A 56,721-nucleotide genomic window follows, 5' to 3' on the forward strand; every position below is an offset into this window, starting at 1 on the left:
CCGCGCAACGAGCGCAGCGTGCCGAAGCGGAACACGTCATAGGCGAGCTGATCGACCGGGGTCAGCTTGTCGCGCTTGATCGCCTCCAGCCGGCGCAGATCGCTCTGGCTGGCGGCGCGGTCGGCGGCGATCGCCTGATCGGAGAAGAAGTCGCCGAGCCGGTCGGCATAGCGCAGATCGCCGCGGAACAGCGCGCTGATCGGGTTGCGCTGCAGGCTCGCTTCGTCGCTGTCGTGGAACAGTTGCTTGAGCTTGGCGTCCTCCGGCCCGTCGCCCGGCACCGCGACTGGCTTGGCCAGCTGTTGCGCCGTGGCCGGCAGGGACAGGAGCATGGTGGAGGCGAGCAGGACGGCAAGGCGAAGCGGTGTTTTAATCATGGAATACACCTAGATCGCCACTCACCGCGCCGCAAGGCCGGTCCGTGGCAAACCTGTGATTGTCGCTGGCCAACAATTCGGGGCATACCGCCCGCGGGCATGATCGCCCAATTGGGGCCTCATGACGACACCGACCATTCTCACGCACCTCGATCGCCTCGAAGCCGAAAGCATCCAGATCCTGCGCGAAGTGGTGGCCGAGGCGGAGCGCCCGGTGATGCTCTATTCGGTCGGGAAGGATAGCGCGGTGATGCTGCACCTCGCGCGCAAGGCCTTCTATCCGTCGCCGCCGCCCTTCCCGCTGCTGCATGTCGATACGACGTGGAAATTCCGCGATATGTATCGCTTACGCGATCGCATGGCGCAGGAGAGCGGCATGGAGCTGCTCGTCTATCGCAATCCCGATGCCGAGGCGCGCGGCATCAACCCGTTCGATCATGGCGGGCTGCACACCGATCTATGGAAGACCGAAGGGCTCAAGCAAGCGCTGGATAAATATGGCTTCGACGCGGCGTTCGGCGGCGCCCGGCGCGACGAGGAGAAATCGCGCGCCAAGGAGCGCGTGTTCAGCTTCCGCTCGGCCAATCACCGCTGGGACCCGAAGAACCAGCGCCCCGAACTGTGGCACCTCTACAATGCGCGCAAGGCCAAGGGCGAGAGCATCCGCGTGTTTCCGATCTCCAATTGGACCGAGCTCGACATCTGGCAATATATCCAGGCCGAGGACATCCCGATCGTCCCGCTCTATTTCGCCGCCCCCCGCCCGACGGTGGAGCGCGACGGCATGCTGCTGATGGTCGACGACGATCGCTTCCGCTTGGCACCGGGCGAAGTGCCGGTCGAACGCTCGATCCGTTTCCGCACGCTTGGTTGCTATCCGCTGACGGGCGCAGTGGAGAGCGAGGCGACCACGCTCAGCCAGGTGATCCAGGAAATGCTGCTCACCACCACCAGCGAACGGCAGGGCCGTGCGATCGATCACGATCAGGCCGGCAGCATGGAGAAGAAGAAGCAGGAGGGGTATTTCTGATGGGCGTTAACCTCACGCCGGACGCCACTGCTCCCCTCCCGCTTGCGGGAGGGGCTGGGGGAGGGCCTGTCAATCAATCGGGCGGTGCGTTAGCGGACATGCCCTCCCCCAACCCCTCCCGCAAGCGGGAGGGGAGCTATCAAACCGATGCCCTCATCGCCTCCGATATCGACGCCTACCTCCACAGCCACGCCCACAAATCCCTCCTCCGCTTCATCACCTGCGGCAGCGTGGACGACGGCAAGTCCACCCTGATCGGCCGCCTGCTCTACGACAGCAAAACGATCTTCGAGGACCAGCTCGCCGCGCTCGAAGCCGACAGCAAGCGCGTCGGCACGCAAGGCCAGAACATCGATTTCGCCCTGCTCGTCGACGGCCTCGCCGCGGAGCGCGAACAGGGCATCACGATCGATGTCGCCTACCGCTTCTTCTCGACCGAAAAGCGCAAGTTCATCGTCGCCGACACGCCCGGCCACGAACAATATACCCGCAACATGGTCACCGGCGCCTCGACCGCCGATCTCGCAGTGATCCTGATCGACGCGCGCAAGGGCGTGCTGACGCAGACGCGGCGCCATTCCTATCTGTGCCACCTGATCGGCATCCGCAATCTCGTGCTGGCGGTGAACAAGATGGACCTGGTCGGCTACGATCAGGCCACCTATGCGGACATTGTCGCCGACTATACGGAGTTCGCCGAGAGTATCGGTATCGCCGCGTTCACCGCCATGCCGATCTCGGGCTTCGCCGGCGATAACATCACCACCCTGTCGACCAACACCCCCTGGTATGCCGGCCCCACGCTGATCGAGCATCTCGAAACGGTGCCGCTCGAGGTCGAGGCCGAACAGGCCAAGCCGTTCCGCATGGCGGTGCAATGGGTCAACCGCCCCAATCTCGATTTTCGCGGCTTTTCCGGCATGATCGCCAGCGGCGCCGTCGCGCCGGGCGACAAGATCCGCGTGCTGCCCTCGGGCCGCACGTCGAGCATCGCGCGCATCGTCACGGCCGACGGCGATCTGCCGCACGCCGTCGCCGGCCAGTCCGTCACGTTGACCTTCGCCGACGAAATCGATTGTTCGCGCGGCGACGTCATCGCGGCGGCGGAGAGTCCGCCCCAGGCCGCCGACCAGTTCGAAGCGACGATCGTGTGGATGGCCGAGGAGCCGTTGCTGCCCGGCCGCGCTTTGTGGCTCAAATCCGCCACGCGCACCGTCAGCGCCACGGTGCAGGCGCCGAAACACGCGGTCGACATCAACACGATGGCCAAATTGTCGGTCAAGACGCTCGGGCTCAACGATATCGGCGTGGCCGAAGTCTATACCGACCGCGACATCGCGTTCGAGCCCTATGCAGACAGTCACGAGTTGGGCGGCTTCATCCTGATCGACAAGATCACCAATGCCACCGTCGCCGCGGGCATGTTCAACTTCGCCTTGCGCCGCAGCCAGAACGTCCATTGGCAGGCGATCGACATTACCCGGGAAGCGCATGCCCGGCTCAAGGGCCAGAACCCCAAGCTGCTATGGTTCACCGGCCTGTCCGGCTCGGGCAAGTCGACTATCGCCAATCTGGTCGAGAAGAAGTTGCACGCGCTGGGTCGCCACTCCTTCCTGCTCGACGGGGACAATATCCGCCACGGGCTCAACAAGGATCTCGATTTCTCCGATGCGGGCCGGATCGAGAATATCCGGCGCGTCGGCGAGGTCGCCAAATTGATGACCGATGCCGGGCTGATCGTGCTCACCGCCTTCATCTCGCCGTTCCGCGTCGAACGCGCGCTGGTGCGCAACATGCTGCCGGCGGGCGAGTTCGTCGAAGTGTTCGTCGATACCCCGCTCGAGGTGGCCGAGGCGCGCGACGTGAAGGGCCTGTATGCCAAGGCGCGCTCGGGCGCCCTCAAGAACTTCACCGGCATCGACAGTCCCTATGAGGCGCCGATCAATGCCGAGATCCGCGTCGATACGACGCGCGAAAGTCCCGAGGCGGCGGCCGAGCGTATCGTCGAGCATGTCATGGGCGTGTGGAGTTACGATCTGTGACCCCCGCTTCCTTCAACGATGCCGAGCTTGCACGCGACATTGCCGAGGAGGCAGGTCGGTTGCTACTGGCGATCCGCGCCGAGGGTCGTGAAACGGGCAAGGCGCTCGGCGTGCGCGGTGACGATGAGGCTAACGCGCTGATCCTCGCCCGGCTGGCGGCGGCGCGGCCCGACGATGCGATCCTGTCGGAAGAAGCGAGCGACGATCGCGTGCGCTGCGCCTGCCCGCGCGTGTGGATCGTCGATCCGCTGGACGGAACGCGCGAATATTCCGAGGGGCGTGACGATTGGGCCGTGCATGTCGCGCTGGCGGTGGACCGCGTGCCGCTGATCGGCGCGGTGGCGTTGCCGGCGCAGGGCGTGACGTTCGACAGCGATCAGCATTTCGCGTCCATCGCGACGCCCAAGCGCCCGCGCATGGTGGTCAGCCGCTCGCGTCCACCGGAGGCGGCGGTCAAGGTCGCGGCGGCGCTCGATGCCGAACTGATCCCGATGGGCTCGGCCGGCGCCAAGGCGATGGCCGTGGTCGATGGCCGCGCCGATATCTACCTGCACTCGGGCGGCCAATATGAATGGGACAATTGCGCGCCCGCTGCGGTGGCGATCGCCGCGGGGCTGAGCGCGACGCGGCTGGATGGCTCGCCGCTCGTGTACAATTGCCACGATCCGATGCTGCCGGACCTGCTGATCTGCCGCGCGGACTTGCGGGACGTGGTGCTGGAGATTTTGGCGCGCCCGCCCGCCTGACTCCCCCACCGTCACCCCGGACTTGATCCGGGGCCCAGCTTTTTACTTCTAGCCGGCGAGCAAGAAGCCGGGCCCCGGATCAAGCCCGGGGCGACGAAAGCTAGGGCAGGTCAGGGAATAAGGTGGGGAGCTTCTGTTGCTCGGTGCTCCCCGTACCGCCGGAATCCGCTTCTGTTGCCCGGTGCGGCCCAACCGCGCTTTTGTCGTTAGTAAACTAGACCGTTAGGTCCGGTTTACGCCGCAATCGCGAGTGCATCGTTGTCGTTAGCACTTGTGGTTTTGAGCCTATAAACGGTTACTCAGCCGTGGCAAAAACAGCACTTTTGAACACACGTCGATCCTGCTTCGGCCCCGTCAGAATCCGTCCTGAAAGAACGGGTTGTGGTGGAGCCGCCGGGTACTGCCCCCGGGTCCGTTGCGTCTATTATGTACCGCCATTTATCACCATAGTCTCCGGGGCAAGCCCCTTATGACCCGTCCGATATAGGAAGATCCGGCGGTTTTGCAAAGCCCCGCCTTTTACTCGCCACAAATCCGGGGCATGGCAGCATATCATGCTTACCCAGCGTTCCCGTTATGCCTTGCGCGCCATGTTGTTCCTGGCCGAAGCGCCGCCCGGCGGCCCGCCGATTCCGATGAACAAGATCGCCGCGACCGCCAATGTGCCGCGCAAGTTCCTCGAACTGATCCTCGCCGATCTGCGCGAGGCGGGCTTCCTGCACAGCCATCGCGGCAAGATGGGCGGCTATTGCCTGTCGCGCCCGACCCACCTGATCTCGCTCGGCGAGATCATCCGCGTGATTGAAGGCCCGCTCGCCTTGGTGCCGTGCGTCAGCCGCACCGCCTACCGGTCGTGCAACGATTGCCATGACGAGGCGACCTGCGCGATCCGCCACGCCATGCTCCGCGTGCGCGACGAGACGGCACGCATCCTCGACGGTACCAGCCTCGCCGATGCCGCGGCGGAAGAGCTGGCGGCGGCGTAACTCACTATCGTCAGGACGACGGAATGTTGGGCCGCGCCCGCAACTCGTCCCGGATATCGCGCAGCAAGGCGATCTCCGCCGGCTCCACCGCCGGCGCCACCGGCGCTTCGTCCGGTTTGGGCATCAACCGGTTCACCGCGCGGATCAGCAGGAAGATGATGAACGCCAGGATCACGAAATTGACCGCTGCCGTCACGAACGCGCCATAGCCGAACACCGGCACGCCGGCCTTTTTCAGCGCGGCATAATCGGACGATCCGACCAATGCCGCCGGCACTTCGCCGAGCACGACGAAATAGCTCGAGAAATCCAGTCCGCCGAAGATCCGCCCGATGATCGGCATGATCACGTCGTCGGTCAGCGAGGTGACGATCTTGCCGAACGCCGCGCCGATGATCACCGCCACCGCCAGATCGAGCACGTTGCCGCGCGCGATGAAGATCTTGAACTCCTTGAACATCAGCGAGCGCCTTCCGATTTTGCGTGTCACCGGGCACGCTACCCGGCTATCAGGGCGCTTGCCAAGGGTTGGAGGGATCCAGATGAACTATCGTGCCGTCTTCGCAATGCTGTCCGTCGTGTTGTTGTCCGCATGCGGGATCAACAGCATCCCCACGGCCGAAGAGAATGCCAAGGCGCGCTGGGCCGATGTGCAGAACCAGTATCAGCGTCGCGCCGATCTCATCCCCAATCTCGTCTCGACCGTGAAGGCGGCCGGCGCGCAGGAAAAGGACATTCTGGTCCAGGTCACGCAGGCGCGCGGCGCGGCGAGCCAGGTCAAATTGTCCGGCGAGCAACTGAGCGATCCCGCCGCGGTGGCCAATTTCGAGCGCGCGCAGAACGCCATCACGCTCTCGCTGCAGCGCCTGCAGGAGGCCTATCCCGAGCTCAAGAGCCAGGGCAATTACACCACCTTGATGAGCCAGCTCGAAGGCACCGAGAACCGCATCACCATCGCGCGCAACGATTATAACGGCGCCGTGCAGGCCTATAACACGCGCATCCGCACCTTCCCCGACGCGATCGGCGCCAAGGTATTCTACGGCGCCAAGCCGCTGGTGCCGTTCCAGGCCACCACGCCCGGCGCCGAGACCGCGCCGACGGTCAATTTCGGTAGCTGAAGCCTCCGGGGCCGCCGCCGCGCGGCCCCTCCCTCCACTCGGAAGGCCAAGCGTGCAGCGTCCAACGGCTCTGAACTCTCTGTCTATCGTCGCGCAACGCCTGTGGGCGAGCATCGCCCTTGTCCTGCTGTGCCTGATCGCCGCGCCAGTGCAGGCGCAGACCTTCCCCAAATTCACCGGTCTGGTGGTCGACGACGCCAACGTCTTGCCGCCCGCCGTCAAGGCCGATCTGACAACCAAGCTTGAGGCGCTGCAGAAAGACACCAATCGCCAGGTCGTCGTCGCCACGATCGGCGACATGCAAGGCTATCCGCTCGAGGAATATGGCTACAAGCTCGGTCGCGCCTGGCGCGTGGGGCTCGCAAATGCCGATAATGGCGTGGTCATCTTCGTCGCGCCGAACAACCCGACGGGTCAGCGCGGTCCGCGGATCGAAGTCGGCCGCGGGCTGGAGCCGATCCTGACGGATGCGCTGAGCAGCGTGATCATCAACGAACAGATGATGCCCAAGCTGCGCAATGGCGGCGACGTCGCCGGCGCGCTGACGGCGGGCACCGACGCGGTCGTGGCGCAATTGCGCGCCTCTCCGGAAGAAGCGCAGGCCAAGGTCGATGCCGCCGTCGCGGCGTTCGACAAGGCGCAGCCGCGCGCACGCACGTCGAGCGGCGGCGGCATTCCGCTCGGCCTGATCTTCTGGGTGTTCGTGATCGCCTTTGTCGCTCTGTCGTTCCTGCGCCGCAGGAGCGGTCGCGGGCAGCGCTACCGCGGCGATGGCGGCGGCAGCGGGATCCTGCCGGTGGTGCTGTGGTCGATCGCCAACGAGATCGGCAACAGCGCGATGCGCGGCGGCGGTGGCGGCGGCGGCAGTAGCTGGGGCGGCGGTGGCGGCGGAAGCGGCGGCGGCGGCTGGGGTGGCGGCGGCTTTACCGGCGGTGGTGGCGGCTCGTTTGGAGGCGGTGGCGCCTCGGGGAGCTGGTGATGCGCTTGACCGATCAGGATCATGCCAAGGTAACCGCGGCGGTGACCGCGGCCGAATTGCGCACCGCGGGTGAGATCGTCACCGTCGTGGCGCGGCGCTCCGACAAGTATAACGACGTGGCGGCGCACGCCGGCGTGCTGGCGATGTTGCTGGTGTTGGCGGCGCTGTCGATCTGGCCCGGCATTGGCGATTGGCTACACGGCCTGTTCTACGATCCGTGGGCGGCGCCGCAGCCCGGCGCGCCTTATGCCATCGCGCTGCTGCTCGCGGCGATCGCCTATTTGGTCGGTCGTTATGCGCTGGCATCGCTCCCCTTGCGCATCGCGCTCACCCCCGGCGCGACCAAGACGCGCCGGGTACGCGCCCGCGCGCTCGATCTGTTCCGCACCAGCGCGGAGAAGCGCACCGCCGGCGCCACCGGCGTGCTGATCTATCTCAGCCTGGATGAACATCGCGCCGAATTGATCGCCGACGCCGCGATCCATTCGAAAGTCCCGGCCGAAATCTGGGGCGCAGCCATGGCGGCGTTGGTCGCTGCGGTGAAGGACGACCGGCCCGGCGACGGCATGGCCGAGGCCGTGGCGCAGGTCGGCGTGGTGCTCGCCGAACACTTTCCGCGCATTGATGGCGATCGCAACGAACTGCCCGACCGGCTGATCGAACTATGAGCGACGATCCCGTCGAAACCGTGTGGCAGGGCCGCTTCATCACCGCCAAGCGCCAGGGCAAATGGGAATATGTCGCGCGCGCGCGCAATATCCAGGCGGCGGTGATCGTGGCGATCGACGATGACGACCATGTCCTGCTGGTCGAGCAATATCGCGTGCCGCTGGGGCGTCGCTGCCTCGAACTGCCCGCCGGGCTGGTCGGCGACGAGACCGAGGGGGAGGACGTGCTCGAGTCCGCCGGCCGCGAGCTCGAGGAGGAAACCGGCTACCGCGCGGCAGACCTTCGCTCGCTGGGCGAATTCTATTCGTCACCCGGGCTGGCCAGTGAGGGGTTTACGCTGGTGCGGGCCACCGGGCTGACTCAGGTGAGTAAAGGCGGCGGAACGGCCGATGAGGACATTCTCGTCCACCGCGTCGCGCTGGCGGCGCTGCCGGGATTCGTCGAGGCCAAGCGCGCGGAAGGCGTGGCGATCGACGTCAAGATGTTGCTGCTGATCAGCGGCGCGGTGCTGGCATAGAGCTTCCCGGACCCGTCACCCCGGCCTTGAGCCGGGGCCCAGCTTCTTCGCCCAGCTTCTTCATCGCCGCAAAGCTGGGCCCCGGGTCAAGCCCGGGGTGACGAGGTAGAACGGTTTAATACCTCATCTTGCTCCGATCGCCCTTACCGGAAATTATCCGCATAAGCCTGCAGCTTCAGCTTGCGCTCCGGCGCCGCGATCACCGTAAAGGCTAGCCCCTCGCGCTCGGCATAAGCGATCGCCGCCTCGGCCGTGGGGAAGCCAAGCTTGACCTGGTCGCGCGTATCGCCCGATCCGGCCCAGCCGGTCAACGGATCGGGCCGCTTGGCCTCGCCCGGCTCGAATTCCAAAATCCACGCGTCGGTGCGCGCGCGGCCAGACTGGGTGGAGTTTTTGGGGCGCTGGAAGATGCGGGCGGTGGGCATGGGAGAGTCCTTCGAATCCTGCGGCGTCTCTATCGTGGTTGGGCGCGGCGTGCATCCGCATTTTTCGTGCGCATCGTCGGGTTTGCGGTCGCCGGATCGTCGGGCCAGGGATGGCGTGGATAGCGGCCGCGCATTTCGCGCGCCACATCGGCCCAGCTGCCGGCCCAGAAACCGGGCAGGTCGCGCGTCGTCTGGATCGGGCGGCCCGCGGGGGACGTCAGGCTGAGCACCAGCGGCACGCGCCCGCCGCCGATCATCGGGTGGCTGGCCAGGCCGAACAATTGCTGCGGGCGCAGATCGACCCGCGGTCCGCCTTCGGCGTCGTAATCGATCGGGTGACTGCTGCCGGCGGGGCTGTCGAAATGGGTCGGCGCCATGCGGTCGATCGTGCGCAGATCGTCCCAGCCGATCAGATTGCGCAATGCCTCGGTCAGCGCGCCGGGCTCGATTCCGCTCAGCCGGCGCTTGCCATCGAGCAGCGGTACGAGCCATTCGTCGGCCCGCGCCAGCAATGCAGCATCGTCGAGCGCGAGATCGCTGCCGCCATGGTCGGCGGCAAAGGCGGCGCGATGACGCAATGCCAGCGCGGCATCGCTCCACGGCAGCAGGCCGAGGCCGTGGCTGCGCACGCCATCGAGCAAGGCGGCGGCGATCGCCGCGGGATCGGCGGCGCTGTCCGGGCCGCTGGTCAGGCGGATCGCGCCGAGCCGGCGGTCGCGCGTCGCCTGCACGCCGCCGCTGGCGGGATCGAAGCTGACGGTGCGGCGCGTTTCGATGCGATCGCCGAACAGGGTTTCGACCGTTGCCTGGTCGATCGCTGCGGCCGACAGAATGCGCGCGCCCGAGGCCATGCCCTGCGTCTCGGCCACCGCCAGCCAATCGTTCCGCGCCAACGAGGTGGCGGGATCCAGCTTGAACCCGCGCCCGCCAGCGGAGGCCCAGGTTTCGCCGCTGGAGTCGCGACGCCGTGCGATGCGATCCGGGAAGGCCAGCGCGATGCAGATGCCGACATCTTCCCCCCTCCCGCTTGCGGGAGGGGCAGGGGGAGGGCCTGTCCCATTACCCGCCTTGCGCTGGGCCACAGGCCCACCCCCAGCCCCGTGCTGGGTGAACCGCGCCCCGCGCGGTTCAGGCGATGCCGGGGGCATCGCCGACCCAGCACGCGTAGGCGGGAGGGGAGCAAGTTGTGCCCACCTTTTCGCCAATTTCCGCCCACCTTCCGCCCGCGGCCCACGCTCCCCCCGCCAGCGCCGCAATCGCGACTCCAGATCCGCGTCATTCCCGCCTAACCCCCGCTCGCCCAGCAACACGGCAATCTCCGCCGCCGTCTGCGCCAGCCCGATCTCGCCAGCGCGCACCAGCATATGTCCCAGTCTTGGCGGCAACGGCAGCTTGGCGATGGCATGTCCGTGCGGGGTAGGGCGCCCATCCGCATCGATCGCCCCCAGCGCCGCCAGGCGCGCGCGCGCTTCCGCCACCGCCGCCGCAGGGGGCGGATCGAGCCACGCCAGGCTGCGCGGATCGGCCACGCCCCACAGGGCGCAATCCAGCGTCAGCGCGGACAGATCCGCCTCCAGGATTTCCGGCGGATCGAACCGCGGCAGGCCGGCGGTCGCCGCTTCTTCCCACAGCCGATAGGCGCTGCCCGGCCCTTGCCGCGCCGCACGCCCGGCGCGCTGCGTGACCGAGGCTTGCGATGCGCGTTCGGTCACCAGCCGCGTCATCCCCGCCGCGCGATCGTAGCGCGGGCGCCGCGCCAGGCCCGAATCCACTACCACGCGAATGCCGTCGAGCGTCAGGCTGGTCTCGGCGATCGACGTCGCCAGCACGATCTTGCGCCGCCCCTGCGCATCGGGCTGGATCGCCGCGCGCTGCGCTTGGGGATCGAGGCTGCCGTGCAACCGGTGCACGACGATTCCATCGCCCAACCCGTCCAGCCGTTCGGCCGTCCGCTCGATCTCGGCCACGCCGGGCAGGAAGGCGAGCACCCCGCCTTGCTCGTCGCGCAACGCGGTGCGGATCGCGGCCGCCACCGCATCCTCGATCCGCGCTTCGGCCGCGCGCCCGATATGGCGCAACGTCAGCGGATAAGAGCGGCCCTCGCTCTCGATCACCGGTGCCCCAAGATCGTCGGCGCCCATCAGGCCGGAGAAGCGCCCGCCATCGAGCGTGGCGGACATCGCCACCAAGCGCAGGTCGGGGCGCAGCGCGCCTTGCACGTCGAGCGCCAGCGCCAGGCCGCAATCGCTATCCAGGCTGCGTTCGTGCACCTCGTCGAACAGTACGGCGGAAACGCCCGCCAGTTCGGGATCGGCCTGGATGCGATTGACGAAAATGCCCTCGGTAACGACGGTCACGCGCGTCTTGGCCGAGCGCTTGCTGTCCATCCGCGTAGCATAACCGAAGGTCTGGCCGGTCGGCTCGCCGGCCTGGCTCGCCATGCGCTCAGCCGCGGCCCGCGCGGCCAGGCGACGCGGGGAGAGCAGCAGGATCTCGCCGCTGCACCACGGCTCGCTTAGCAGGGCAGGAGCGACGGCAGTGGTCTTGCCGGCACCCGGCGGCGCAACCAGCACGGCATTAGGCTGCGCGCGCAATGCCGCAAGCAGGTCCGGCAGCACGGCAAGGATCGGCAGCGTCGTCATCGCGCGTCTGCTGCCACAACGCTCCAGCGTGTGACAGCGGCTTCTTGGCCTGCGCACCCCGTGTACCCGGCACCACCCGTCACCCCAGCGAACGCTGGGGTCTCCACGGGGCTGGTGCGCCGCCCGCCACTTCGAGATTCCAGCTTTCGCTAGAATGATGCGGGGGATGTCAGCGTCCTAGTATCTCACGCGCCAGCAATGTTAAGCCGCACTGCAGCAACGGAGAATCGCGTGGCCGATCATCATCATCACGGCCACGCCCATGGCCATGCGGCCGGGCATGGCGGCCATCAGGGGCACGGGCACGGGCACGATCACGCCCCGCCGGCCAATTTCAGCCGTGCCTTCGCCATCGGCATCGCGCTCAACCTCGCTTTCGTGATCATCGAGGCGAGCTATGGCTTTGCCGCCAATTCGGTCGCCTTGCTGGCCGATGCCGGGCACAATCTGTCCGACGTGCTGGGCCTGGCGGTGGCTTGGGCTGGCGCGACGCTGGCGGCGCGGCCGCCATCCAAGCGCTTCACCTATGGCCTGCGCGGCTCGTCGATCCTGGCGGCGTTGCTCAACGCGCTGTTGCTGATGGTGGCGTTGGGCGCGATCGTGCTGGAGGCGGTGCAGCGCTTCGGCGAACCCACCGCGGTGCTCGGGCCAACCGTGGCAGTGGTCGCGGGGGTCGGCATCCTGGTCAACGGCGTCACCGCCTGGCTGTTCGCCCGTGGGCGCAAGGGCGACATCAACATCCGCGGCGCCTTTCTGCACATGGCCGCCGACGCGCTGGTCTCGGCCGGGGTGGTGGTGGCCGGGCTGGTCATCTGGCGCACCGGGCTGGGCTGGATCGATCCCGTGGTCAGCCTGGTCATCGCCGCATTGATCTTCTGGCAGACCTGGGGTTTGCTGCGCGAATCGGTCGAAATGTCGTTGGGCGCGGTGCCGCGCGGGATCGAGTTCGATCATGTCGACGAGGCGCTGTGCGGCCTGCCCGGCGTGGTGCGGGTGCACGATCTGCATATCTGGCCGATGAGCACGACCGAGCCGGTGCTCACCGCGCATCTGGTCATGCCCAGCGGCCCGCCGGGCGACGCGTTCCTGAGCGCGGCCCGCGCCATGCTGCATGACACGTTCGGCATCGGCCACGCCACCTTGCAGGTCGAGACCGGGCAAAGCGCGTGCCTGTTGGAGGACGAGGGCACGGTCTGACCGCCCCCCCGCGGCGGCCAGGCGAGCTATTTACCTTTGTGCGCTAGGCTGATCGAACCCGCTGCAAAGGCTGATCGATCGTGGCCATCAAGTCCGCTCCCGCCCGCCCTTCTCCCGCCCGCCGCCGGCGGCCGTGCTATCACGAGGTCCAGCCCGGCGGCACCAGCCGCGGCCATGCCGCGCGCGATCAAAAGATGCGCGGCGAGCCGCGGGATCTCGGCGGCCTAGGCTGGATCGGGCTGGTCATCGTCGCGCTGGTGCTCGCCGATACGCTGGCCTGGCATGGCTATTACGCCAATCGCCTGTGGATCGCGCTCGACGGCCAGGGCACGGCGACCCGCCATTGGGCCGACAATCTCTGGGACTAGCGCTCAGTACGCCCGCGCCACGGCGAATTCGACCGCCTCGACCATCGCGTCCTTGGCCTGGCCATTGGCGAAGCCGCCCAGCGCATCCACCGCGCGCTGCGCATAATGCCGCGCCCGCGCCAGCGTATCGTCGATCGCGCGGGTCGATTTGATCAGCTCGACCGCCCGCACGAAATCGGCCTCGCCGGCGCGATGCCCCTCCATCGCCGCCTTCCAGAACACGCGGTCCTCGGCCGAGCCCCGCGCATAGGCCAGGATCACCGGCAGCGTCGCCTTGCCCTCGCGGAAATCGTCGCCGGCATCCTTGCCCATCGTCCCGGCATCGGAGACGTAGTCGATCGCATCGTCGACCAGCTGGAACGCGATGCCCAGGTTGCGCCCATAGGCATCCAAAGCCGCTTCCTCCGCCTCGGGCCGCTCCGCCACCACCGCGGCGATGCGGCACGCCGCGGCAAACAGCGCCGCCGTCTTCGCCCCGATGATATCGAGATAGCGTTCCTCGCTCGTCTCCACCCGCCGCGCCGCGGTCAGCTGGTTGACCTCGCCCTCGGCGATCACCGCCGAGGCATTGGACAGGATCTTGAGCACCTTGAGGCTGCCATCCTCGACCATCAGCTCGAAGCTGCGGCTGAACAGGAAATCGCCCACCAGCACGCTCGCCGGATTGCCCCAGATCAGATTGGCGGTGCGCTTGCCGCGGCGCAGATCGCTGCCATCGACGACATCGTCGTGCAGCAAGGTCGCGGTGTGGATGAACTCCACCGACGCCGCCAGCCGGTAATGCCGGTTGCCGGTATAGCCCAGCAGCCGCGCGCTCGACAGCGTCAGCATCGGCCGCATGCGCTTGCCGCCGGCGGCGATCAGATGCCCCGCCAGCTCCGGGATCAGCGGAATCTGCGATTGCATGCGGTCCAGGATCACGGCGTTGACCATGTTCATGTCGCCGGTGACCAGCTGCACCATCGGCTCGAGCGAGGGGGGGCGGCCGGGGCGCGCGTCGAGGCGGTGGAGAGTGGCGCTCATGTCCCCGCCATGTGGCGTTGCGGCCGTGTAAAGGCAAGCCTTTCGGGCTTGCGCGGGCGCGATCCGCCCCGCAAAAGGCGCGGCCTGACCGGGAGAATGTGGACGTGAGCGACGAGACCCTGAGCGGCTACCGCCAAAGCATCGACAATATCGATGCGGCGCTCGTCTTTCTGCTCGCCGAGCGCTTCAAGGTGACGCAAGCGGTCGGCCGCTACAAGGCCACCAGCGGCCTCCCCCCGGCCGATCCGGGGCGCGAGGAAGCGCAGATCGCGCGGCTGCGCGGCCTCGCCAAGCAAGCCGATCTCGATCCCGAATTCAGCGAGAAATTCCTCCGCTTCATCATCGACGAAGTGATCCGCCACCACGAGCGGCTCGCCGCCGAAGGCTGAACCTCAGCCGCCCCCGCTGCTCCCCCCACCGCTACTCTCACTACCCCCACCGCCACGACCCGCTCGCATCCCGCGCACCACCGCCGCGCCATGCGCGATCCCGCGCGCGTCGGCCGCCGCGTTCGCCTGCCCGCCCGCATACCGGCGTTCGACCCGGGCGATCCCGCGCTCGAGCCGTGCGTACACCTTGTCCGTATCGGCCGCCCGCCGCCGCGCCCCCGGGGCGTTGCCCGTCTCGCGCACCTGCTTCTGGTGCAGCCACAGCAATTGCACCGCCGCCTCTACGGTCATCCCCAGGATCGCCAGCTCGGGCGGGGACGCGGGCTCGCCTGTGTCGCCTGGGTTGAGCATCATGCAGGCGGTGTCGATCAGCGCGCACTCGATCCGCTCATAGCCGATCGCCAGTGCCTCATCCCACGCCAGCGCGAAGGCCGACCAGCGCGCGCGGTGATTATAGGCGGAGGGCACGCTCAGCCCCACCTCGGCGCACGCCGCCTTCACGTTGCAGCACCCGGCCAAAGCCGCCAGGAACCGCGCCTCGATCCGCGGCGTCCATTGCCTGAGCCGCGCCCGCGCGATCTGCGTGCGCCGCCCATTGCCGCCGCGCACCACCAGCTCCTCGCCCGCCGCCGAGCGCAACCCCGCCGCCGGCCGCATCCCCTCGGGCGCGGCGCGCTGCGCCGTCAGCCGCGCCCGCGCGCTGGCCAGCGCCGCGTCCAGCTCGGCGCGGAACGCGGGGTCGGTCTTGCGGTGCAGCGTCACCCACGACGCCGACACCTTGGCCCGCTCCGCCGCCAGCGTCCGGTTCCCCGTCTCCACCACCGCCGCCATGAACGCGGCGCGGCGGGCGGGGCTGGTCTTTGCGCTCATGTGAGTCGTTCCCTTGGCTGTGAAAGGAACGGATCAGATATGCTGGATTGGGGTCTGTAGGACAGCCCCGGCGCCAAGATTTAGCGCAGCTAAATCGAGACCAGCGCCGAGGCCGGCCGGCGGCGCTACAGCGCCTTCCCACGACGCGGGATTTATTACCGCGTCGGGCTGCCGGATCCTCGCCGCTTAGTGAGTTTGATCCTGCTCTGGTCCAGCGCCTTATTGGCGAACTCGTAGGCCCAGCTATCATCCTTAAAAGGGAACGTCATCGTCAAGCTCGTCACCGAAATTGGCCCGTCTTGGCGGTGCTTCCTTCCGAGGAGCGCTCAACGCCTTCGGCTGAGCGTTAGAATGCAACTGTTTGGTTTCGTCTTCGGCCGCCTTCGCTTCGGCGACCGTCTGCATAATGTTTGTAGTGAGTTTATGAGTGATGTCTACGGATGCCCATACTGTCCCCGGAATGCTAAGGATAAGGTAGCTGAGGCGCGCGACCGCAAGCATGTTGAGACGCCGTTTTTCGAGTTCGGCCTCAAATGCGTCGAGCTTCTTGAGCAGCGCTTCCCGCTTCGCAGCGGTCATGTTGCCCTTCTCTATGCACTGCTTTAGGCCGCTTAAATACGTCCTTAGCTGATCCTTGGTTCTTGGTAAAACCTCCACAGAGTCGCGCTTTGCCCGAAGGCTATTGTCTAGAATTAGTTGCGTGACATAATGGTCTAGGTCGGCCTTGAACTGACGATGATCACCATCACGAAAGTTTTGGTAGTGTGGTACATCCATCGAGTGAAACGGTTCTATCTCGAAGCGCTTTGCGGCTGCCACAACCACATTCATGAAACTGTATCTAAGCTCCTCCGCCTTTTGCCATTCGTACTGATTGTCAGGGTCGAGGGCGCTAACCTTTGTGGATAGGCTCCGCTGTGCGGCGTTAACAAGTTGCATGAATGCTACGCGGTGATCTTCGTCAAGGTCATCCAGCTCGTCTTGGTTCACAAACTCAAGAATGCTCATCGCCGTCGGCACCTCTCTCCATCGTTCATCCTATCCCGCCGTAGCATGGGCAGTGCGATTTTGCGCACTGATGTGATGTGCGCGAGGATATGTTGCTGGCGGCAGGTACTTGGTCGCCTGGGTTGGATATATTCAAGCGGATGCGCGGTGGCGGCAATGTAGGTTGGCGCCGACGTTTGGCCCCTCCTTCCGGCATAATCGGTTAAAGATCAGATCTCTCGAATAGCGGGTGCCCCCTCGTTACTCCCCAGACCGCGACACCAGGACACCGTGACACAATGAGACTGCGATACCGCGATACCGGTAACATGCCTTAAAATTGAATAACCTAAACAGGTTAGCTCAAGTCGTGTGCTCACATAAGCTAACTCATGTATTGAGCTAGCGTAGATACGCCGGCTCCGGGAGCCAGTAAGTCATGTTTAAACCTCACTCAGTGCCAGATATCGATACTTGGTATTCGACTCGACAAATGGCCTATGACATATTCAATAAATCGTGAAGGCCGATTGGCGAGCCGAGGGTCCAAACCCGGCCGGACCATTAAAGCCTCTGGCTAACGCGGGGCCAAGGTGATGTCAGTAGCGAAGGGTCCGGGGTCCAAACCCGGACCCGCTTTTTATAAAGGGGTAGTGGTATGGCGCGAGGCAGAAGTAGGGACATCCTTAAACGTCAAATCGAGATTCGGTCGAAGCTTTGGCCGTCGCTGACCGATGCTATGCTTTGGAGCCGCGACAATGAGGGTTGGGCCGCACTCCCCCGCGTGATGCCCCTAATGATGAGCATTATGGACGACCTTTCCGACAAGGGGTTCCCAATCAGCCGCACTTATCTCGAGATGTGGGCCCGGCTGCGCGATGAGCAGTTCTTGACGCTGAACAGGCCCGAGGAAATGGCATTTCATGCCGGCTTCGAAGGGCAGCGGGCCTTACGGACATGGAAGGATCGCGTGCAGCGACTTGCTAACCTTGGCTTTATCGCTCTTGTGCCGGGCCCCTTGGGGGACCTGTCATATGCTGTGTTTTACAATCCCTATCATATCATCAAGCGTGCTTACCTTGCTGGCAAAGTGCAGGAGCGCAAATGGCAGTCGCTGGTGGTGCGGGCTAACGAAGTTAGCGCGTTTGATCTTGATGACCTAGACGACAAAGGCAATCTGATCCCTGACGAGGATGATGAAGATGAGACGGAAAAGCCCAAGCCTAAACCCAAATCCAAACCCAAGCCCAACGGCTGAAGATGACACTGCAGGATATCCGCGAGAGTGAGGTGATATCGCGCGTTTAGCGGGCCAGCGAACCAAAATAGTTCTTCACGAGGCCGCTGCGGCAAGCGGGTTGCACTGCGTGCAACAACAAGCCGCGTGAGCAGACCGCGGACAATATCGAGGCAAATGCCGGGGCGGTCGCCGACAATCTCGAGGAAACCGCCGACAATGCCGACACCGACGCCGCTGAGGCGCCCAAGCGTCGCTCTGACCGAAGAAGGGGCGCTGGTAGCGATGCCGGTGCCCCTTTTTCGTGGCCTCCACCCCGTCACCCCGGCCCTAACCCGTCACCCCGGCCTTGAGCCGGGGTCCCGCTTCTTACTGCTGCCGAGAATAAGCGGGACCCCGGGTCAAGCCCGGGGTGACGATGGTTAGGGGGGCACCCAACGAAAAAGGGCCCGGCATTGCTGTCGAGCCCTTTCTTGCAACGCTAAGCCGAAGCTCAGTCGCGATCGGTGTTCAGAAACGCCGGTGCGAACTCAGGCTCGGCCTCGGTCTTGCTCTCCGTGCGGGCCGGACGATCGCCGCCATCGCGACGCGGTCCACGGCCGCCATCGCCATCACGACGCGGCCCACGCGGACCACGATCGCCGCCACCGTCCCCACGGCCACCGCCGCCGCCAGCACCACCGTCGCCACGCGGGCCACGGCCACCATCGCCATCACGACGTGGACCACGACCCTCGCCGCCACGGGGGCGGTCGCCGCCTTCGCGCGGCTCACGCGCCGGGCGGGTGTCTTCCAGCTCTTCGCCGGTTTCCTGGTTCACGACACGCATCGACAGGCGCACTTTCCCGCGCGGGTCGATTTCCAGAACCTTGACCTTCACGTCCTGGCCTTCGCTCAGGACATCGCTGACCTTCTCGGTGCGCTCGTTGCGGATTTCCGAAACGTGCACCAGGCCGTCCTTGCCGCCCATGAAGTTCACGAACGCGCCGAAATCGACCAAATTGACGACCTTGCCGTCATAGACCTTGCCGACTTCCGCTTCCTCGACGAGGCCCTTGATCCACTTCACCGCCGCTTCGATCTGCGCCGGATCGGACGAGCTGACCTTGATCACGCCCTCGTCGTCGATATCCACCTTGGCGCCGGTCTGCGCGACGATTTCGCGGATCACCTTGCCGCCGGTGCCGATCACTTCGCGGATCTTCGATTTGTCGATCGAGAAGGTTTCGATGCGCGGTGCGTGCGCCGAAAGCTCTTCACGCGTGTGGTCGAGCGCGCGGGCCATTTCGTTCAGGATGTGCGCGCGGCCTTCCTTGGCCTGCGCCAGCGCCTTGCCCATGATCTCTTCGGTGATGCCGGCGATCTTGATGTCCATCTGCATCGTGGTGATGCCCTCGGACGTGCCGGCGACCTTGAAGTCCATGTCGCCGAGATGATCCTCGTCGCCCAGGATGTCGCTCAGCACCGCGAAGTTCTTGCCTTCGAGGATCAGCCCCATGGCGATGCCCGAGACCGGGCGCTTGAGCGGCACGCCGGCGTCCATCATGCTGAGCGAGCCGCCGCACACGGTGGCCATCGACGAGGAGCCGTTGCTCTCGGTGATGTCGCTGAGCACGCGGATCGTGTACGGAAACTCTTCCTTGCTCGGCAGCACCGGGTGCAGCGCGCGCCAGGCGAGCTTGCCGTGCCCGACTTCGCGACGGCCCGGCGCACCGAAGCGGCCGACTTCACCGACCGAATAGGGCGGGAAGTTATAGTGCAGCATAAAGTTTTCGTAGCTCAGGCCGTTGAGGCCGTCGATCATCTGCTCGGCGTCGCGCGTGCCGAGCGTGGTGGTGCAGATCGCCTGCGTCTCGCCGCGCGTGAACAAAGCCGAACCGTGCGTGCGCGGCAGGAAGTGGACCATCGCTTCGATCGGGCGGATCTCGGTGGTGGTGCGGCCGTCGATGCGCGTGCCATCCTTGAGGATCGCGCCGCGGACGATTTCCGCTTCCAGCTTCTTCATCAGCTTGCCCGCGGCCATCTGGTCCTGCGGGGTAGCATCGGCGAACGCGGTCTTGCCCTTGGCGCGCGCGGCGTTGAGCAGGTCCGAACGCTTGGACTTGTCGGTCACCTTATAGGCCGCCGTGATGTCCTTGCCGATCAGCTTCTTCAGCTTGTCCTTGGCGGCGGTGAGATCGGCCTGCTCGGCCATTTCCCACGGCTCCTTGGCGGCGATTTCGGCCAGGTCGATGATCAAATTGGCCGCTTCGCGGCACGCATCGTGCGCGAACTTGACCGCGCCGAGCATGATCTCTTCCGACAGCTCCTTGGCTTCGGATTCGACCATCATCACGGCATTGCCGGTCGCCGCGACGACCAGGTCGAGCTCGCCTTCCTTGATCTGCTCGATCGTCGGGTTGAGGATATATTCCCCATCGATATACCCCACGCGAGCCGCACCAATCGGCCCCATGAACGGCACACCGGAAATGGTCAGCGCCGCGGACGCGGCAACCATCGCCAACATATCCGGCTCATTCTCGCCGTCATAGCTCAAAACCTGGCATATGACATTGATTTCATTATAAAACCCCTCGGGAAAGAGAGGCCGGATTGGCCGATCGATCAGGCGGCTGGTCAGCGTTTCCTTTTCGGTGGCGCCGCGCTCACGCTTGAAGAAGCCACCGGGGATGCGGCCGGCTGCCGAATATTTTTCCTGATAATGGACGGTGAGCGGGAAGAAATCCTGGCCCTCCTTCACGCTGCGTGCGGCCGTTACGGCGCAGAGGACGACGGTTTCGCCCAAAGTGGCGAGCACGGCGCCATTGGCCTGGCGCGCGACGCGGCCGGTTTCGAGGGTGAGCGTCTTGCCGCCCCATTGGGCGCTTACGGTCTTGGTATCGAACATATGTTTTCCTTCAACGCCACCCGCCAGATGCGGATGGGGCCTATGTGCAGGCTAAGCCAGCCTGCGCGGTGTGGGGCTTTTTCATGCCCCGAGCCAGTTCACCGAATTGTGTTCTGGCGAGATGTTCCCCCGCGAAGGCGGGGGTCCAGACTGGGCCCCCGCCTTCGCGGGGGAACAAGGTAGATAGCGAAACGGCCCCCTTTCGGGAGCCGTTCGTCTTATTTGCGAAGGCCAAGCTTCGCGATGAGATCGAGGTAGCGCTGGCCTTCCGTCTTGCGGAGATAGTCCAGCAGCGAGCGACGCTTGTTGACCATCATCAGCAGCCCGCGGCGCGAATGATTGTCCTTCTTGTGCGTCTTGAAATGCTCGGTCAGATTGCGGATGCGCTCGGTGAGGATCGCGACCTGGACTTCGGTGGAACCGGTATCGCCTTCGGCGCGGCCGTGATCCTTGACCAGTGCGTCCTTGCGCTCTGCAGTAATCGTCATAGTCTTCGGTCCTTCGACATCTGGTTACAGATTGAAGCCACGAACGACGCGCACCTCGCGGTCCTGAACCTCCACCAGCGCCACCGGACTCTCGTCGGCACACGCAAAATATTGGCCATCGTCTGCGGCAATCCCGATCAACACCCGCCCCTGTCGGAGCAGCCCTGCCTGATCGGGGGTAAGAGGAAGGGCCGGGATGTCGTCCAGCGCCGCCCTCAAGGGCAGGAGTTTGTCTTCTAGCGCGCGGGCCTTACCGCTTTCGGCCAGATTGTCCAGCGATATCGCCGATTGGAGGGTGAACGGGCCGGCCTTGATGCGGCGCAACATGGTGACATGGCCGACCGTGCCGAGCGCGATGGCGACGTCGCGCGCGAGGCTGCGAATATAGGTGCCCTTGGAGACATGCGCGGTGAGGGTGATCTCCTGCAACTCCTCCCCGGAACGGGGAGGGGGACCATCCGCTTCTTCAGCGGATGGTGGAGGGGGCAGGCCGGCAGCGTTCCGTTCGTGGAGGTCCCCCTCCACCACTCGGCTGAAGGAGCCGAGTGGTCCCCCTCCCCGTGCCGGGGAGGAGTAAAGAGCGTGAATCGTCACCGATCGGCTCGCCAACACCACCTCCTCGCCCGCGCGCGCCAGATCGTAGGCCCGCTGCCCATCGACCTTCAGCGCCGAATAGGCCGGCGGCACCTGCGCGATCGGCCCGGTAAAGCGCGGCAGCACCGCCTCGATGTCCAACAGGGTCGGGCGATGCGCGCTTGCGGCAACTTCGACACCTTCCAGGTCCAGCGTATCCGTCTGCACCCCGAAGCCAATGGTGAAGTCATACACCTTGTCGCTATCCAGCATCCGCCCGGCGAGCTTGGTCGCCTCGCCGATCGCGATCGGCAGCACGCCCGTCGCCAGCGGATCGAGCGTCCCGCCATGGCCGACCTTGAACTTGCCGTAACCGCCGTCGCGGAGCGCGCGCTTCACTGCCGACACGCCCTGCGTCGAGCCAAGCCCCAACGGCTTGTCGAGAATGATCCAGCCGTGCATCGGTTACGCTCCGGCGCCGGCCGCGAGCGCTTCGTTGAAGTGCCGCCGGCACAAGGCGACATACAGATCGTTGCCGCCGATCTCGGTCTGCCGCCCCTCGGCGACGGGCATGCCCGAGGCGTCGACGCGTAGGTTCATCGTCGCCTTGCGCCCACACATGCACACCGATTTTATCTCGCTCAGCGAATCCGCAATGGCCAGCAGCCGCGCCGAGCCCTCGAACAACCGCCCCTGAAAATCGGTGCGCAGGCCGTAGGCGAGCACCGGGATGCCATGCACGTCGGCTAGGGTGGCGAGTTGGTCGACTTGGCTGCTGGTCAGGAATTGCGCCTCATCGACCAGCACGCAGGCGGGCGGCGCCTCACCCTCACGGTGCACGACAGCGACCAGATCGGTATCCCGTTCGAACGCGATCGCGTTTTCCTGCAGGCCGATGCGCGAGGTGATCGTGCCAGCGTCGAAGCGATCATCGACCGCCGCGGTGAACAGCACGGTGCGCATGCCGCGCTCGCGATAGTTGAAATCGGCCTGCAGCAGGTTGGTCGATTTGCCCGCATTCATGCTGGCATAGTAGAAATAGAGCTTGGCCATCAGCCCTGCGCGTCGTCCGCGTCGTCGACCGGATTGAGGTCGCGCGCCACTTTCGGGTCTTTCAGCAGCTTCTCGATATGGCTGCCCTCGTCGAAGCTTTCGTCGATCAAGAATTTCAGCTTGGCGGCATATTTCATGCTGATGCGGTTGGCGCATTCGCGCTGCAGATAGGCGGTGTTGGTGCGCAACGCCTTCAGCACCGCTTCCTCGTCCTTGCCGAGCAACGGCTTCACGAACACGGTCGCGTGGCGCAGGTCGGGTGACATGCGCACCTCGGTGACGGTGACCATATGCTTGGCCAGCGTCTCGTCATGCACGTCGCCGCGGGCGAGAATGTCGCTCAGCGTGTGGCGCATCTGTTCGCCGACGCGAAGCAGGCGGACGATGCGGGATTCTGGGGTATCGGTGGGACGCATTCTTACTTCCTTACACCTCTCCCGGCGGGAGAGGGAGGGGCCCATCGCGCCAGCGATGGGAGGGTGAGGGCGACGTCTGCCGTCACCCTCACCCCTCGCCGTTTTGCGGCTCGACCCTCTCCCACAGGGAGAGGGTTAGGCACTTACAGCGTGCGTTCGCGCAGTTCGACTTCGAACGTTTCGAGGAAGTCGCCCGGCTTGATGTCCACGAAGTTCGACGTGAAGGTCACGCCGCACTCCAGGCCAGCCCGAACTTCCGCAACATCGTCCTTGAAGCGGCGCAGCGAAGCGATCTCGCCCTGGTAGATGATGACATCCGCCCGGGTGATACGCGCCTTGAGGGCCTTGCGGATGATGCCCTCGGTAACCAGCAGACCGGCCGCCTTGCCGTGCTTGCCGGCCGAGAAGACGTCGCGGATTTCGGCGCGACCAACGACCGTTTCGAATGCCTCGGGGCCAAGCTCGCCGGCCATGCCGGCGCGGATTTCGTCGGTCAGCGTGTAGATCACGTCGTAATATTTGAACGCGACCTTCTGCCGTTCGGCGATCTCGCGTGCCTTGGCGTTGGGACGGACGTTGAAGCCGATGATCGGCGCGCCGCTGGCGCCGGCCAGCGTCACATCGCTCTCGGTGATCCCGCCGACGCCCGAATGCAGCACGCGGGCCTTGATCAGATCGGTCGAGATCTTGTTGATCGCATTGACGATCGCCTCGACCGAGCCTTGCGTATCGGCCTTGACCACCAAAGGATATTCGATCGCCTGCTTTTCCTTGAGCGCACTGAACATGCTCTCGAGGCTCGCCGGACCGGTCGAGGTGCGCTTGCTGGTCATCACGCCCTGGCGATATTCCGCCACTTCGCGGGCCCGTGCCTCGCTTTCGACCACCGACAGCGGATCGCCCGCACGCGGGACACCCGACAGGCCGAGCACTTCGACCGGCATGGACGGACCGGCTTCCTTGATCTGCTGGCCCTTGTCGTTGGTCATGGCGCGGACCTTGCCGCTCTCGCCGCCGACGACGAAGATGTCGCCGACCTTGAGCGTGCCGCGGTTGACCAGGATCGTGGCGACGGGACCACGACCCTTGTCGAGCTTGGCCTCGATCACGGTGCCTTCGGCGGCGCGATCGGGATTGGCCTTCAGCTCGAGCAGTTCGGCCTGGAGCTGGATCTTCTCAATCAGCTCGTCGAGCCCGGTCTTCTGCAGCGCGGAGACTTCCACGTCCTGCACGTCACCCGACATCTCCTCGACGATCACCTCGTACTGCAGCAGTTCCTCGCGGACCTTCTGCGGATTGGCGCCGTGCTTGTCGACCTTGTTGATCGCCACGATCATCGGCACGCCAGCGGCCTTGGTATGGTTGATCGCTTCGATCGTCTGCGGCTTGATGCTGTCGTCCGCGGCCACGACCAACACCACGATATCCGTCACATTGGCGCCACGCTGGCGCATTTCGGTGAACGCTTCGTGGCCGGGGGTGTCGAGGAAAGTGATCTTCGACTTGTCCTTCAACGTGACCTGATAGGCGCCAATATGCTGCGTGATGCCGCCGGCTTCGCCGCGCACCACATCGGTGCCGCGCAGTGCGTCGAGCAGCGAGGTCTTGCCGTGATCGACATGGCCCATGATCGTGACGACCGGCGGACGCGGGATCGCATTCTCATCCGCCTCGACATCGCCCTCGATCGCCAGATCGACGTCCGAATCGCTGACGCGGACAATATTGTGGCCGAACTCAGTGACCAGCAATTCGGCCGTGTCCTGGTCGATCGTCTCCGTCAGCGTGACGGGCATGCCCAGCTTGAAGAGCGTCTTAACGAGGTCCGCGCCCTTTTCGGCCATGCGGATGGCGAGTTCCTGGACGGTGATCGCTTCCGGTACGGCGACGTCGCGAATCTGCTTGGCCTGCACTTCGCGCGGGCCGCCCATGCGACGGTTTTCCTTCTCGCGCGCCCGCTTCAGCGCGGCCAGCGAGCGGGCGCGAGCGCCATCGCCATCGTTGAGCGCACGGTTGACGGTAAGCTTGCCACCGCGACGTTCGTCGCCGGTGCGGCCACGCGTCGGCTGCGGACGCTGCAGCGTCTCGCCAGCGCGCTTGATCGGGCTGCCAGGGCTGGCCGTCGCCGAGGGTGCATTGGAGTTGGTCGGCTGCGCGGCCGGTTCTGGCGCGGCGACGGGCGCTGGCGCAGGCTTGGGCCGCTCGGGACGGGCGACGGGCGTGAAGCGACGCGGCGCCGGCATGCTTGGATCGAGGCCGAACACGGTCGGCGCCGGCGGTGCTGGCGGGGCGACTGGGGCAGGGGCGGGCGCGGCCGGCGCAGGCGTTGCCACAGGCTTGGCAACGACCGGTGCGGCCGCAGCAGGCGATGGGGCAGCAGGCGTCGGGATGACGACCGGGGCTTCCGGGGCGGGTGCGGCTGGCACGGGCGCAGGTGCTTCGGCTTGCTTGGGCTGCGGCGCAGGTTCCGGCGCAGCGGGCGAATCGGCGGCGTCACCGGCGCGGCGCGCTTCCTCGGCGCGGCGGCGCGCTTCTTCGGCGGCTTCGAGACGCTCGCGCTCTTCGCGACGACGCGTTTCTTCCTGCGCGTTCATGCGCGCTTCGTCGGCTTCGCGCAGCAGCTTGGTCTGCAGTTCCTGACGCGACAGCAAGGAATTGGCAGGCGAGACCGGGGCAGGGGCCGGGCGCGGCGGGGCAGCAGGAGCCGGCGCCGCAACCGGTGCCGGTGCGGCTTGCTCGACGACCGGCGCTTCGGGCGCAGCGCCAGGTGCCAGGATGCGACGCCGCTTCACTTCCACCACCACGGTGTTGGAGCGGCCATGGCTGAAGCTCTGCTTCACCTGGCCGGTCTCGACCGTGCGCTTCACCCCAAGCGGTGCGCGCATGCCAAGTTTCGGCTTCTCGTTGTCGGTATCGCTCACTCGAATTCCTCGTAACTATCGTCGGCCGTCAGTGTATCACGGTCACCAGCGTCTTCGGGGGACGCCGATGCGCCTTGCGAGGCCGTTTCGCAAGGCGGGAGGATTGGGTCAGGGCCGATGAAATGCAGCCAGCGGTCGAGCGTTTCACGCACCCGCCTAGCCGCATCGGGATCAGTCAGGCCGATATGTACCACATTCTGCCTGCCCAGTGCCACGGCCAATATGGTGCGGGGCACCGGCAGAACCAACCCCCTGCGATCGCTGCCTTCTTCGTCATTGCCGACGCGCCAGGCCTGATCGAGCTTGCGGTTGCCATCGGCGCCGGCATCACAGGCATGAAGCAGCAAGTGCAGCTTGCCGGAACGCGCGGCGGTTTCGATCTTCTCGGCGCCGCTGAACAGCCCGCCGGAGCGCGATTCGAGCCCCAGCCGGTCGAGCGCAGCGCGTTCGAGCGCGGTTTCAAGCTTGTCGGCGAGGTCGTCGGGAATGCCGATCGGGCCGGTCTTAAACGCGCGGGCCAGCGCGCCTTTGAGCTTGCCCTTCTTGATCGCGATCTCAAGCTCCGCCCTGGTCACGCCGATCCAGGCGCCGCGGCCGGGGGCCTTGGCGCGGACATCGGGGAACACGTCGCCGTCGGGACTGAGCGCGAGACGCACCAACGCGGCGCGCGGCGCGCGATCGCCGAGCAGGATGCAGCGGCGCACCGGCTCCTTCGATTCGCGCGAACTGGCACGCGTGTCGGGACGGGATTCGGCTACGGTCATGCGCGGCGCTCCCACACCATACTCGTCACCCCGGGCTTGACCCGGGGCCCAGCTTTTTCGTCGGCCAAGAAGCTGGGCCCCGGCTCAAGGCCGGGGTGACGGATGGGGGATAGTCCATCCCGTGCGCCAATCTCGGTAGATCTGACACGCGTGGCTGCGTGCACCCCGGAACAAGTCTGGGGTGACAGTCGCGCAGTGGGTATCTGTAGCCCTAAAGTATCATTGTGAGGGAACCGCATGCGCGTCCTCCCTCGATGGCGGCGCATCCCGGTCGGCGATCAACTGACCGCCCGCACCGTAATTCTCCGTATTCACTTCCTCGATCACGATCTGCACCGCCTGCGGGTTCTTGCCCAGGCGCGCGACCAGGCTGGCGGTAACGTCGGCGACGATACCGGCCTTTTGCTCCTTGGTCGCGGAGCCCGCCATACGGATGCTGACGAACGGCATCAGGCCTGCTCGTCCTCGAACCAATGCGCACGCGCGGCCATGATGATCTCGTTGCCCTGCTCGTCGGACAGACCGTACTCGCCAAGCACGCCGCCCTTGTCCTCGGGGCGCTTATTGTCGGTTTCGGCGCGGCGGCGCTGTTCCTGGCGCTTCTTCTGCACCAGCTCGTCGGTCGCCAGATCGGCGAGATCGTCGAGCGTCAGGATGCCGGCCTTGCCCAGCGTGACAAGCATCGCTTCGGTGAGATGCGGCAAAGCGGCGAGATCGTCCGCCACGCCCATACCGCGGCGCAGCTCGCGATTGGCTTCTTCGCGGCGCTCGAGCGCCTCGGTCGCGCGGCTCTGCAGCTCGGCGGCGAGATCCTCGTCGAAGCCTTCGATCGAGGCGATTTCCTGCACTTCGACATAGGCGACCTCTTCCAGCGCGCCGAAGCCTTCGGCGACGAGCAGCTGGGCCAGCGTCTCGTCGACGTCGAGCTCGGTCTGGAACATCTCGGTGCGCTCGGCGAATTCCTTCTGGCGCTTCTCCGAGGCGTCGGCTTCGGTGAGGATGTCGATCGCCTTGCCGGTCAGCTGGCTAGCGAGGCGCACGTTCTGGCCACGGCGACCGATCGCCAGGCTGAGCTGATCGTCGGGCACGACGACCTCGATCCGCTCTTCTTCCTCGTCGATTACGACGCGCGATACCGAGGCCGGCTGCAGCGCGTTGACGACGAAGGTGGCGATATCGGGCGACCAGGGGATGATGTCGATCTTCTCGCCCTGCATTTCCTGCACGACGGCCTGAACGCGCGACCCCTTCATGCCGACACAGGCGCCGACCGGATCGATCGAGCTGTCATGGCTGATGACGCCGATTTTCGCGCGCGAGCCTGGATCACGGGCAGCGGCCTTGATCTCGATGATGCCGTCGTAGATTTCCGGCACTTCCTGCGCGAACAGCTTCTTCATGAAGTCGGGGTGCGCGCGGCTGAGGAAGATTTGGGGCCCGCGGTTTTCGCGGCGGACGTTGAGGATCAGCGAGCGGATACGATCGTTGACGCGCACCACTTCGCGCGGAATCTGCGCGTCGCGACGAATGACGCCTTCGGCGCGGCCGAGATCGACCACGACATGGCCGAACTCGACGCGCTTGACGACGCCGGTGATGATCTCGCCCATGCGATCCTTGAACTCGTCATACTGACGATCGCGCTCGGCATCACGAACCTTCTGGAAGATCACCTGCTTGGCGGCCTGCGCGGCGATGCGGCCGAATTCGATCGGGGGCAAAGGATCGACGATATAATCGCCGACGACCGCGCCCTTTTGCAACTTCTCCGCTTCCTTGAGGTTCACCTGCTTGAAATAGTCGTCAACCTGCTCGACCACTTCGACGACGCGCCACAAGCGCAGATCGCCGGTCGTGCCATCGAGCTTGGCGCGGATATCGTTCTCGGCGCCGTAACGCGAGCGCGCGGCGCGCTGGATCGCGTCTTCCATCGCCTCGATGACGATCGCCTTGTCGATCATCTTCTCGGTCGCAACGGCATTCGCGATCGCGAGCAGCTCTGCCTTGTTGGCGGAAACGGCGCTGAGAGCCATGATTTATCCTTCTTGCCTAGTAGTGGCGCTGGTCGGCGCCGCGTCGTCAATGTCGGTAGCTAGATCGTCGATGTCTTCGATGTCTTCGTCGTCGATGTCGTCGACCAGTTCTTCCTCGTCCGCGCCCTCGATCGAGAGCGGGCGGGTGGCGGCCAGCAGCCGATCGGTGAACAGCAGCTTGGCATCGGCGACCTGATCGAACCCTATGGTCATCTCGGCATGCTTGTTGACCGCGATGGTGATGCGATCACCGTCGACGCCGACGAGATCGCCGGTGAGCTGCTTGCGGCCCTCTACCGGCGCGGTCAGTGCGATGCGCGCCTCATGCCCCGCCCAGTCGGCGAAATCCTGCAACCGGGTCAGCGGGCGATCAATGCCGGGGGAGGAGACCTCCAGGCGATACTCGCTCTCGATCGGATCCTCGGCGTCCATCACGTCGGAGATGCGACGCGACAGATCGGCGCAATCGTCGATCGTCAACTGGCGCGTGTCCGGCCGCTCGGCCATCACCTGGAGCGTGATGTCGCCCGCCCCGCCGAACAGCTTCACGCGCACGAGATCGAAACCCAAAGCCTCGGCTTCGGGGGCGATCAGTGCAGTAAGCTTGGCGATATCGGCCAATGGGGTTCCAGACATAGCGTTGCAGACATGGGTTCGTGCCGCCGGAGCCGAGTGGCTCCAGCCTCTTCACCTGACGATGTAGAGAATGTGCCCATGATATAGTCCGTTGGCGCGGCGCTGGCAAGCGCTCGCATGCCCTGGTCCCATACCGTCGGCTCGGAACAAGTCGGGGGCGACGACGGTATGATGTGAAGCAGCGTTGGAGAATCGCCATGAAGTCTTGTTTTCTGTTTGCCGGACTTGCGGTCGGCACCGCCTGTTCCGCCGCGCCGGTCGAGGCTACGGCCGCCAAACCGTTTGCCGAAACCGTCGTCGCTGATTTTACCTCGCCATGGGCGATGACCTTCCTGCCCGACGGGCGGATGCTGGTGACCGAAAAGGCCGGGCAAATCCTGCTGGTCGCCAAGGATGGGAAATCGTCGCGCAAGATCGCCGATGTTGCGGTTGATTCGGCTGGGCAGGGCGGGCTGATGGATATCGTGCTCGCGCCGGGTTTCGCGCAAAACCAGAATGTCTATTTCAGCTATTCTGCGGCCGGTCCCGGCGGCAAGGGCGTCATCCTCGCCCGCGGCCGCCTGACCGGCGCGGTTGGCGTGGAGACGCTGTCGGGCGTGGAAATACTGTTTCGCGCCAGCCAATTCGTTGAGGGCAACGGCCATTATTCCGGCCGCATCGCCTTCTCTCCCGACGGCAAAGCTCTGTTCTTCACTAATGGCGAGCGGCAGAAATTTACCCCCGCGCAGGATCCCAAGTCGACCCTGGGCAAGGTGCTGCGGCTGACGCTCGACGGCCAACCCGCCGCAGGCAACCCGCTTGCGGCGCAGGGCTTCCATCCCGCGGTGTGGTCCTATGGCCATCGCAACCTGCTGGGCATCGCATTCGACGGCGCGGGCAATCTGTGGGAGCAGGAAATGGGGCCAAAGGGCGGCGACGAGGTCAATCTCATCGTTCCAGGCAAGAATTACGGCTGGCCCAACGCCTCTAATGGTAGCCATTATGACGGCCGCGATATTCCCGATCACGCGCCTGGCGACGGCTACGAGGCGCCCAAGGTATCGTGGAACCCAGTGATCTCGCCGGGCGGACTGATGATCTATTCCGGCAAGATGTTCCCGCAGTGGCGGGGCGATGCGTTTATAGGCGGGTTATCGAGCAAGGCGCTGGTGCGAATCGATCTCGACGGCACGAAAGCGGCCAAGGGCGATCAGTGGGACATGGGCGCGCGCATCCGCGAGGTCGAGCAGGGGCCGGATGGAGCGATCTGGGTGCTGGAGGATGGCGCGCAGGGCGCGCAGGGGCGGCTGATCAAGCTGACTGCGCTGGGGTAGCGCCCATGAACGTCATCCCAGCTTTCGCTGGGATGACGCTGAGGGCCCACGATGGTGCGCCCTCACCCCCGCACGATGAGATAATTCATCCGTGCCGCCGCGATCGGCTTGGCGGGGTCATCCTGCCAGGCGGTTGCTTCGACATTGGCGACACGGTTGCCCAGCCTGGTGACCAGCCCGGCGCTGTAAGTCAGCTTGTCGCGACCGCCGCGCATGAAGTCGACCGTCACGTTGATCGGCTTGATCCGTCCGCCACCGTCATCGGCCAGCGCGCGCTGCAGCGCGACGATCGCGGCCATCTCCATCAGCCCGCTGATCGCGCCGCCATGCAGGAAGCCGGGGCGACCGAGCACGCCATCGGCATAAGGCATGATCAGGCGGCAGCCATCGGCGCATTCGGGATCGACATAGAGACCCAGCGTCTCGGCATAAGGCGGCAGCATCAGAAATACCCCTCCGGCGCCATGAACGTGCCGGCGACATGCGCCAGCGGATCGGCCGGATCGCCATCATGCGCCTGGCCCCGCACGAAGGCGATCGAGCGAGCCACGCGGTAGCATTCGCCGCGGCCGATCACCGTCTTGCCGGGTGTCGCCGGGCGCAGATAATCGACGCGCAGATCGAGCGTGGCATGCGCGCGGAACCCGCCGAGCTTGAGCCACACCGACATGCTCGTGGCCATGTCCATCATCGACAGGATCGGGCCCGAGGCGATCACGCCGCTGTCGGCATCGCCGACCAGGCGCAGGTCGTACGGCATCGCCATCTCGGCCCAATCTGGGCCGTGCGCTTGATAGCTCAGGCCAAGATGCTTGCCATGGCCGCCGGCGCCGCTTTTCAGGAAGCGCGCGGGATCGAAGACGAAGGTCGGGATGCTCATGGGGCGCGTCTATACACGCAAGGCCCGCGCGCAAAGCACGGTGTGGGTTGCAAAGCGCAACCGGACGCGGCAGCACTCTGCAGGAACCGTCATCCCGGCGCAGGCCGGGATATCATTGGGCTGGTGCCACGCCGCCCGCCAAAGACCCCAGCGTTCGCTGGGGCGACGAGCAGGGGAGAGCGATATGACCTTTCAGAACGAGCGCGTCTCGATCACCGTCGCCGACCACATCGCCGACGTGAAGCTGACCCGCGCCGACAAGATGAACGCGATCGATCCGGCCATGTTCGTCGGCATCGGACAGGCGATCGATGCGCTGGCCGGGATGACCGACGTGCGCTGCGTCGTGCTGTCGGGCGAGGGCCGGGCATTCTGCGCCGGGCTGGACATGTCGAGCATGGCGGCGGGGGGATCGGGCCTCGCGCTCGATCCCCGCAACGCTCAGGGCTCGATCCTGCCGCAGCATGTCACTTGGGGCTGGCGCAATCTGCCGATGCCGGTGATCGCGGCGGTGCACGGCGTGGCGATGGGCGGCGGTTTCCAGATCATGTCGGGTGCCGATATCCGCATCGCCGCGCCGACGACGCGCTTCGCGATCCGCGAGACCTATTGGGGGCTGGTGCCGGATATGGCCGGCTTCCCGATCTGGCGTGGTTTAGTGCGTGACGATGTGCTGCGCGAGCTCGTCTATACCGCGCGGGAATTCGCGGCCGACGAAGCGCTGCAGCACGGCTTCGTCACGCGGCTGGCGGACGATCCGCACGCCGCGGCGATGGACCTCGCGACAGTGATTGCCGGGCGCAGTCCGCACGCCATCCGCGGCGCGAAGCGATTGTGCAACATGGCGCACGACGCCGATCCGCGCGCCATGCTGGTGGCGGAAACCGAGGAGCAGATGAAAGTGATCGGCAGGCCCAATATGATGGAGGCGGTCGCGGCCAACATGGGCAAGCGCGCGGCGGTGTTCATCGATTGACGGCGTGCTGTTGCGGCGCATCGCCACGGCCACTTCCTGGACCACCCCCAAGCCTTGCCGAGAAACGGTCGGGCCGCATCAGCGCCGTGGGCGCACCAGATCCGCCGCCAGTTCTTCGCTCGCCACCGTCTGCAATGCCACCGCCTGGGCCGGCGACAGGCCGAGTTCGTCCGCCGCGCTTTCGTTCCGCCCGAGAATACGCGGGTCGATCCCGGTGACCCGCCCGAACACCACGAGCGCCTCGAGATAATAGCCCGCTATGCTCGCATGATATTGGTCGAACGACCAGAGATCGAGTTGCCCGAACGCGACGCCGTCATAGGGATTGGCATCGGCCACGCCGGTGGCGAAGGCGCGGTTCCAGGCTTGGCCGACCGGCAGCACGCTGGCCACGCCCGGCGTCGCCCCACGTACGCGATCCGCCGCGCGGCGCAGATCGTCGGCCATCGCCGTGACCGGTTTGCCGTACCAGGCGCCGGTCGGGCGATAGGTCTGGTCGGCGCGTGTCCAGGTCGCCATCAGGTGCACCGCGACGCCCGGATTGCGCGCCCTGAACAACGCGGTGAGCCGCGCCGCATCGCGCAGATAGCCGGTGGCCTCGCCGGGGCGCTGCGGGTCGAGCGTGCTGTATTCCTGCAGCACGACAATGTTCCAGGCGCGGTCGAACAAGTGCCGGCGTTGCTCGTAATGGAAGCCGAGGGTCTGGCCGCCCTGTGTCTCCAAGCTAACCTGATAGTTGAGCCCGACCCGCTCGGTAAAATGCTTGAACAAGGCCGGCACGCCGCCATAGCGGGCATTGTTGAGATCGCTCACCGTGTTCGCGCGCCAATTGCGCACTGCGGAATGGGCACCCTGCGTAAAGCTGTTGCCGATGAACAGAATTGTGCGCGGCGCGCCCGCCGCGGTCGGCACCACCCGGGGCGGCGGCGTGCGCGGCGTGACTTGCGTCGCGGCCGGACCAGCAATCAGGCCGATCGCGGCGATCATCCAGAATTTCATCGTGCGACCCCTATTCAACCATCCTTTCATCGACGGTCGCGTCGCCGTCGTCCAGCGTCTAGGGTTCAGCGTCCAGGCGAGCGGCGGCGCACCAAGGCCGTTCCCGCCGTTCACCGTGCGGGCAAGAGTCTCACGCAAGAAGGCTATCTTACCGCGAGGTTGTGTCGGACAACGCGATCCTGCGGCCCAGCGTTGTCAGGGCTGAGCCGTGAGCATCAGAAATTCAGCCCGAAAAATTCCTCGATTTTGCTTCCGACATAATCGAACTGTTCGGCGCCCAAACCCGGATACAGGCCGAGCCAGAACGTGTCATTCATCACCCGGTCGGTCTGCGTCAATTCGCCGACCACGCGGTAGTTGACGTGCTCGAAATAGGGCTGGCGGGTTAGGTTGCCTGCGAACAGCAGCCGCGTGCCGATCTTATTTTGATCGAGAAAACGGGTCATGTCGACGCGTTTGGCATCGACTCCGTCGCGCAGCATCAGCGGATAGCCGAACCATGACGGATCAGAGTTCGGTGTCGCCTCAGGCAGAATGAAGATATCCTCCATGCCCTTCAGCCGTTCGGTCAACAGCGTAAAGTTGCGCCGCCGCGCGGCGATGAAGTCCTCTGCGCGATCGAGCTGCGCCAGCCCGCAGGCCGCCTGCATGTCGGTGATCTTGAGATTGTAGCCAAGATGCGAATAAACGTATTTGTGATCGTAACCGAACGGCAGCGTGCCATGCTGCTGCCCGAAACGCACGCCGCAGGTATTGTCGCAGCCTGGCGCGCAGTAACAGTCGCGGCCCCAATCGCGGATCGATTCGATGATCGGGCGCAATTCGGCCAACTGGGTGAACACCGCGCCGCCTTCGCCCATCGTCAAATGATGCGCAGGATAGAAGGACAAGGTCGCGACATCGCCCCACAGGCCGACATTCTTGCCGTCATAGGTCGCGCCGAGCGCATCGCAGCAATCCTCGACCAACCAAAGATCGTGTTCGTCGCAGATGCGACGCACTTCGGCCAGGTTGAACGGATTGCCCAGTGTGTGGGCGATCATGATCGCCCCGGTCTTGTCAGTGATAGCGGCCTCGATCAGGTTCGCATCGATATTGTAGGTCGGGATATCGACATCGACGAACACCGGGATCAGGCCGTGCTGGATCGACGGATTGACCGTGGTCGGGAAGCCCGCCGCGACAGTGATAACCTCGTCGCCCGGCTTCAGGCGGCGATCGCCGAGTTTGTGGCTGGTCAGGCACGATAATGCGAGCAGGTTGGCCGACGACCCCGATGTGGTGGTGAGCACAAACGGCGCACCGACCAACTTGGCGAGTCCGGCCTCGAACAAGGTATTGAAGCGTCCGGTGGTCAGCCAGCCGTCGAGGGATGCCTCGACCATCAACTCGATCTCGGGCGCACCGATCACCTTGCCGGCAGGGGGGATTACGCTTTCGCCGGGCACGAACGGCTTGGGCGCAAACTGGGCTTCGGCATATTGCCCGACCAGCTTGCGGATTTCCTTGCGGAGGTCATCGGTCGTCATGTTCAAATCCTATTTGGTAATGTCGGTGCTGGCGCTGGCAAAGCGATCCAGTTCGGTGTGGCAATATGCATGCATGTCGGCGCCCGCTTGCCAGGCACGGTGCCAGGCAACGATGCTGTCCAGCGCCTGCGCCAGCGTCCAGCGCGGCTCCCAGCCAAGCCCGGCGCGGGCCTTGGAAATATCGAGTTTGAGATAGCGCGCCTCGTGCGGCTGCACGCTCTCGTCGCGCGCCCAATCGGCCCCGTTGCCCCATAAGGCGCACAGATGCTCGACGATCCACTGCACGGGGCGGGCATCGTCGTCGCGCGGACCGAAATTCCATGCCTCGGCGGTCGCGGCAGGATTTTCCCACAGCGCTTGAGCGAGGACCAGATAGCCGGATACCGGTTCGAGCACATGCTGCCACGGGCGGATGGCGAGCGGATTGCGGATCGCCACGGGGTGCCCGTCGCTTACGCTGCGCAGGATATCGGGGATCAGCCGATCGGCTGCCCAATCTCCACCGCCGATGACGTTACCGGCGCGGCCGGTGGCGATCGCCGCGCGGCCATGTTGAAAGAACGATGCGCGATAAGCCGCGGTGACGAGTTCGGCGCAGCCCTTCGAATTGCTGTACGGATCATGCCCGCCCATCGGCTCGTCTTCGCGATAGCCCCACACCCACTCGCGATTCTCGTAGCATTTGTCAGTCGTGACGACACAGACGGCGCGGACGGCCGCTGCCTTGCGCACTGCGTCGAGCAGATGCACCGTGCCCATGACGTTGGTGGCATAGGTGCCGACCGGATCTTCATAGGATGCGCGGACCAGCGGCTGGGCAGCCATGTGCAGAACGATCTCGGGATTGGCGTCGACCAGCGCGTTCTCAAGCGTGTCGCGGTAGCGAATGTCGCCGATGATCGAGGTCATTCCCGACGCGACGTTCGCGACCTCGAACAACGCGGGCGCGGTCGGCGGCGCCAGCGCGAAGCCGGTAACGTGGGCGCCCATCTTCTGCAGCCACAGCGCGGTCCAACTGCCCTTGAAACCGGTATGTCCGGTCAGGAAGACGCGCTTGCCGGACCAGAAGGCAGGGTCAACAGTGCCCTTCACCGCCATACGCACCACGGCGCATTGCCGCTTTCCCAAAGGTTGTTGAGCATCTGCTTTTCGCGCAGCGTGTCCATTGGCTGCCAGAAACCGTGATGTTCGTACGCCATCAGTTCGCCTTCCTGCGCCAGATTGCGCAGCGGCTCCTGTTCCCACAGCGTATCGTCGCCCTCGATATAGTCGAGCACCTTGGGCGAGAGTACGAAGAAGCCGCCGTTGATCATGCCGCCATCGCCTTGCGGCTTTTCCAGGAAGTTCGCGACCCGACCATCCTCGATTTGCAGTGCGCCAAACCGGCCCGGCGGATAGGTGGCGGTCAGCGTCGCCGCCTTGCCATGCGCCTTATGGAAGGCGATCGATTCCGTGATGTCGATGTCGCCGACGCCGTCGCCATACGTGAAGAAGAAGAAGTCTTCGTCCTTCACATGCGCGGCAACGCGCTTCAGTCGCCCGCCGGTCTGAGAATGGTCACCGGTATCGACCAAAGTCACGGACCATGGTTCGGCGCGCTTCTCGTGTACGATCATTTTGTTTTCACGCATGTCGAACGTCACGTCGGACATATGCAGGAAGTAATTGGCGAAATACTCCTTGATCACATAGCCCTTGTAGCCGCAGCAGATCACGAAATCGGTGACGCCGTGGGCTGCGTAGATCTTCATGATGTGCCACAGGATCGGTCGCCCGCCGACCTCGATCATCGGCTTGGGGCGCAGGCTGGTTTCCTCGGCGAAACGCGTGCCAAGTCCGCCGGCGAGAATGACTGCCTTCATGGTTGTAACCTCAGTTGGAACTGACAAATGCGTCGGAAAAAAAGCGTCCAGGCGGCAAGCCGCGCGCCACCATGGCGGCACGGGCAGACGCGATCATCGCGCTCGACCCACAGGCATAGAACACCGTGTCATCGGCGTCGAAACCGTGATGGATCGCAGCGTCTTGAACATAACCCCGCCGGCCGGCCCAGCCGGTAGCGGCGCCCGACAGCAAGTGATGGACGCCGATATCGAGCCCGAGCGATGCCGGATCCCAGCAGAAGCTCTCCGTCTCGCGGTTTCCCCAAAAGACGTGCAATCGGTGTCGAGCAGCCCGGTCCGGGTCCGTGGCGAGTTCTTCGAGCAGCGCCTTGACCGGAGCAATGCCGGTGCCGGTTGCCAAAAACACGATGTCGGTCGGCCCGTCTTCACGCAGGAAGAAGGTGCCGAACGGGCCCTCGATGCGCAGCAGATCGCCTGACTGAGCACGGTCGAACCAGTAGGCGCTGAGCATGCCGCCCGGATAGCGCTTGATGATGAGCTCGAGCAGTCTATCGGCACGCGGCGCATTGGCCAGCGAATAGCTTCGGCGCACACCGTCGGCGATTACATCGACATATTGCCCGGGAAGGAAGTGCATTGGCGACATTGGCGGCGTTTTGAGGATAACTTTGACGATGTCGGTCGCGAGCCGTTCGATCGATACGATCCGGCTTGGCATGGTCTTGATCGCGATATCGTGGAGCCGGTCGAGCGGTTCGATATCCAGAGTGAGGTCACCCGCCGCGGCACGGCAACACGTCAGGATCAGGCCCTGCGCGACCTCCTCGGCGGACAGGCATTCGTCTTCCGGCCGCAGGATCACGGTTTCGCCACGGATCACCGGCGCTTTGCACACGCCACAACGCCCCGTGCGGCAGCTATATTCCAGCGTAATGCCTTGGGCTCGTGCCGAATCAAGTATGGATGTAGCTGAATCCGCGATCAGGGTGCGGCCGTTGTTTAGCGTTACGAAAGACATAGCGGGGCGTTGATAGTTGTTTATCGTCCGCAGTCCAGCATGAAGACGGTATGCCATTGTACCCGGCGTCCCTGCCGCCGACCTCGATCGCGCGCGCCGTATAGTGCCAGGTCGTTATCATCCCGCGCAAAGCGCTGTTGCAGGTTTGATGTATAGCAATGATAAAACGCAAGTTTCGTTCTGCTTTTCCATTACACAAATATTACACTTCTATCGGCAGACCTATCGATCGTCGCGACAAAGCTCCCGTCTCATGGGCCGACACAGCATGAGGCGACAGGCAGGGCATTGACAGGAAAGGCAAAAGACGACCAATGAACGGTGTGGTCGAGAGTGCGCGTGGTGATTTGCGGTCGGTAGCGATCGTGTGTTGAATAGATGACTTTGTGCCGGAGGCCGGATTGCCAGGATTATACGTTTCATTCACTCCGCAGGCTGCTTCGATGCACCTGGGTGAATGGACACATCCAGCTTATAGAGCATATGTCGATCGGCATCAGGAGGCACACGCTCTGCCCAGAGGGTGACCGTCGCTGCTACTAGACGCGGTGTGTCGCGCCAACTGACCCGGTCGCCCTTCAAACGCCGCATTACCTAATACCGCTTGGAAGGCGAGAGCTCGTCGCTCGCCGCGGAGTCGCCACACATTGATAGATTAGTATTTCGGGGGAATTGACGTGAATCAGTACGAAAAGCGGATGCTCGCGATCCTCGAAGAGGGAAAAGCCAATCATAAGATTTTGGCCGTAAAGGCTGAATTCGAAGCTGAAGGCACGCGTGTCGATGAGCTATTGCGGCTGCTCGAAATTGCCCGGCGGGCGGGGGTGAAGGTCGCCATCAAGATCGGTGGCTGCGAAGCCGTGCGCGATTTGATCGAATGCCGCATTTACGGGGCCGACTATATCATCGGGCCGATGATCGAGACGCCGTATGCGTTGAGCAAATATATTGCCGCCAAGGACAAGGTCTATCCGCGCAACGAGCAGGACGAGGTTAGCTTCCTGTTCAACCTCGAGACACGCGAGACGTTCGATCACCTGGAGCAGATGGCCGCCGTCGCCAAGGAAGGCAGGGTTGGCATGGTGTTCGGTCGCGTCGACTTTGCCGGGTCGATGGGCAAGGATCGTGGGTTCGTCAATTCGGACGAGATGCTGGGTTATATCTGCAAAGTTGCTGAAGTGTGCCGCGACGATCATCTCGAACTCGTCGTCGGTGGCGGCGTCAGCCCGGATTCCGTTCCCTTGCTGTCCGCCGTATTGGAAACGCGCCTCGACCGGTTCGAAACGCGCAAAGTGGTGTTCGATGCGACGGTCGTGGACAACCCGGCATCGGCCCGGGCGGGCATGGAGCTGGCGATCGAATTCGAATTGCTGTGGCTGAAGAACAAGCGCGATTATTATCAGACGATCGCGTCCGAGGATGCGGCGCGGATCGGCATGATGGAACAGCGCCAGCAGGGCGCGGTCAAAGCCGCGGCCTGATCGACATGGCCAAGATGCGCGTTGCCGATCTGATTGCCCGCCTGCTGGTGGAGCATGGCGTTACCGACGTTTTCATGCTCACGGGCGGCGGCGCGATGCACCTCAATGATGCCTTGGGGCGCGCGCCAGGCCTGCATAAGGTGTTCGTCCATCACGAACAGGCGGCGTCGATCGCGGCGGAGAGCTATGCCCGGCTGTCCAACCGACCGGCAGCGGTGAACGTGACCACCGGGCCGGGCGGCGTCAATGCGCTGAATGGCGTCTACGGCGCCTATGTCGATTCAATCCCGATGATCGTTATCTCAGGCCAGGTGAAGCGCGAAACCTGCGCCTTCAATTACCCGATGCCTTTGCGGCAATTGGGCGATCAGGAGGTCGACATTGTTGCGATGGCGCGCGGCATCACCAAATACGCCGTCGTACTCGACGACCCCAAGGATGCGCGCCGCGTGGTCGAGAAGGCCATTCACCTGTGCCGTCGCGGACGCCCTGGGCCGGTCTGGATCGATGTGCCGATCGACGTGCAGGCCGCCCCGGTCGATTTCGACGAACTCGCACCATTCGATCCGGCGGATCTCGACCGTGAGGACGAGGCGGCAAACACCTCGGGCGAGCTTGGTGCGCTGGCCGGCGAGGCGCTGAGCGCGGAAGTTGCCGCGATGTTGGGCGAACTTTGTGCCGCGGAGCGACCAGTGGTGTTGGCTGGCGCAGGGGTGCGATTGTCGGGGCAGCATGACGCGTTCCTGCGTTTCGTCGAGCGCTTCGGCGTGCCTGTCGTGACCGGATGGAACGCGCATGACGCGATTCCCAACAACAACCCGCTCTATGTCGGGCGACCCGGCACCGTTGGCGATCGCGGCGGCAATTTTGCCGTGCAGACGGCGGATTACGTTCTGGTGCTCGGCTCGCGGCTCAACATCCGTCAGATCAGCTACAATTGGCAGAGCTTCGCCCGCAACGCGCGCATCGCCATGGTCGATATCGACAAGGCCGAACTCGACAAGCCGACACTTTCCCTGCACCGCCCGATCCATGCCGACCTGCGCGATTTCTTCGCCGCGGCTGAGAATATCGCCACGCCCGACGGCGATCGCGCCGACGCGCGCGCGGCATTCCTCAAGCGCAGCGTGGAGCGCGCCGCGCGCTACCCGGTAGTGCTGCCCGAATATCGCACGACCGAAGGCCTGATTAATCCGTACATCTTCGGCGAGGCACTGTTCGCCGAACTGGAGGAAGGCGATATCGTGGTCAGCGGCGACGGCACGGCGTGCGTCACGATCTTCCAAACCGCCGATCTCAAGCCCGGCCAGCGGCTCTATACGAATTCGGGGTGCGCCTCGATGGGCTATGACCTGCCGGCGGCGATCGGCGCTTATCATGCCGGTGGCGGGCGGCGGATCATCTGCCTGGCGGGTGACGGCAGCATCATGATGAACCTGCAGGAATTGCAGACCATCGTCGGGGCTGCGCTGCCGGTGAAGATCTTCGTGCTCAACAATGACGGCTATCACTCGATCCGCCAATCGCAGCAGAATCATTTTCCGGACAATATCGTCGGCTGCGGCCCTGACAGTGGCCTTACGTTCCCGAATTTCACTCGCCTGGCGGGGGGCTTCGGGTTGGCCGCATCGCGGGTCGACACGCATGCCGCGCTGGCGTCGGTGATCCGTGCGACGCTTGACTCGGACGGCCCGCAACTGTGCGAAGTAATGATCGACAAGCGGCAGGAATTCGCCCCGAAGCTCAACTCGCGCAAGCTCGACGATGGAACAATGGTCTCGCCAACGCTCGAGGATCTGTCGCCGTTCCTGTCACGCGAGGAACTCGCTGCGGCGATGGCGCCGGGCGAGGTCGTCGCTTGATCCGCCACATCATCTTTGATCTCGATGGGACGTTGGTGGACAGTTGCGCAACCTGCGTCGACATCCTGTCCGACATTCTGGTCGAACGGGGGAGTGGCCAGACGATCGACCTCGCCGCGGCGCGCGCTTATATGAGCCGGGGCGGGCTCGAAATGGTCGCCGGCTTGCTGGGGCCTGCCTGTGCCGACCCGGCCAGCGACCTCGCCGATTTTCGTGCGCGTTACCGTGTGCGCGATACCCCTATGGGCAGTGTGTATCCCGGCGTTGCGGAAGGCCTGTATCGTCTGCAAGCAGCAGGCTTCATCCTGTCGATCTGTTCGAATAAGCCACAGGAATTGTGCGAGAAGGTGCTCAGCGATACCGGCTTGGCGGATCATTTCGCGCTGGTGATCGGTGCGCAAGCGGGGCGGCGACCCAAACCCGCCCCTGATCTGCTCGCCGCCACGCTCGCAGGCCTGGGCGCCGTCCCAGCCGAATGTCTGTTCGTCGGCGATAGCGAACTCGATTACCAGATCGCTCGTGATGCTCGGATACCGTTCAATTTCCTGACCTATGGCTATGCCGAAGACGGTTGGCTGCCGGCTGTCGGTGCAACGTTCGACAGTTTTCGGGCGCTGACTGAAACGCTCTTGGCGCAACATGTCGATGCTTGAAGCCGAGGTCGCCAAGGCGCTGGCGCATAACGATCGTCATATTGCAATCACCGGGGCGAGCGGATGGATCGGACGCGCCACGCTAGATCTGCTTGAACGCACGTTGGGCGACGCGTTCGCCACGCGCGTAAGCTGTTATGGGTCTTCGGCGCGGGCAATCGATATCGGCGAGGGACGCGTGGTGTCACAGCACGCTCTGTCGGACCTTGCGCAATTGGGGTCCGGTCCCGTCTGGCTATTGCATTTCGCATTCCAGACGAAGGAGCGTGCCGACGAAATGTCCGAAGATGCCTATCGCGCCGCGAACCAAGCGATTGCCGATACGGTGCTCGATGCGCTGGATAGGATTGACGTGGAAGCAGTGTTCGTCGCGTCGTCCGGCGCGGCCGGTAAAGCCGATGATCCTGCCGCGACGGCGGGGATGCGGCTTTATGGCGCGATGAAGCGCGATGACGAGGCACGTTTTTCCGCCTGGGCCAGTGAGCGCGGGCGTCGCGCGGTGATCGGGCGCATCTTCAATCTCACCGGTCCGTACATCAACAAACACGATGCTTACGCGATTGCGAGCTTTATCCGTGATGCGCAGGCCGCACGGCCGATCGCTGTCCACGCGCCGCGCGCCGTGATCCGCGGCTATGTCGCGATACGCGAGTTGATGTCGCTGGTCTTTGCGCTGCTGGGAGTGGCGCCCGATGCTGTGGTCCGGTTCGACAGCGGCGGCGAGGCACTGGAGCTCGGCGAGGTCGCACGGATAGTCGCGCAAACGCTTGGTGGCGGACCGGTCGCGCGCGCCGCGATCATCGACGCGGTGGCGGACCGCTATGTCGGCGATAGCGCGGCCTATGCGGCGCTCTTAGACCAACACGGCATTCGTCCCGTGGCGCTCGACCAACAGGTGCGCGAAACCGGCCGATACATGGCGCAATGATCGCAGTACAGGACGGCGCAATGACACTATGCTTCAGGACGCTCAAAGGAAATCCGAACCTCATGACCTTCCCCATTTCCACTGGCCTCCGCACTATCCGGGTCAGCCAAGCGTCCTGTCGGGTGCGGCGCTGTCTCGCGTCGGCTTCGGCGATTGTGATGGTCATGGGCACAGCTCCGGTTTCCGCGCAGGTGCTCGGCCAGACCAACGTGCCCACCGGATCGCCGCTCGATCCGACCGGCTACGGCCAGAACGGCTCGCAGGACGACACGAATCAGAGTCAGAATTCGAACCAGAACCAGAACCAAAACGGCACCAGCAGCCAGTCGACCATCTATGAGCCGGTCGCGGTCAACGGCCGCTCGTCGAATAGCAGCTTGAACAACACCAACGGAAGCAACAGCAACAGCGCGAACGGCCCACGCGTCGGCGAGAATGGGCTGCTCGATCTCGACAGCCTGCGGCTCCGCCAGCCGGCCAAGCCGGGCGAATTCGAGATCTGGGCTAAGCAGGTCACCGGGCGCAACCTCAAGCGCTATGGCAGCGACTTGCTGCTGCCCAGCGCGCGCGACTTCGCGATGCCCGCAACCTCGACCATACCGCCCGATTATGCGCTGAACATTGGCGACACCATCTCGATCTCGCTGACCGGATCGGTCGAAGGAAGCATCGACGTGCCGATCGACCGCGACGGGAAGATCTTCCTGCCCAATGTCGGCACTATCTCGCTGCTCGGCACGCGCTATCGCGACCTGCGCGACCGCATCGCCAACGCGGTTGGCCGCAAGTATCGCGGCTATGAAGTGTCGGTGTCGATCCAGCGACTGCGCGGCGTGCGCGTCTATGTCACCGGCTTCGCCAACCATCCCGGCGCCTATTCGGTCAACAGCCTGTCGACGCTGGTCAACGCGGTGCTGCAGGCCGGCGGCCCGGCGGCCGGCGGCAGCTTCCGTTCGGTCAAATTGTATCGCAATGGGCGCGAAGTCGCTGACTTCGATCTGTACGAGTTGCTGCGCAAGGGCAATCGCGCGCGCGATCCGCTGCTCGAGAATGAGGACGTGCTGTTCATTCCCGCACTTGGCGCGCAGGTCGCGGTGATCGGCAGCGTCAACGAAGAAGCGATTTACGAAACCAAGCCCGGCGAGAGCGTCGCCGACCTGGTCCAGCTCGCCGGCGGTCCCACCAACGTGGCCGATCCATCGCGCGTCATCCTCTATCGCCTCGGCGACCAGGATACGGTTGGCAGCCAGCAGCTCGACCGCGCCGCCGCGGCGGGCCTGCCCGCCGAAGGTGGCGACATCGTCCAGATGCTGCCGCAGGGCTCGCTCGCCCGGCCGCTCGAGCGCCAGCAAGCGATCGTGCGGATCGAGGGCGAAGTGAACAAGCCGGGCAATTATTACGTCGCGCCCAACACCCCGCTCGAACAGGTCATCCAGCTGGCGGGTGGGCTCACCTCGCGCGCCTATGTCTATGGAACGCGCTTCTCGCGCGAATCTGTCCGCGCGCAGCAGCGCGCGAGCTTCCTCGACGCGGTGGACCAGATGGAGCTGTCACTTGCGGTGGCGCCCCTCAACGGCAATCAGCTGATTGATTCGGCCGAACGCCAAACGCAGCTGACCGCAGCGCGCGCCTTCCTCGATCAGTTGCGGCGCAAGGAACCCGATGGTCGCCTGGTGATCGACCTCGCGCCCGCCGACCAGGCGCTGCCGGGCACCTTGCTGCTTGAGAATAACGATCGCATCGTCGTCCCGCCGCGGGTCGACACCGTTGGCGTCTTCGGCGCGGTGTACCGCCCGGCATCGTTCCTGCTTGGATCGGGCAAGCGCTTGCGCGTTAAGGATTATGTCGAACAGGCCGGTGGGCCGATCCGCGGCGGTGACCGCGGGAACATCTTCGTTGTCCGCGCCAACGGTTCGGTGCTGACCAAGCGCCGCGGCGCGCTCAATGCGCATGTCTTGCCCGGCGATGCCGTGTTCGTTCCGGTCCGGACGCAGTCGTCCTCGATATGGGCCAAGATCCGCGACATCACCCAGATCGTCTACCAGCTCGGCCTTGGCGCTGCGGCCATCGCGGTGCTCAAGTGATGACGCAACCTCGCTCGATCACCGGCTGGTTTGCTCGGTTGCCGCTGATCCGCAATCCTTGGCCGCGGCGCGCATTGGTCGTCGCGCTAGTGGCGATATGCGCGCTTCTTACCCTATTCCCACAGCGTTATCTCGCGTCAGTGAGCCTGACCCCGACCGATCCGGGCAGCCTTGGGCTAAGTGGTACGCTTGGCCAGCTCGGCGCGGTCAACAGCGTGTTTGGCAATCAGGCGGCGGTGGAAGTCAGCCTGAAGGTAGCGCGCAGCGAAGCCGTGCGGGCACTGGTGATCAAGCAACTGAAGCTCGATCGACGTTTGGCGCTCTCCCCACTTGAGACGCACCGCTGGCTTGATCACCATGTCGATATTCAGGTGCTGCGCGGTGGCATCCTGCAGATCGATTTGAAGCAACGCGATCCGAACCTCGCCCGTGATGTGGTTTCCGCTTATGGGGTCGCCGTACGCGACCAACTGACCTTGATTGCGCGCCGACAAACCGATCAGAAACGCGCCATCCTACTGCAATTGTTTGACGATGCCGGCGAGCGACTGGCTCGCGCACGGGGCGATTACGACACCTTCCGTCTGACCACGCGGTATAGCAGCCCGCAGGCCGCATTCTATGCGGCCGGCGATCGTATTCCGGCGCTCGAAGCCGACATCCGTGCCAAGGAAGTGGAACTGAGCGCGATGCGGCAGTTCGCGACGGACGACAACATCCGCGTCCGCCAGTTAATAGCCGGGATCAACGCCGTACGACAGCAGCTCGCCACCGCGCGATCTACGTCCCCGGGACAGCAGAGTTCGGTCGGCCAAGTCGTTCGGCAGACCACTCAGGCGGAGAAATTGAAGCGCGAACTGGATATCGCGCAGACGCTCTACGACAATTACAAACGGTTCTTGCAAGGCACGTCCGTTGAGGACCTGACATCCAGCGTGAACGTTCGCATCCTCGAAACTGCCTATATCGATACTAGTCGTCAATATAACGTGGCCCCGCTGGCTGTGGGCGTTGTGATCTTCCTCCTGGCGCTCATGCTCGAATTCTATGCGCTCCGTCCACCGGTGGTAGAGGCGCGACTCTCGCGATCGGCCGCATGACGGACCAGGCGCGTCCAGACCTCTCGGTCGTCATCCCGTGCTATAACGAGGCGGCGAACGCGGCCGCCATCTGCGCAGCGGTAATTGGTGTGCTCGAACCACTGCAATTGAGCTTTGAGATCCTGTTTATCGACAACGCATCGACCGACTCGACCGTGGCTATCATAAAGGATATTTGCGCCAGCGATCCGCGGGTTCGCCTGATCGTCAATACGCGCAATTACGGCCAGATGCGGTCGCCGACCCATGCGATCTATCAAACAAGCGGTCGTGCCACGATCGGCATGTGTGCCGATTTCCAGGACCCGCCGGCGCTGCTGCCGGAATTCGTCGCGCGCTGGCAAGCCGGCGCGGATATCGTGCTGGCCGTACGACAGGGTGAGGCGAAGAACGGCCCGGCCTTGCGGATGATGCGTCGCTTGTCATACTGGCTGGCGCGCAATTTCAGCGATTACCCTGTCCTGCCGGGTGCCACGGGGTTCGGGCTCTACGATGCGCGCGTGGTGGACGCCGTGCGCCAGCTTGACGAGCCGGAACCCTTTTTCCGGGGCATGTTGGTGGAGACGGGCTACCGACTGGAAACGATCCCCTTTGCGCGTCCGCCGCGCGCCGCTGGAAAATCGAAAAACAACTTTCCCGCGCTGTTCGATTTCGCCATGTCGACCCTGGCCGGGTCGTCAAAACGGCTGCTGCGGCTGCCAATCTATATTGGCGTGTTCGGCGCACTAATGGCGGCAATGATGCTGGTGGGCGGCTTGGCCGCCTATCTTCTGGGAAGGCCGATCGCCGGGTGGTTCATTGCCTCCCTTGTCCAGGCGGAGTTTGCCTTGCTGTTCGGATTCCTCGGGCTATTGGGCGATAACGTTCGGATCATCTCCGAGCGAACGCGTGGTACGCCGCTCGTACTTGAGCGCGAGCGGATCAATTTCCCGGCCGATTGACATGGTCATTCACGTGTCGCGGGCACGACTTGTCGAGATCTGGCGCTATTATCAAGCCGGGCTGGCAAATACAGCCTTTGGCTTGGGCGCTTATGCGTTGCTCGTCTGGGCGGGGTTGAGCATCTATTTGGCGCAGTTCTTGGCGCATTTTGCCGGCGTGGTGTTCAACTATATGACCTATAGCCGCCACGTCTTTCGCGACGCGCAGCCTGCGAAACTGCGCTTCGCTCTCTCCTATTGCCTTAACTATCTGTTCGGTTTGGCAGTCTTGTCTCTCGTGGCGCGGATCCTGGTATCGCCGTATCTCATCGGCTTGGTGACGGCGCTGCTGGTATCCTTCGTGAACTACTTCTTTCTCAAATACCTGATCTTTCTAAAGCGCGCGGCATGACTGTTACCCCCGCCTTACGGCGCCGGTGGCCCTGGCCCGAATATGCCATGACGATCCCTATCGTCTTTGGCATAGCCTATACGATCTGGTTCTTTGTAGAATACCACTATCTGCCGCAGCCGTTCTTCTACGAACCCAGCGGGACGTGGATGGACTGGTATTCATTGACGCAATGGTCGCAGCATCAGGGCGCCTATGACGTCGCCCAGACGATCTATCCGCCATTGTCGTTCGTGCTCATGCGGCTATTCACCTTCCCGCGTTGCTATGAATTGACCTATTCAGAAGAAGCGCGATCCTGCGATTGGATCGGCGGTGTTGCCTTGACGGGCATGTGGGTGATCAACATCGTGTTGACCTACCTTTCCTTCCGCAAAATCGACCGCGCCACGGCGGTGCCGCGCACTTTTGCGATAACCTGCGGCTATCCGATGCTGTTTGCGTTCGAACGCGGGAACGTGCTGATCTTTTGCTATGCTTGCATGTTGCTCGGTTTCGGACCGCTATTGAAATCGGCGCGGCTGCGATGGGTGTTCGCGGCCTGTGCGCTGAATTTCAAAGTATATCTGATCTCCGCGGTCGTCGCGCCGCTACTGCGTCGCCGCTGGGTCGCTGTCGAGGGCACGATCATATGTTCCGTGCTCGTCTATCTAGCTACTTGGTATATTCTCGGCGAGGGTAGCCCTGCACAGATCATTCGCAACATCAGGAATTATTCCGGTGGTTTCGGCGCCGCCGCAGCGCTCGATCTATGGTTCGCATCCAGCTACATCCCGGTTCAAACGCTGATGACCGGAACGTTTCCCGTCTACGTCGTGGTGAGTTCCAATCAGGCTGACATGATCGTGCTTGGTGTGACGACGTTCACGCGAAGTATCCAGCTACTCATCGTCGGCGCAGCCGTCGCCACCTGGCTGCGTCCGGAGGTGGTTCCACCCTATCGTATGGTGTATCTCGCCACAGCGCTGGCGCTCAGTGCCTCGGAAGCGGGTGGCTATACCGAGATACTGTTGTTCATGTTTATCTTCATGGAGCCTTGGAAAGGGATCGGCCGAAAAACCGCGATCACCATCGCTTACTTTTTGTGCATCTCGTTCGATATCAGCCTCGGAAAGGTCCCCCCCGTGGTGCGGGATAGTTTCCTTGGCCAAGCCGAGGTAATTGCCGAATATGGTGTTGGAATCATGTCGCTCTTGCGGCCTGGCCTGAACCTTATCGCGACAGCAATCCTAGCGGCTATAACGATCCTCGATGTCCGGAAGGATATCCTGGCCCAAGGTTGGCAATCACGGTGGCGTTATCGATCCGATTTGGCGGTGTTTCCCAATATTCTAACGCCATTGCCACCGGCTCGAAGCGGTGGGGCAGGCAAAGAGAAATGACCCCTGCACGATATAGCCTGAGGGCACTGGCATCACTCATTGGTGGCACGGTGACTTAATGCCGTCCTTGCGTCTCGGGCGGCAGGCATGGCTGCTGCTCGCCATCCTCTGCGTCGCTTTGTACCTGCGCCTCGCCACGATCGCCTTCGGCCTGCCGGCGATGAATGATCCGGACGAACTGATGTTCGAACTCGGCGCCCTGCGCATGTTGCGCACCCACTCGCTCGATCCCGGCTGGTTTGGCCATCCCGCGACCACGACGATGTACGTGCTGGCGGTAATCGATGCGGCGGTCTTCGGCTTTGCCACGCTCACCGGGCGCGCCGCCTCTGCGCGCCAATTCGGCAGCATGGTCTATGCCGATCCCAGTTGGATCGTATTGCCCGGCCGCATTGCCATGGTGTTGTTCGCACTTGGCACGATCTGGCTGACATGGTCGCTGGCCAGACGGTTTTTCGGCCCCCGCGCGGGTCTTGTCGCGGCGCTGCTGCTGGCGCTGAATCCGGTGCACATCACCTGGTCGCAGATCATCCGCTCGGACATGATGGCCTGCCTGTTTATGCTGCTATGTCTGCGTTCGTGCGCGGCGATTGCCGATTCCGGAAAGCGCCGTGATTATGCCTGGTCCGCATTGTGGCTGGGCCTGGCCATCGCGACCAAATGGCCGTTCGCCCTGTCCGGCCTCGCCATCGCCGCGGCGAGCATCGCGGCGGCGCAGAACGGCGTCCTGTCGCGGCGTACGGCCATGGCGCGCGCCGTCGGGGCGGGCATCGCTGGGCTCGTGATCCTGTTGCTGGTCTCGCCCTATCTGTTGCTCGACTATCCAACGGTGCTGAAGAACGTGCAGGGGGAGGGGCAGGCACGCCACCTCGGCGCGACGGGCGGAAGCCCCTGGTACAATCTTTCATGGTATCTGGGCGGACCGCTGCTCACCGGCTTCGGCGTGCTTGGGCTGGCGCTCGTCGCGTTCGGCGCGCTGCATCTTGGGCATCGTCGCCGGGCGATCGTCGTGCTGGTGCCGGTCGCGGGCGCGTTCCTCGTCTTGTTTTGCCTACAGCATTTGGTGTGGGAGCGTTGGGCGCTGCCGTTGATGCCGCTCGCGGCGATGGTTGCGGCATGGGGGTATGTAGAGTTTTCCGAACGGCTGCAGCGATCGTTCGTCGCGGGATGGGTGCGGTATGTGCCGGCGGCGCTGCTGCTGGCGACCGTACTGCCGTTGAGCGCGCGTGCCGCAGCGGATGGCCGGGCACGCATGAACGATACGCGCCAGCAAGCCTCGGCCTGGGCCCGGGGCCATATTCCGCGCGGGAGCCGTGTGCTGATCGAACATAATGCGTTCGATATGCTCGATCGCCCTTGGTCGTTCCTGTTTCCGATGGGCAATGCCGGGTGCGTCGATGTCGTTGCCCTAATCGAAGGACGCGCCAGCTATGCCACGATCGATCTGGCCCGCGACGGTCGCTCCAATGTCGATTACGGGACGATGGCGCCGCAACGCCGTGCCGAATGTCGCGCCGACTTTGCGATCTTGACGAATTATGGCCGCTATCGCCAGGAGCGCGCGCTGTTTCCCCGCGAATATGCCGCTTACAGGGCGCTCATCGCGACCGGCTCCGTCGTCGCAACGTTCGCCCCCGCGCCCGGGACGAACGCAGGGCCATTAGTCGTCATCGTGGATCTTCGGCCAGCCGGCGTGCGAACGCAGAACGAGCGTTTCGGCGTGCCGCCCCGAATGCGCTCGCACCTGCGATAGACTGGCGCGCCGTCAATCATCAGGGTCTCCAGTCAGACGTCGAGATTGGCGACGCTGAGCGCATTCTCCTGGATGAATTCGCGGCGCGGTTCGACCACGTCGCCCATCAGGCGGGTGAAGATCTCGTCGGCGACATCGGCCTGATCGACTTCCACGCGGAGCAAGGAACGGTTCTGCGGATCGAGCGTGGTCTCCCAGAGCTGTTCCGCGTTCATCTCGCCCAGGCCTTTGTAGCGCGAGATGGTCAGGCCCTTGCGGCCGGCAGCGAGCACCGCGTCGAGCAGCTGGCTCGGGCGCGCGACCATCGTCGTGCCCTTGGTCGAGCTTGCCGCGGCCTGCGGGGCGTCTTCCTCGGCATCCGCCGCGGCTTCTTCGGCTTCGGCCTGCGCTGCCGCCGCCTTGGTCGAGACCAGCCGTGCCGTCTGCTCGAAGCTTTCGGCCTGTTCCTCGGCCAAGGCATGGAGCTTGCGTGCTTCGGCCGAGCCGAGGAACGCCGCTTCGATGATGTGGTGATCGGTCACGCCGCGCCAGGCGCGTTCGAAATGCACGCTGCCATCCTCGGTCAGGCTGACGGTCCATTTGGCTTCCGGATCGGCGGCCATCAGGCCCTTCGATACGGTGGTGACATGCGCCAGGCGATCCTCACGCTTGGCGTTGGGATCGAGCGCCCCGCCCATCGCCAGCGCCTCGACCATGGTCGGATCGTAGCGGCGCGGAATGTAGCGCATCAACGTGCGCATGCGCCGCGCGTGATCGACCAGACTGCGCAGATCGGCGCCGGAGCGCGCGCCGCCCGGGCCTTCCAGCACCGTCGCGGCGACGCCGTTCTCGATCAGATAATCGTCGAGCGCGTTATCATCCTTGAGATACACTTCGCTGCGACCGCGATTGGCTTTGTAGAGCGGCGGCTGGGCGATGTAGAGATAGCCCCCCGTGATGATCTCGGGCATCTGGCGGTAGAAGAAGGTCAGCAGCAGCGTGCGGATATGCGCGCCATCCACGTCTGCGTCGGTCATGATGACGATCTTGTGGTAGCGCAATTTCTCGATCTTGAAGTCGTCGCGGCCGATGCCGGTGCCCATCGCCTGGATCAGCGTGCCGATTTCGCGGCTCGAGAGCATGCGATCGAAGCGCGCGCGCTCGACGTTGAGGATCTTGCCGCGCAGCGGCAGGATCGCCTGATAATGCCGGTCGCGGCCCTGCTTAGCGGAGCCACCGGCGGAGTCACCCTCGACCAGGAACAGTTCGGACTTGGCGGGGTCGCGCTCCTGGCAATCGGCCAGCTTGCCGGGCAGCGAAGCAATATCCATCACGCCCTTGCGGCGCGTCAGTTCACGCGCCTTCTTGGCGGCTTCGCGGGCGGCGGCGGCGTCGATGATCTTGGCGACGATCGCCTTGCCGTGCGCGGGATTTTCCTCGAGCCATTCGGCGAGTTTGTCGGCCATCAGGCTTTCGAGCGGTTGGCGCACTTCGGACGAGACGAGCTTGTCCTTGGTCTGGCTGCTGAACTTCGGATCGGGCAGCTTGACCGAGACGATCGCGGTCAGGCCTTCGCGCATATCGTCGCCGGTTAGAGTGACCTTTTCCTTCTTCAACATGCCGGATTTCTCGGCATAATTGTTGAGCGTGCGGGTCATCGCGGCGCGGAATGCGGCCATGTGCGTGCCACCGTCGCGCTGCGGGATGTTGTTGGTGAAGGCGAGGACGTTCTCGTAATAGGAGTCGTTCCACTCCAGCGCGACGTCGATCGTCACGTCGTCGCGCGTGCCGCTGATCGCGACCGGCTCGGGCATCAGCGGGATCTTGTTGCGATCGAGATACTTCACGAACGCGGCGATGCCGCCCTCATAATAGAGCTCGGTCGTCTTCAGTTCCTCATGCCGCGCATCGTTGAGAAACAGGCGCACGCCGGAATTGAGAAAGGCGAGTTCGCGGTAGCGATGCTCGAGCTTGTCGAAATCGAACTCGGTGATCTTGAACGTGGCCGGCGACGGGAAGAAGGTGACGCGCGTGCCCTTCTGACCGATCGCGGCGGGGCCGACGATCTTGAGCGGGGCGACTGCGTCGCCGAACGCGAAGCGCATGTAATGTTCCTGGCCATCGCGCCAGATGGTCAGATCAAGCCATTCGCTGAGCGCGTTGACGACCGAGACGCCGACGCCGTGCAGGCCGCCGGAGACCTTATAGGCATTGTCGTCGGACGTATTCTCGAACTTACCGCCGGCGTGAAGCTGGGTCATGATGACCTCGGCGGCCGAAACGCCTTCCTCGGTATGGATGCCGGTCGGGATGCCGCGGCCGTTGTCTGCGACCGAGACCGAGCCGTCGGCATTGAGCGTGATATCGATCCGGTCGCAATGCCCGGCCAGCGCTTCGTCGATGGCGTTGTCGGATACTTCGAACACCATGTGGTGCAGGCCAGAGCCGTCGTCGGTATCGCCGATATACATGCCGGGGCGTTTGCGCACCGCATCCAGTCCCTTCAGGACCTTGATCGAGTCTGCGCCATAATCGTTGGTATTGGGGTCTTCAGCCATGCCCAGCATATAGGGTTGGGGGGGCGAAAACGGAAGCGAAATGGTCAGTTCGATGACAGCCGCGCCACCCCAGGGGGCGACGCGGCCGTTAACGATCTCGTTATTGCGGCGTGGTCGTCACCGTGGTGGTGGTCTTTTCAGCCACTACGGCGCGGGCCGGCGCGGCGCGCGTGGCGGTCTTCTTGACGACCCGCTTCTTGGCCGTGGTGGCGCGGGCCGGGGCCGGGGCGGCCGTCTTTACCGTCTCGGTGGTGATGGTCGTGGCGACTGGTGCTGGCGGCGGCGTGGCGCGCGCGGCAGCAGCCTCGGCCTGCGCGGCAGCGGCGGCCTGCTCGGCGGCGGCGGCGCGGGCATTGGCCTCGGCGGCAGCCGCCTGTGCGCCGGCGGCATCGGCCTGCGCATTGGCGGCCTGCGCCGCATTCACGTTCGCCTCGACGTTACGGTTGCGCTCGGAAATGCCGATCGCGGTGTCGGCCAGCTGCGAGGCGCGATTGGCCTGGGCGATCGCTTCGTCCTTGCGGCTGCTGGCGACATCCTCCTCGGCGGTGCGCAGGGCGGCCTGGGCCTCGGCCTGCAGGCGGGGCACATCGCCCGACGCGCCGAGCTTGTTGGCGGCTTCCACCTTGGCGCGCGCCGCGGCGACAGCCTCGCGGGCGCGGTCCATCTTGCCGCGCGCCAGCGCCGGCGTGGCCGACGTGGCGAGCAATGCCGAAACGCACAAGGTGCGCATGATCGGTCCTAAAGTACGCATAATCTTACTCCTGAAATTCCGGAACGGCTGCATAACGAGCCCTGCGCGACGCTTGCTCCGCATGCGCGCAGGGCCGGTAGTGGCTCGTTAGAAGCGGTCGGCGCGCTGGCCGAGCAGGGTTACTTCGACGCGGCGATTCTGGCGCATGCCCTGCGGCGTGGCGTTGCTGGCGACCGGATTGGTCTCGCCGTGCCCGACCACCGCGAAGCGGGCGCGGGTCACCCCCATCGTGTCGAATGCGGCGCGCACGCTGGCGGCGCGGCGTTCGGACAGATCCTGGTTGTGCGCATCCGATCCGCGCGAATCGGTATAGCCGTCGATCGCCACGCGCACGCCGCGTTCGGCGCGGAGGTAATTGGCCAGCGGGCGAAGCTTGTCGATCGCGCCGGGGCGCAGCACGGCGCTGTCGGTCTTGAACAGCACGTCTTCCTGCAGGTTGAGCGTGGCGCCGCGCGAGGTCTGGCGGAAGCCGTAATTCCGCATCGCGCCGCGATCCCATTGGCCACCGCCCTGCTCGACGACGACGACTTCGCTGCCGCGGCGATCCCAATCGAAGCGGTCGCGGCGCGGGCCGGCGACGCCAGAGAAGGCGCGGTTGGCGGCCTGCGCTTCGCGTGGCGAAATGCGGCCGTCACGGTTATTGTCGAAGTTGCGCATCACGAAAGCGCGCCCACGATTGGTTGCGCGCAGTTCGCGGTACAGGGTCGGCACGCCGGCGCCGACGAGCCGGTATTCACGGTCGCCCTGGCGCCCGCCGTCAAAGTCCCAGCGGCCCTGCGCGGAGGCCCCGGTGGCGAGCGTGGCGGTGATCAGAGCGGCGGTCAGAATTGCGGTGCGTTTCATTGTTTATCTCCTCGAGCCCCCGCCCGATGGACGGCACATGCGACGAGCCGCTTGAACGCGCGGTGAGTTGCCGCGACAGGCGAGGTTCAGGCGGCCTTGCCGAGCGTGAGGCGGAACGCATCGTTGCCGAGCGCCGCGAACAGCGCATCCTCAGTGCCGGTCATCCACACCTGACCCTTGCCGGCCAAGCGCTGGAACAGTGCGGCGCGGCGCGACGGATCGAGATGCGCGGCGACCTCGTCGAGCAACAGGATCGGCGCGCGGCCGGTGCGCTGCGCAACGAGATCGGCATGGCCGAGCACGATGCCGAGCAGCAACGCTTTCTGTTCCCCGGTGCTGCACAGGGCGGCGGGCTGCTGCTTGCCGAGATGGGTGACGGCCAGGTCGCTGCGATGCGGGCCGATCAGCGTGCGGCCGGCGGCGGTATCGCGGCGGCGGCCATGCGCTAGATCCGCGGCGAGCGTGTCCCCGGCGCCGGTCCAGCCTTCGAGTGCGAGACCGGCGCGCGCAAACGGGCCTTCGGGCTGATCGGCGAGCGCGGCGCTGAGCGCTGCGACGGTTTCACGGCGCGCCTCGTCGATAGCCGCGCCATGCTCGGCCATTTGCGTTTCGAGCGCGCTCAACCAATGCGGGTCGGGCGGGACATCGTCGGCGAGCAGGCGATTGCGCGCGCGCATCGCTGCCTCGTAGCGGTTGCTGTGCACGGCATGGCCGGGGCTCAGCGCCAGCGTCAGGCGATCGAGGAAGCGGCGGCGTTCGCTGGCGGGTTCGGCAAACAGGCGGTCCATCGCGGGGGTTAGCCACAGGATGGTAAGCCACTCCGCCAGCGCGGTGGCAGCGACGGGCGCGCCCTGGATGCGGACGATGCGGCGTTCTGGGGCGGAGGGGAGCGTGCCGGTGGCGAAGTCGACAAGTTCCTCCCCTCCCGCTTGCGGGAGGGGCTGGGGGAGGACCTGTCCGATGGGTGCGGGAGCGTTTCGGGACATGTCCTCCCCCGACCGCTCCCGCAAGCGGGAGGGGAGAAGGGAAGCGGCGACACCAAAGGCACCCGGCCCACCCTGCCGAGCCATTTCGCCCAAGGCCGCGCGCCGCAGCCCGCGTCCGGGCGCCAGCAGCGACACCGCCTCCAGCACGTTGGTCTTGCCTGCCCCATTCTCGCCCGTCAGCACGACGAAGCCCGGCCCCGGCGCGATGACGGTATCGCGATGGTTGCGGAAATCGGTGAGGACGAGGCGCGCGAGCATGAGCGCGCTTCCTAGCGGCACTTGGCGCGCGAGTCGCGCGGCGCTTTACGCGGCAAGCTTCTCCGGTGCGGCGCTCACGCGGTTGCTGAGATAGGAAGCCAGGTCGCCAAGTTCGCGCTGCGCCTTGAGATACGCAACCGGCGTGGCGATCCCGAGGCGCGCCCGCGCCGCCTCGAGCGGTTCGCTGAGCAGCTTCACATAATCCTCACCCGAGATCCACTTGGCCTGACGGCCATGGCGGTATCCCTCCCACACCGCTTTGGCGAACAGCGTATTGCCGGTGACGCGCAGGCTTTTCAGCGCCGCCGCGCCGCCGATAAAGGCCCAGCCCAGCCCGCCGACCTGCGCGTAGGAAAAGGCGACCAACGCCGCTTCGCCCAGGCTCTCATCCGCTTTGTAGCCGGTCAGCACATGCCAGATGTCATGCGTGTCGCGCACCCGCCGGCCAAACCAGGCGTATGGATGGGGCAGATCCTCTTCCTTGTTGATGCGGCTGACTTCGACCAGGCCGTCGGCGGAATAGCCGGTGCTGTCGAGGAAGTGGCAATAAGCCGCACCCACCGTGCCGGGCGCGAAGTGGCGCGCAAAACCCGGCTGTGCGAAGAGCTGCGCCAGTTCGGTACGCTCATAGGCCAGCCGACCGCCCTCCGCCGTGGCAATCAGCCGCGCGTAATTCATTGGCGAATTGCCGACGTTCAGCGCGCGCATGATACGGAAGACCTGCGTCGTGTCGTCGCCATTGGCGAGCAATTTGCGGATCGCATCGAACGCGGTGCGCCAGTCACGCCGGCCGGTCGTGCCGGGGAAGGGAGGAAGCTTGGCCATCGACTCAC

53 protein-coding genes and 1 other RNA gene (1 of these 54 only partly in view) are annotated in these 56,721 nt (G+C 64.6%); 24 read left to right on the plus strand and 30 right to left on the minus strand.

Annotation, left to right across the window (positions count from 1 at the left end; all coding sequences use genetic code 11):
- Positions 1–377: the start of a DUF885 domain-containing protein gene (locus U1739_RS10580; RefSeq protein ID WP_332707703.1), read on the minus strand. The gene continues 1,444 nt to the left of window position 1, outside the view; the window shows 377 of its 1,821 coding nt (coding positions 1–377); it begins with the start codon at positions 375–377; the stop codon falls past the left edge of the window.
- A 121-nt stretch (positions 378–498) separates the two neighbouring features.
- On the opposite strand from U1739_RS10580, the gene cysD reads away from it, so the two are divergent.
- From cysD to U1739_RS10595, 3 genes are all read left to right on the plus strand, one after another.
- Positions 499–1,407 carry a sulfate adenylyltransferase subunit CysD gene (cysD, locus tag U1739_RS10585; protein WP_332707706.1) on the plus strand — a complete coding sequence of 303 codons (909 nt, stop codon included), beginning with the start codon at positions 499–501 and terminating at the stop codon, positions 1,405–1,407.
- A 98-nt stretch (positions 1,408–1,505) separates the two neighbouring features.
- Positions 1,506–3,449: a sulfate adenylyltransferase subunit CysN gene (gene cysN, locus U1739_RS10590; protein WP_332707709.1), complete on the plus strand. Its 1,944-nt coding sequence runs from the start codon at positions 1,506–1,508 to the stop codon at positions 3,447–3,449.
- Complete coding sequence (locus U1739_RS10595; RefSeq protein WP_332707712.1) at positions 3,446–4,195, plus strand: 3'(2'),5'-bisphosphate nucleotidase CysQ; 750 nt, start codon at positions 3,446–3,448, stop codon at positions 4,193–4,195. The genes cysN and U1739_RS10595 overlap by 4 nt, the downstream gene beginning before the upstream one ends.
- A 160-nt stretch (positions 4,196–4,355) precedes the next feature.
- Here U1739_RS10595 and ssrA read toward each other — a convergent pair.
- Positions 4,356–4,708: a transfer-messenger RNA gene (gene ssrA, locus U1739_RS10600) on the minus strand.
- A gap of 41 nt (positions 4,709–4,749) precedes the next feature.
- Here ssrA and U1739_RS10605 point away from each other — a divergent pair.
- Entirely contained in the window at positions 4,750–5,181 is a 432-nt protein-coding gene (locus U1739_RS10605) for an RrF2 family transcriptional regulator (RefSeq protein WP_332707715.1), read from the plus strand.
- Between the two features lie 10 nt (positions 5,182–5,191).
- Here U1739_RS10605 and mscL read toward each other — a convergent pair whose 3' ends face one another.
- Positions 5,192–5,641, minus strand: coding sequence for a large conductance mechanosensitive channel protein MscL (gene mscL / locus U1739_RS10610; protein WP_332707718.1), 450 nt, complete (start codon positions 5,639–5,641; stop codon positions 5,192–5,194).
- Between the two features lie 82 nt (positions 5,642–5,723).
- Here mscL and U1739_RS10615 point away from each other — a divergent pair, with 82 nt between their 5' ends.
- The 4 genes from U1739_RS10615 to U1739_RS10630 are packed head-to-tail and all read left to right on the plus strand — an operon-like array spanning position 5,724 to position 8,467.
- The gene (locus U1739_RS10615; protein ID WP_332707721.1) at positions 5,724–6,302 is read left to right on the plus strand and encodes a LemA family protein; all 579 of its coding nucleotides are present in this window, start codon (positions 5,724–5,726) and stop codon (positions 6,300–6,302) included.
- Between the two features lie 52 nt (positions 6,303–6,354).
- Complete coding sequence (locus U1739_RS10620; RefSeq protein WP_332707724.1) at positions 6,355–7,281, plus strand: TPM domain-containing protein; 927 nt, start codon at positions 6,355–6,357, stop codon at positions 7,279–7,281.
- Complete coding sequence (locus U1739_RS10625; protein WP_332707727.1) at positions 7,281–7,949, plus strand: TPM domain-containing protein; 669 nt, start codon at positions 7,281–7,283, stop codon at positions 7,947–7,949. The genes U1739_RS10620 and U1739_RS10625 overlap by 1 nt, the downstream gene beginning before the upstream one ends.
- The gene (locus tag U1739_RS10630; protein ID WP_332707730.1) at positions 7,946–8,467 is read left to right on the plus strand and encodes an NUDIX hydrolase; all 522 of its coding nucleotides are present in this window, start codon (positions 7,946–7,948) and stop codon (positions 8,465–8,467) included. Before U1739_RS10625 ends, U1739_RS10630 begins: the two co-directional genes overlap by 4 nt.
- A 143-nt stretch (positions 8,468–8,610) precedes the next feature.
- On the opposite strand, the gene U1739_RS10635 is transcribed toward U1739_RS10630, so the two are convergent.
- The gene (locus U1739_RS10635) at positions 8,611–8,892 is read right to left on the minus strand and encodes an ETC complex I subunit (protein WP_332707733.1); all 282 of its coding nucleotides are present in this window, start codon (positions 8,890–8,892) and stop codon (positions 8,611–8,613) included.
- A 29-nt stretch (positions 8,893–8,921) separates the two neighbouring features.
- Entirely contained in the window at positions 8,922–11,534 is a 2,613-nt protein-coding gene (gene hrpB, locus U1739_RS10640) for an ATP-dependent helicase HrpB (protein ID WP_332707735.1), read from the minus strand.
- A gap of 198 nt (positions 11,535–11,732) precedes the next feature.
- Here hrpB and U1739_RS10645 point away from each other — a divergent pair, with 198 nt between their 5' ends.
- Both U1739_RS10645 and U1739_RS10650 read left to right on the plus strand, forming a co-directional pair.
- Positions 11,733–12,731: a cation diffusion facilitator family transporter gene (locus tag U1739_RS10645; RefSeq protein WP_443025537.1), complete on the plus strand. Its 999-nt coding sequence runs from the start codon at positions 11,733–11,735 to the stop codon at positions 12,729–12,731.
- 80 nt (positions 12,732–12,811) lie between these two features.
- Positions 12,812–13,099 (plus strand): hypothetical protein, encoded by a 288-nt coding sequence (locus U1739_RS10650; RefSeq protein WP_332707741.1) that lies wholly within the window; start codon positions 12,812–12,814, stop codon positions 13,097–13,099.
- Between the two features lie 3 nt (positions 13,100–13,102).
- Here U1739_RS10650 and U1739_RS10655 read toward each other — a convergent pair whose 3' ends face one another.
- Complete coding sequence (locus U1739_RS10655; protein ID WP_332707744.1) at positions 13,103–14,122, minus strand: polyprenyl synthetase family protein; 1,020 nt, start codon at positions 14,120–14,122, stop codon at positions 13,103–13,105.
- Between the two features lie 104 nt (positions 14,123–14,226).
- On the opposite strand from U1739_RS10655, the gene U1739_RS10660 reads away from it, so the two are divergent.
- Entirely contained in the window at positions 14,227–14,511 is a 285-nt protein-coding gene (locus U1739_RS10660; RefSeq protein ID WP_261293244.1) for a chorismate mutase, read from the plus strand.
- A 3-nt stretch (positions 14,512–14,514) separates the two neighbouring features.
- Here U1739_RS10660 and U1739_RS10665 read toward each other — a convergent pair whose 3' ends face one another.
- Both U1739_RS10665 and U1739_RS10670 read right to left on the minus strand, forming a co-directional pair.
- Positions 14,515–15,381 carry a hypothetical protein gene (locus tag U1739_RS10665; RefSeq protein WP_332707747.1) on the minus strand — a complete coding sequence of 289 codons (867 nt, stop codon included), beginning with the start codon at positions 15,379–15,381 and terminating at the stop codon, positions 14,515–14,517.
- Positions 15,382–15,633: 252 nt separating this feature from the next.
- A complete protein-coding gene (locus U1739_RS10670) occupies positions 15,634–16,389 on the minus strand; it encodes a hypothetical protein (protein ID WP_332707750.1) in 756 nt (251 codons plus the stop codon).
- Positions 16,390–17,176: 787 nt separating this feature from the next.
- Between U1739_RS10670 and U1739_RS10675 the strand changes: the two genes are divergently transcribed.
- Complete coding sequence (locus tag U1739_RS10675; RefSeq protein ID WP_332707757.1) at positions 17,177–17,626, plus strand: hypothetical protein; 450 nt, start codon at positions 17,177–17,179, stop codon at positions 17,624–17,626.
- A 472-nt stretch (positions 17,627–18,098) separates the two neighbouring features.
- On the opposite strand, the gene pnp is transcribed toward U1739_RS10675, so the two are convergent.
- The 10 genes from pnp to rimP all read right to left on the minus strand — a co-directional run bounded on the left by pnp (position 18,099) and on the right by rimP (position 29,364).
- On the minus strand, positions 18,099–20,495 hold the full coding sequence (gene pnp, locus U1739_RS10680; protein WP_332707760.1) for a polyribonucleotide nucleotidyltransferase: 2,397 nt from the start codon (positions 20,493–20,495) through the stop codon (positions 18,099–18,101).
- Between the two features lie 218 nt (positions 20,496–20,713).
- Positions 20,714–20,983 carry a 30S ribosomal protein S15 gene (gene rpsO, locus U1739_RS10685; protein ID WP_261293249.1) on the minus strand — a complete coding sequence of 90 codons (270 nt, stop codon included), beginning with the start codon at positions 20,981–20,983 and terminating at the stop codon, positions 20,714–20,716.
- A 24-nt stretch (positions 20,984–21,007) separates the two neighbouring features.
- A complete protein-coding gene (gene truB / locus U1739_RS10690) occupies positions 21,008–22,018 on the minus strand; it encodes a tRNA pseudouridine(55) synthase TruB (protein ID WP_332707763.1) in 1,011 nt (336 codons plus the stop codon).
- A 3-nt stretch (positions 22,019–22,021) separates the two neighbouring features.
- Positions 22,022–22,609, minus strand: coding sequence for a thymidine kinase (locus tag U1739_RS10695; RefSeq protein WP_332707766.1), 588 nt, complete (start codon positions 22,607–22,609; stop codon positions 22,022–22,024).
- Positions 22,609–23,025: a 30S ribosome-binding factor RbfA gene (gene rbfA, locus U1739_RS10700; RefSeq protein WP_332707769.1), complete on the minus strand. Its 417-nt coding sequence runs from the start codon at positions 23,023–23,025 to the stop codon at positions 22,609–22,611. The genes U1739_RS10695 and rbfA overlap by 1 nt, the downstream gene beginning before the upstream one ends.
- Before the next feature lie 143 nt (positions 23,026–23,168).
- Positions 23,169–25,946, minus strand: coding sequence for a translation initiation factor IF-2 (infB, locus tag U1739_RS10705; RefSeq protein WP_332707772.1), 2,778 nt, complete (start codon positions 25,944–25,946; stop codon positions 23,169–23,171).
- The gene (locus U1739_RS10710; RefSeq protein ID WP_332707777.1) at positions 25,943–26,710 is read right to left on the minus strand and encodes a DUF448 domain-containing protein; all 768 of its coding nucleotides are present in this window, start codon (positions 26,708–26,710) and stop codon (positions 25,943–25,945) included. The genes infB and U1739_RS10710 overlap by 4 nt, the downstream gene beginning before the upstream one ends.
- Before the next feature lie 219 nt (positions 26,711–26,929).
- Complete coding sequence (locus U1739_RS10715; RefSeq protein ID WP_332707780.1) at positions 26,930–27,160, minus strand: tautomerase family protein; 231 nt, start codon at positions 27,158–27,160, stop codon at positions 26,930–26,932.
- Entirely contained in the window at positions 27,160–28,743 is a 1,584-nt protein-coding gene (nusA, locus tag U1739_RS10720) for a transcription termination factor NusA (protein WP_332707784.1), read from the minus strand. The genes U1739_RS10715 and nusA overlap by 1 nt, the downstream gene beginning before the upstream one ends.
- Positions 28,744–28,746: 3 nt before the next feature.
- A complete protein-coding gene (gene rimP / locus U1739_RS10725) occupies positions 28,747–29,364 on the minus strand; it encodes a ribosome maturation protein RimP (protein WP_332707787.1) in 618 nt (205 codons plus the stop codon).
- 212 nt (positions 29,365–29,576) lie between these two features.
- Between rimP and U1739_RS10730 the strand changes: the two genes are divergently transcribed.
- A complete protein-coding gene (locus U1739_RS10730) occupies positions 29,577–30,692 on the plus strand; it encodes a PQQ-dependent sugar dehydrogenase (RefSeq protein ID WP_332707789.1) in 1,116 nt (371 codons plus the stop codon).
- 62 nt (positions 30,693–30,754) lie between these two features.
- Here U1739_RS10730 and U1739_RS10735 read toward each other — a convergent pair whose 3' ends face one another.
- A complete protein-coding gene (locus U1739_RS10735; RefSeq protein ID WP_332707791.1) occupies positions 30,755–31,135 on the minus strand; it encodes a PaaI family thioesterase in 381 nt (126 codons plus the stop codon).
- The gene (locus U1739_RS10740) at positions 31,135–31,572 is read right to left on the minus strand and encodes a PaaI family thioesterase (RefSeq protein WP_332707794.1); all 438 of its coding nucleotides are present in this window, start codon (positions 31,570–31,572) and stop codon (positions 31,135–31,137) included. Before U1739_RS10740 ends, U1739_RS10735 begins: the two co-directional genes overlap by 1 nt.
- A gap of 184 nt (positions 31,573–31,756) precedes the next feature.
- Between U1739_RS10740 and U1739_RS10745 the strand changes: the two genes are divergently transcribed.
- Complete coding sequence (locus tag U1739_RS10745; RefSeq protein WP_332707797.1) at positions 31,757–32,548, plus strand: crotonase/enoyl-CoA hydratase family protein; 792 nt, start codon at positions 31,757–31,759, stop codon at positions 32,546–32,548.
- A 78-nt stretch (positions 32,549–32,626) separates the two neighbouring features.
- Here the strand turns inward: U1739_RS10745 and U1739_RS10750 are convergent, their stop codons facing one another.
- From U1739_RS10750 to U1739_RS10770, 5 genes are all read right to left on the minus strand, one after another.
- A complete protein-coding gene (locus tag U1739_RS10750) occupies positions 32,627–33,547 on the minus strand; it encodes a DUF4886 domain-containing protein (RefSeq protein WP_332707800.1) in 921 nt (306 codons plus the stop codon).
- Between the two features lie 215 nt (positions 33,548–33,762).
- A complete protein-coding gene (gene rfbH, locus U1739_RS10755) occupies positions 33,763–35,076 on the minus strand; it encodes a lipopolysaccharide biosynthesis protein RfbH (RefSeq protein ID WP_332707803.1) in 1,314 nt (437 codons plus the stop codon).
- A gap of 9 nt (positions 35,077–35,085) precedes the next feature.
- Positions 35,086–36,174, minus strand: coding sequence for a CDP-glucose 4,6-dehydratase (rfbG, locus tag U1739_RS10760; protein ID WP_332707972.1), 1,089 nt, complete (start codon positions 36,172–36,174; stop codon positions 35,086–35,088).
- Positions 36,165–36,938 (minus strand): glucose-1-phosphate cytidylyltransferase, encoded by a 774-nt coding sequence (gene rfbF, locus U1739_RS10765; protein ID WP_332707806.1) that lies wholly within the window; start codon positions 36,936–36,938, stop codon positions 36,165–36,167. Before rfbF ends, rfbG begins: the two co-directional genes overlap by 10 nt.
- 10 nt (positions 36,939–36,948) lie before the next feature.
- Complete coding sequence (locus tag U1739_RS10770; RefSeq protein ID WP_332707809.1) at positions 36,949–37,995, minus strand: FAD-binding oxidoreductase; 1,047 nt, start codon at positions 37,993–37,995, stop codon at positions 36,949–36,951.
- 620 nt (positions 37,996–38,615) lie between these two features.
- Here U1739_RS10770 and U1739_RS10775 point away from each other — a divergent pair.
- The 10 genes from U1739_RS10775 to U1739_RS10820 all read left to right on the plus strand — a co-directional run bounded on the left by U1739_RS10775 (position 38,616) and on the right by U1739_RS10820 (position 50,513).
- Positions 38,616–39,419 carry an aldolase/citrate lyase family protein gene (locus U1739_RS10775; RefSeq protein WP_332707812.1) on the plus strand — a complete coding sequence of 268 codons (804 nt, stop codon included), beginning with the start codon at positions 38,616–38,618 and terminating at the stop codon, positions 39,417–39,419.
- A 5-nt stretch (positions 39,420–39,424) separates the two neighbouring features.
- Positions 39,425–41,281 carry a thiamine pyrophosphate-binding protein gene (locus U1739_RS10780; RefSeq protein WP_332707815.1) on the plus strand — a complete coding sequence of 619 codons (1,857 nt, stop codon included), beginning with the start codon at positions 39,425–39,427 and terminating at the stop codon, positions 41,279–41,281.
- On the plus strand, positions 41,278–41,934 hold the full coding sequence (locus tag U1739_RS10785; RefSeq protein WP_332707818.1) for an HAD family hydrolase: 657 nt from the start codon (positions 41,278–41,280) through the stop codon (positions 41,932–41,934). The genes U1739_RS10780 and U1739_RS10785 overlap by 4 nt, the downstream gene beginning before the upstream one ends.
- A complete protein-coding gene (locus tag U1739_RS10790; RefSeq protein WP_332707821.1) occupies positions 41,921–42,862 on the plus strand; it encodes an NAD-dependent epimerase/dehydratase family protein in 942 nt (313 codons plus the stop codon). Before U1739_RS10785 ends, U1739_RS10790 begins: the two co-directional genes overlap by 14 nt.
- A gap of 158 nt (positions 42,863–43,020) precedes the next feature.
- On the plus strand, positions 43,021–44,946 hold the full coding sequence (locus U1739_RS10795) for an SLBB domain-containing protein (RefSeq protein WP_332707824.1): 1,926 nt from the start codon (positions 43,021–43,023) through the stop codon (positions 44,944–44,946).
- A 38-nt stretch (positions 44,947–44,984) separates the two neighbouring features.
- Positions 44,985–46,046, plus strand: a complete 1,062-nt coding sequence (locus tag U1739_RS10800) for a GumC domain-containing protein (protein WP_332707827.1) — start codon at positions 44,985–44,987, stop codon at positions 46,044–46,046.
- Positions 46,043–46,987, plus strand: a complete 945-nt coding sequence (locus tag U1739_RS10805; protein ID WP_332707830.1) for a glycosyltransferase family 2 protein — start codon at positions 46,043–46,045, stop codon at positions 46,985–46,987. Before U1739_RS10800 ends, U1739_RS10805 begins: the two co-directional genes overlap by 4 nt.
- A gap of 1 nt (position 46,988) precedes the next feature.
- Positions 46,989–47,378 carry a GtrA family protein gene (locus tag U1739_RS10810; RefSeq protein WP_332707833.1) on the plus strand — a complete coding sequence of 130 codons (390 nt, stop codon included), beginning with the start codon at positions 46,989–46,991 and terminating at the stop codon, positions 47,376–47,378.
- Positions 47,375–48,760 carry a hypothetical protein gene (locus U1739_RS10815; RefSeq protein WP_332707836.1) on the plus strand — a complete coding sequence of 462 codons (1,386 nt, stop codon included), beginning with the start codon at positions 47,375–47,377 and terminating at the stop codon, positions 48,758–48,760. Before U1739_RS10810 ends, U1739_RS10815 begins: the two co-directional genes overlap by 4 nt.
- 58 nt (positions 48,761–48,818) lie before the next feature.
- On the plus strand, positions 48,819–50,513 hold the full coding sequence (locus U1739_RS10820) for an ArnT family glycosyltransferase (RefSeq protein WP_332707839.1): 1,695 nt from the start codon (positions 48,819–48,821) through the stop codon (positions 50,511–50,513).
- A 32-nt stretch (positions 50,514–50,545) separates the two neighbouring features.
- Here U1739_RS10820 and gyrB read toward each other — a convergent pair whose 3' ends face one another.
- The 5 genes from gyrB to U1739_RS10845 form a co-directional block, all read right to left on the minus strand.
- A complete protein-coding gene (gene gyrB / locus U1739_RS10825) occupies positions 50,546–53,050 on the minus strand; it encodes a DNA topoisomerase (ATP-hydrolyzing) subunit B (protein WP_332707842.1) in 2,505 nt (834 codons plus the stop codon).
- Between the two features lie 100 nt (positions 53,051–53,150).
- Positions 53,151–53,801: a hypothetical protein gene (locus U1739_RS10830; RefSeq protein WP_332707845.1), complete on the minus strand. Its 651-nt coding sequence runs from the start codon at positions 53,799–53,801 to the stop codon at positions 53,151–53,153.
- 87 nt (positions 53,802–53,888) lie between these two features.
- Positions 53,889–54,644, minus strand: coding sequence for an OmpA family protein (locus U1739_RS10835; protein ID WP_332707848.1), 756 nt, complete (start codon positions 54,642–54,644; stop codon positions 53,889–53,891).
- Positions 54,645–54,730: 86 nt separating this feature from the next.
- Positions 54,731–55,888: a DNA replication/repair protein RecF gene (locus tag U1739_RS10840; protein ID WP_332707849.1), complete on the minus strand. Its 1,158-nt coding sequence runs from the start codon at positions 55,886–55,888 to the stop codon at positions 54,731–54,733.
- Between the two features lie 45 nt (positions 55,889–55,933).
- Positions 55,934–56,713 (minus strand): Coq4 family protein, encoded by a 780-nt coding sequence (locus U1739_RS10845; RefSeq protein ID WP_332707851.1) that lies wholly within the window; start codon positions 56,711–56,713, stop codon positions 55,934–55,936.
- Between the last annotated feature and the right edge of the window lie 8 nt (positions 56,714–56,721).

This window comes from Parasphingomonas puruogangriensis (assembly GCF_036663635.1).
Taxonomy (GTDB): domain Bacteria; phylum Pseudomonadota; class Alphaproteobacteria; order Sphingomonadales; family Sphingomonadaceae; genus Sphingomonas.

Excerpts from the sequence above, each read along its gene's own strand:
- nusA (WP_332707784.1), bottom strand. The coding sequence starts at position 28,743 with ATGGCTCTCAGCGCCGTTTCCGCCAACAAGGCAGAGCTGCTCGCGATC.
- U1739_RS10730 (WP_332707789.1), top strand. The coding sequence starts at position 29,577 with ATGAAGTCTTGTTTTCTGTTTGCCGGACTTGCGGTCGGCACCGCCTGT.
- rfbF (WP_332707806.1), bottom strand. The coding sequence starts at position 36,938 with ATGAAGGCAGTCATTCTCGCCGGCGGACTTGGCACGCGTTTCGCCGAG.
- pnp (WP_332707760.1), bottom strand. The coding sequence starts at position 20,495 with ATGTTCGATACCAAGACCGTAAGCGCCCAATGGGGCGGCAAGACGCTC.
- U1739_RS10840 (WP_332707849.1), bottom strand. The coding sequence starts at position 55,888 with ATGCTCGCGCGCCTCGTCCTCACCGATTTCCGCAACCATCGCGATACC.
- U1739_RS10790 (WP_332707821.1), top strand. The coding sequence starts at position 41,921 with ATGTCGATGCTTGAAGCCGAGGTCGCCAAGGCGCTGGCGCATAACGAT.
- U1739_RS10830 (WP_332707845.1), bottom strand. The coding sequence starts at position 53,801 with ATGCGTACTTTAGGACCGATCATGCGCACCTTGTGCGTTTCGGCATTG.
- U1739_RS10695 (WP_332707766.1), bottom strand. The coding sequence starts at position 22,609 with ATGGCCAAGCTCTATTTCTACTATGCCAGCATGAATGCGGGCAAATCG.
- cysD (WP_332707706.1), top strand. The coding sequence starts at position 499 with ATGACGACACCGACCATTCTCACGCACCTCGATCGCCTCGAAGCCGAA.
- U1739_RS10745 (WP_332707797.1), top strand. The coding sequence starts at position 31,757 with ATGACCTTTCAGAACGAGCGCGTCTCGATCACCGTCGCCGACCACATC.
- U1739_RS10820 (WP_332707839.1), top strand. The coding sequence starts at position 48,819 with ATGCCGTCCTTGCGTCTCGGGCGGCAGGCATGGCTGCTGCTCGCCATC.
- U1739_RS10710 (WP_332707777.1), bottom strand. The coding sequence starts at position 26,710 with ATGACCGTAGCCGAATCCCGTCCCGACACGCGTGCCAGTTCGCGCGAA.
- U1739_RS10740 (WP_332707794.1), bottom strand. The coding sequence starts at position 31,572 with ATGAGCATCCCGACCTTCGTCTTCGATCCCGCGCGCTTCCTGAAAAGC.
- U1739_RS10645 (WP_443025537.1), top strand. The coding sequence starts at position 11,733 with ATGTTAAGCCGCACTGCAGCAACGGAGAATCGCGTGGCCGATCATCAT.
- hrpB (WP_332707735.1), bottom strand. The coding sequence starts at position 11,534 with ATGACGACGCTGCCGATCCTTGCCGTGCTGCCGGACCTGCTTGCGGCA.
- cysN (WP_332707709.1), top strand. The coding sequence starts at position 1,506 with ATGCCCTCCCCCAACCCCTCCCGCAAGCGGGAGGGGAGCTATCAAACC.
- U1739_RS10795 (WP_332707824.1), top strand. The coding sequence starts at position 43,021 with ATGGTCATGGGCACAGCTCCGGTTTCCGCGCAGGTGCTCGGCCAGACC.
- truB (WP_332707763.1), bottom strand. The coding sequence starts at position 22,018 with ATGCACGGCTGGATCATTCTCGACAAGCCGTTGGGGCTTGGCTCGACG.
- rfbH (WP_332707803.1), bottom strand. The coding sequence starts at position 35,076 with ATGACGACCGATGACCTCCGCAAGGAAATCCGCAAGCTGGTCGGGCAA.
- U1739_RS10615 (WP_332707721.1), top strand. The coding sequence starts at position 5,724 with ATGAACTATCGTGCCGTCTTCGCAATGCTGTCCGTCGTGTTGTTGTCC.
- U1739_RS10625 (WP_332707727.1), top strand. The coding sequence starts at position 7,281 with ATGCGCTTGACCGATCAGGATCATGCCAAGGTAACCGCGGCGGTGACC.
- U1739_RS10675 (WP_332707757.1), top strand. The coding sequence starts at position 17,177 with ATGGACGACCTTTCCGACAAGGGGTTCCCAATCAGCCGCACTTATCTC.
- mscL (WP_332707718.1), bottom strand. The coding sequence starts at position 5,641 with ATGTTCAAGGAGTTCAAGATCTTCATCGCGCGCGGCAACGTGCTCGAT.
- rfbG (WP_332707972.1), bottom strand. The coding sequence starts at position 36,174 with ATGGCGGTGAAGGGCACTGTTGACCCTGCCTTCTGGTCCGGCAAGCGC.
- U1739_RS10655 (WP_332707744.1), bottom strand. The coding sequence starts at position 14,122 with ATGAGCGCCACTCTCCACCGCCTCGACGCGCGCCCCGGCCGCCCCCCC.
- U1739_RS10815 (WP_332707836.1), top strand. The coding sequence starts at position 47,375 with ATGACTGTTACCCCCGCCTTACGGCGCCGGTGGCCCTGGCCCGAATAT.
- U1739_RS10605 (WP_332707715.1), top strand. The coding sequence starts at position 4,750 with ATGCTTACCCAGCGTTCCCGTTATGCCTTGCGCGCCATGTTGTTCCTG.
- U1739_RS10665 (WP_332707747.1), bottom strand. The coding sequence starts at position 15,381 with ATGAGCGCAAAGACCAGCCCCGCCCGCCGCGCCGCGTTCATGGCGGCG.
- U1739_RS10630 (WP_332707730.1), top strand. The coding sequence starts at position 7,946 with ATGAGCGACGATCCCGTCGAAACCGTGTGGCAGGGCCGCTTCATCACC.
- rbfA (WP_332707769.1), bottom strand. The coding sequence starts at position 23,025 with ATGCGTCCCACCGATACCCCAGAATCCCGCATCGTCCGCCTGCTTCGC.
- U1739_RS10845 (WP_332707851.1), bottom strand. The coding sequence starts at position 56,713 with ATGGCCAAGCTTCCTCCCTTCCCCGGCACGACCGGCCGGCGTGACTGG.
- U1739_RS10810 (WP_332707833.1), top strand. The coding sequence starts at position 46,989 with ATGGTCATTCACGTGTCGCGGGCACGACTTGTCGAGATCTGGCGCTAT.
- gyrB (WP_332707842.1), bottom strand. The coding sequence starts at position 53,050 with ATGGCTGAAGACCCCAATACCAACGATTATGGCGCAGACTCGATCAAG.
- U1739_RS10735 (WP_332707791.1), bottom strand. The coding sequence starts at position 31,135 with ATGCTGCCGCCTTATGCCGAGACGCTGGGTCTCTATGTCGATCCCGAA.
- U1739_RS10670 (WP_332707750.1), bottom strand. The coding sequence starts at position 16,389 with ATGAGCATTCTTGAGTTTGTGAACCAAGACGAGCTGGATGACCTTGAC.
- U1739_RS10750 (WP_332707800.1), bottom strand. The coding sequence starts at position 33,547 with ATGAAATTCTGGATGATCGCCGCGATCGGCCTGATTGCTGGTCCGGCC.
- U1739_RS10805 (WP_332707830.1), top strand. The coding sequence starts at position 46,043 with ATGACGGACCAGGCGCGTCCAGACCTCTCGGTCGTCATCCCGTGCTAT.
- U1739_RS10835 (WP_332707848.1), bottom strand. The coding sequence starts at position 54,644 with ATGAAACGCACCGCAATTCTGACCGCCGCTCTGATCACCGCCACGCTC.
- U1739_RS10635 (WP_332707733.1), bottom strand. The coding sequence starts at position 8,892 with ATGCCCACCGCCCGCATCTTCCAGCGCCCCAAAAACTCCACCCAGTCT.
- U1739_RS10715 (WP_332707780.1), bottom strand. The coding sequence starts at position 27,160 with ATGCCGTTCGTCAGCATCCGTATGGCGGGCTCCGCGACCAAGGAGCAA.
- rpsO (WP_261293249.1), bottom strand. The coding sequence starts at position 20,983 with ATGACGATTACTGCAGAGCGCAAGGACGCACTGGTCAAGGATCACGGC.
- U1739_RS10770 (WP_332707809.1), bottom strand. The coding sequence starts at position 37,995 with ATGGCATACCGTCTTCATGCTGGACTGCGGACGATAAACAACTATCAA.
- U1739_RS10780 (WP_332707815.1), top strand. The coding sequence starts at position 39,425 with ATGGCCAAGATGCGCGTTGCCGATCTGATTGCCCGCCTGCTGGTGGAG.